Raw genomic sequence first — 57671 nt, 5'->3', positions numbered from 1 at the left:
TTTGGCAGTTTTATGTACTGAGCTTGCATCTGCCACACCAGATACACCTGCAACTGCGAGTGTACCTGCTAGTACCGAACCTGCTAACATTGTCATTTTTTTCATTTTTAAAATCTCCTTCCAAAAGTGAATTATTGACACATCTTTATCATAACAACTTTTTATAATTAAATCATTTATTTTTTATATTTCTTTACATATTTTTTACTTTTTTAAATTTAGATATTTAAATTCAATTGCTTTTTCATATTAAAAAAGTACCTAACATGCTCATATAGCGTATTAGGTACTTTACTCATATATTACTTAAATAATTCTTTTAATACTTTGAAGAATGAACCGATTAATTGGAAGAAATCTGCAGTCATAGCGTATGCTCCTTTCTCTATTTAACGTATAGCGTTTTTGATTATGCTTGTGCTTTTTGCTCAGATGTTAGCTTTTCACTTTGTACTAAATCATCTGCTAGACCATGCCAGAATTGTTGTAACTCTTCTCTAGTTCTTACTGTATCAGAACTATCTTGTCCAACAAAGTCAACATGATCCCAATCATGTTTCGTCGGTGTTACTTGCCAAATACCTTTTTGATTTTTATCTGTTGCTTGTGTATATTTTTGATTAAATGGATGTTGTGAAGAAATCACAGATACAAGTCCATCATTTTCTCGCCATTCTTTTTCGTTTGCTTTACCAATCACATTGCCAGTTAAAATAAATGGTAAGAACATGTTTAAATCTGCTTTTTGTCTACCAAATAGTGATGGATGCGTTGCCTCACCAGTATATGTTTTATAAACAATATTGGGATTTAATGATGTTTTACGGTTTAAGTCTGTTGCACCATCTCGAGTTAAATCATAGAAACCATTGTCTTGTGATTTCCATAAATTAGAATTTTTCACGCGTTTAGCATAATCGATATATGATTCATTTGGTTTTTGTTTTAAGCCCCATTGAGATAAACCAAAGTCGACTCTTGAATCTTTATTACCAAAGGCTTTACCAATATCATAAACAACCTGTCTTACAACCGCTTCATTACCTAATAAATCTGAAGCATGTGTACCATTATGTGGTGTACCAAGTGTTGTAATTGAAGAAACCATATTATCATTATTGCCTTTGAATAATGGTGAAATTGTACCACCATGTTTCTTCTGATACTCAATTTCCTCTTGGTTACCATTTCTTAAAAGTTCTTCAAGTTGGCGAATCGTTTGTCCACCCATACTATGACCAACTAAATGTACTTTTTGTCCTGGTTTCCAGTCTTTATATACACCTTCATATGTTTTACCATATCGTTCATGTCCATATTTCGCAGCATGTGCCGCACCGTAATCTACACGACCACCTTTGATATAGTAGTAGAGTTCTACCGCTCTGTCATAGTTACTACCAAAAGCACTGATACTTGCTTCATATGATTTGTAGCCGTTTTCTTCTAAATCTTGGCGAATGTTCATTTTATCGCCGCCCCAATAATGTGATAAGACAGCTGGGTTGATATCATCAGTGAATCCATTAAATCCATGAACGAGAATGATTGGATCATGATTTTTATACTGTTGTTGTTTGGCTTTCTTATTTGTTTGATCTTTATCTGCTACAGCTACTTTATTTTTAGACTGATTATTTAATGTAGCAACTGAGTTTGATTTCAGTGCTTGTAAACCGTCTTTTTGTTCCTTATCTTTTTTACTTGGATTATCTTTTGATAATAATGGTGAATCTTTTTCTAATTGATCAAGAGAGACAGGTTGCTTTTGTTTTGATTTTTGAGATGAATCAGTTTGATTCGGAGCTGTTGCTGTTTGATCAACTGATTGTGCTGTCACTTTATGTTGATCTTTTTGATTAATTGTGGCATCCGATTTTTCTTTATTCACAGTAGCATGAGTCGCTTTTTCTGTAGCATGACGACGAGAGAAATCCGGATCTACTTGTTGCGCTTTATGATTTTTATTGAACTCTGAATCTACATCAGCTTTCTTTTGCGCTTGCTTATGACTAAATTCTGGATCCACTTGTGAAGCTTTATGTCTGCTATTAAATTCTGGATCTACATCATGTTGATGTGTTTGAGTTGATGATGCTTTATCTTGCGCCTTTGGACTAGGCGTAGGCGTTTCTTCTTTTACTGCTTTACCATTAGCTTTGTCTTTTTGATTTGGCGTTGTAGTATCTGGTTTTTCAACAGACTTTGTTGCTTGATCTTCTGTTGTTTTTTCTTTAGGTGCTGTTTTAACATCTTGTTGTACTTGATCAACTGATTGATCACTTTCTACTGTTGCATCTTTTGGTTGTTTCTCTTCAGTATTGTCTTGTGACGTTTGTGTAGTATCTTTCTCAGATGTTTCTTTATGTAAGCTTGTTGGTGTTGCATCTTGTTGATTGTCATTTTGTGCTTCAACGCTATCGTTTTGTTTTTTTAATTCACTAGATTGATTTGTTTGTTCATTTTTAACATCATTTCCCTGTTGTTCCCCAATAGATTGTGCTTGTTGTGCTTCTGAATCAACATTTCCCTTATCTTGATTTTCAGCTGCTTGAGCAGAACCTCCACCAATAAATAATAATGCTGCGATTAAAATGGAAGATGTTCCTACACTAAATTTACGAATACTATATTTATTTTCTCTATTTTTCATATTCGGCACCTCTATTTTATTTAATTTTTAAACCAATCCTAAATAACTAGATGAATAAATTGACAATTGCACGTGGTAAAAACTCAATTAATTTTGTAAACCAAGCTTTCATAAGAACCATCCTTTCATTTATTGGTAAGCGCTTACAATAATATTAAAATAAAAAATTTCGACATCATCACTTACACTTACTTTAACTAGTAATTGATTAAAATGTTACGAAAATTTGTCTGAAAAGTCAATAATCAAATCCAATTCTATACAAATTTTATCTTTTTGTAACTATACACACTTGATCTAATGATAAATGAATGTGTTTGAATACATATCCATAACGAATTGAAAATACATATTAGGGTAATATCGTATTAAGAGGTGAAACACATGTCAGATATCAAAGTCATTGGTGCCAGACAAAATAATTTAAAAAATATCAATGTCACCATTCCTAAACATCAATTAACTGTATTTACAGGGCGTTCCGGCTCAGGTAAGTCTTCCCTAGTATTTAATACATTAGCTGCCGAATCTGAACGTTTACTTAATGAAACTTATTCGAGTTATATCCAACATCAATTAAGCCAATATTCCAAACCGGAAGTTGATCAAATTCAACATCTACCCGTTGCAATGATTATTAATCAGAAACGCTTAGGTGGAAATTCGCGTTCTACAGTAGGTACAATTTCAGATATTTATGCTTCTGTACGTTTATTATGGTCGCGTATTGGCGAACCATTTGTCGGGTACTCAGATGTCTTTTCATTTAATAATACACGAGGCATGTGCGAAACATGTTCAGGCTTAGGCTATGTCGAAGATATTGATTTAAATGAACTGCTTGATTTTGATAAATCTTTAAATGAAGATGCGATTAACTTTCCATCATTTCGTCCTGACAGTTGGAGAGGAAAACGTTATTTATATACAGGTTTATTTGATAATGATAAAAAATTAAAAGATTATACTAAAGAAGAATTGGACACGTTCTTATACACAGAACCAACAAAACTTAAAAATCCGCCAGCTAATTGGCCTAGAACTGCAAAGTTTGAAGGATTAATTCATAGATTTAGACGTTCCTTTTTATTAAATGATAACTTTGAAAAGAAGCGCTTTGCGAAAGATATTGAACGTGTTGTAAGTCAACATGCTTGTCCGTCATGCCAAGGCAAACGACTTAATGACAAAGTATTAAGTTGTAAAATCAATGGTATGAATATCGCTGATTTTACCGATTTACAAATTGATGATGCTTTAGCGTTTTTAGAAACGATTGAATCGACCAAAGCACAAGTTATTATCGAACCACTCAAACAACAACTTAAATCATTGAGCTATGTTGGTCTTAACTACCTAACTTTATCACGAGAAACGACATCCTTATCTGGTGGTGAATCACAGCGAATTAAGCTCATCAGACATTTGAACAGTCCACTCAGTGACCTTGTCTATATTATCGATGAACCAAGTGTTGGACTTCATCCTGAGGATATTCAACGTATTAACGACTTAATACAATCTTTAAAAGATAAAGGTAATACAGTACTTGTTGTAGAACATGACCCTGATGTTATAAAGACCGCCGATCATGTTATAGATATTGGACCATTAGCTGGTAAAGATGGTGGTGAGATTACATTTGAAGGCACTTATAGAGATTTACTCAAATCTCAAACGAGTACCGGCCAAGCACTTCATCGTACACATACTTTAAAAGATGACATTAGATCAAACAATGATATGTTAGAGATTAATGATATTTCTAAAAATAATTTGCAACATATCACAACGCAATTGCCTAAACATGCAATGACTGTCGTAACTGGTGTAGCAGGTTCAGGTAAAAGTTCATTAATTACATCAGCATTTGAAAAAGATAGCCATGCGATTTTCATAGACCAAAAACCTGCCCACGCATCAAACCGTTCAAACTTGCTAACTTATTTAAATATCTTTGATGACGTGCGCGCGTTCTTCAGTCAACAAACTGGCCTTAAGAAAAGTATGTTCAGTTATAATTCTGAAGGTGCCTGCCCCGAATGTCACGGTAAGGGCATTATTAAAACGGAGTTGGCATTTATGCCTGACTTCTCTCAAACATGTGAAATGTGCGGTGGTACAAGGTATCGTCCCGAAGTACTTGAAGCCAAAGTTGATGGCTACTCAATTGCTGATATTTTATCATTAACTGTCCAAGAAGCCATCGAAAAATTCAAAAATGATAAGCACATTGTTCAACCATTACAAGCTTTAGCAAATACTGGCTTAAATTATATGACACTAGGACAATCTCTTGATACGCTTTCTGGTGGGGAAATACAACGTGTTAAATTGAGTAAATATTTAACAGAAACGGTACATGATGCCATATTTATTTTTGATGAGCCTACGACAGGTCTTCATGAAGACGATCTTCCCATACTCATCGAATGTTTCAACCATTTGATTGATCAAGGTAACACAGTAATCCTAATCGAGCATAACTTAACGATGATGACACAAGCGGATTGGTTTATCGATATCGGTCCATATGCAGGTGATAAAGGCGGACAACTACTTTATAGCGGCGAACCACAAGGCTTACTTGATGTGAAACAATCTGTAACTGCTAAACATTTAAGAAGATATATCGAACAATAGTATATCAACGGCACACGAAACCAGTACGTGAAGACAAAAACGTACTGGTTATTTTTAGCTAACATGATTTAATAACAGCTTAGTCAGAGTGAGCTTCTTTATTAACTTTTAAAAAGACATATGTCCCCTTTATTGATGATATCGTCCCATTCCTTATCCCTCTTAAATCCCAATCTTTGAGCCAGTTTAATGGACGGAACATTTTGTATATTGGTTCTGACAATATGCGTTGTCTCATTATCTCTACTTAGCATCCATTCATCAATTCGACTAATCGCTTCATATGCATAATTACGACCAGTATATTCTGGCAGTAATCGGTAATAAAGATTTAAAAAGCGTTGGTCATTTATCGTTCTATATTCATACCCCATGATACCAACTACCACATCTTTATCTTTAGGTTGAATCAAGAAATAACCAAATTGATTATCTTGCCAATGTTGGTCCCATTGTTGAATGTAATGTGCTGTATCTTCAATATCTTCATGGCGACCTAAAGGTGTATATCTTGTCGCCTCGTCATTAGTATGTAATTGAAATAAGTCCTCTACATATTTCATAGACGGTTGTATTAATTTTAAATGTTCTGTTTCTATCATTGCCATCCCTCCATTTATTAAATCAACTATAATACTTTTTCAATTTTTTTGATTACTTTATTTACATTCCTATCACTAGTGGATTTATTCAAATTGTCTATATAGAAATGTTTAATATTTTTAATGCCTGCAAGCTTTAATGGGTATTTCATGACTCTATACCCTAATCTACCTTGTAATATATGAAACCATTCACTACCACCTAAAGTATAAATAATGATTGCTCTTTTATCTTTCCAAAGTCCATTTTTAAAATATTTTTTCCGCTTAAAACTAAAGGCATATTCTGGCCAAAATACCATGTCAATAAACCCTTTTAATATCATTGGTAAATTCAACCAATATAATGGATAAATAAAAATAAGTAATTCACTTTTATTCAATTTTTCTATACTTCTAATTTGATATTCAGACATTTTCGTATGATATCCCTTGCTAAGGGAATAAATTTCATGTTGGTCATTTTGCAAATTAAATTTTTGATAGTTTTGATCTAAAAGTATTTTTTCAACACTTTGAAGAATTTCTTTACATTTACCTTTTTCATTTCCAGCATAAATTAAACTAATCATATATTTTCCTTCCATCCCGATAATTCATCTAAAATCTTAGATTTATTTTCTTCATATTTCATGTTTTCAGACATAATTTTTATTTTTTCTACTCTTTTTAAAATTTGAATTTGTTCATCAATATTGTCTTTTATTATTTGGATTATATTATCCAGGAATATTTGAGATTCATCATTACAACTTTGTGTTACTGGTTTTTGAAATAATGAAATAATATATTCAATATCTTTCAATTTTAGATTCAGTCTTTTCAAATCATTAATTATTTTCAATAGTTGAATATCTTCTTCTTTGAAATCTCTATAACCATTTTCCTTTCTTTGAACTTTAATTAAATCCATTTCTTCATAATAGCGAATCTTGGATTTAGAAAGACCAGATATTTCGGAAACTTTATCAATATTCATAAAACCACTCCTTATTTTGTAATTTTACATTATCATTAAAGCATACTTTAAGGTCAATTGATTTTTTAAAAAGTATATGAATTATACTTCTAGCAATTCTTAAATATTTTTTCTTTGTAAATGTTAATTTTTCCTCATTATTTTTCATAATTAATGTTATGCTTAATTTGTTTGAAATTATATGTATATTTATTTATAATTATTCACTAACAAAGTATGTATAGGGAGGAGATTTAATGGAAACGGAACACACGATGAACGATGGTCATACATCTTCACCAAAAAGAAAGTTTAAGTTAAAAATGCCTGGTGCATTTGCAATTTTATTCATCTTAACGATTTTAGCTGTTTTAGCAACTTGGATGATTCCTGCAGGTTCTTACTCTAAATTATCTTATGATGATCATGTATTAAAGGTCGAAAGTCCGCAAGGTAAAGTTGAAACACACAAAGCTACACAACATGAACTAGATAAGATGGGTGTCAAAATTGATATTGATCAATTTACTTCAGGTGCGATTAATAAACCTGTATCCATTCCCAATACATATGAGCGCTTAGATCAACACCCTGCTCATTTGTCTGATATTACGAGTAGTATGGTAAATGGTACGATTGAAGCTGCTGATATTATGGTATTCATCTTAGTACTCGGTGGTTTAATTGGTGTCGTTCAAGCTAGTGGTGCATTTGAATCTGGCTTACTAGCACTAACTAAAAAGACTAAAGGCAGAGAATTTTTATTAATCTTCTTTGTATCTATATTAATGGTTCTAGGTGGTACTTTATGTGGTATTGAGGAGGAGGCTGTGGCTTTCTATCCTATACTTGTCCCTATCTTTTTAGCTATGGGTTATGACTCTATTGTTTGTGTTGGGGCTATCTTTTTAGCAAGTTCGATGGGCTCGACCTTCTCTACGATTAATCCATTCTCAGTCGTCATCGCATCTAATGCGGCCGGCACGACATTTACTGAAGGTTTGTATTGGCGTATTGCTGGTTGTATTATCGGAGCACTATTTGTTATTGGTTACCTCTATTGGTATAGTAAAAAAATTAAAAAAGATCCTACCGCGTCTTATAGTTACGAAGACAAAGACGAATTTGATCAACAATGGTCTGTAATGCAGCACGATACCACACAACAATCATTTACAATGCGTAAAAAATTAATTTTACTACTCTTTGTGATTCCTTTCCCAGTCATGGTATGGGGTGTGATGTCACAAGGTTGGTGGTTCCCAACAATGGCTTCTGCATTCCTTATCTTTACCATTATTATCATGCTACTCACTGCAACTGGCCCTAATGGTTTAGGTGAACAAGGTGTCGTAGATGAATTTGTCAAAGGTGCTTCCAGTTTAGTTGGGGTATCACTCATTATCGGATTAGCACGTGGCATTAACTTAGTATTAAATAATGGTCGCATTTCAGATACGATTTTACATTTTTCTTCTTCACTCGTAGAACATATTCAAGGTCCATTATTTATAATCGCTTTATTATTTATCTTCTTCTTCCTAGGATTTATTATTCCATCATCATCTGGATTAGCTGTGTTAGCGATGCCTATTTTCGCACCACTAGCTGATACAGTTGGTATTCCTAGATATACTATTGTATCTGCCTATCAATTTGGACAATATGCAATGCTATTCTTAGCACCAACAGGTTTAGTCATGGCAACATTACAAATGCTCAATATGCGTTATTCTCATTGGTTCCGTTTTGTATGGCCTGTTGTCGTCTTTGTACTTGTATTTGGTGGTGGCATGTTAGTCGCACAAGTTTTATTACATTAATCGATTTAATATAAAAATAACCGGGATATGTGCCCTCATAGCACTATCCCGGTTTCATTCTATTGTGATACATGATGGTTTAACCAGTCTACTATTTCCTGGAAAATACTTTGATTATATGATGATTCATTAAATATTTCATGTTTTAGTCCATCATAAATATGCATTGATTTATGTTCGGAACTAATATCATTAAACAATTCAAGAGAATCTTGATAACTCACAAGTCCATCTTCCTTGCCATGTAATATCAATATAGGATCAGTAAACGATGCTGCTTGTGCTTTTAATAATTTGACGCCATCAAGCAATGTATAAATTAATCCAAAAGAGATGTCTTTAGCAACTAAATCGTCTAATTCATACTTTCGAATCGTATCTTCATCTGAACATACACCATCACCAAGTTCATTCGGTAAATATTTATCTTCTGGTTGACTACGGTCAGGTTCTCCAAATAATTTCAGGTTATAACGTGTTAATGCACCTGAAGTGACAATACCATCGACAAGCCCAGGGTGTTTTGTACCATATAATGTAACTGTATATCCGCCCATACTATGTCCAATAAGATAAACATTACCTTTATATGTTTCTTTCACAAATTGAATCATTGCATCTAAATCTTCCACAATTTCATCTTTATTACTATAATATACAGGTTTTCCTTCTGAACGACCGTGTCCACGTTGATCGTAACGAATGACGTTAAATTGATTATCATTTAAAAATGTAGTGATATGATCATAGCGTTCAAGGTGTTCAGCTAAACCGTGAACAACAATGATATTGGCCTTTGGTTCCGATACCTCGTTGACCTTCGCATATAGGTTAGTACCGTCTGCTGATTGAATGTATTTAATATAATTCATTGTCATCCCCCTTTAGTCCACTTATACCCACTTTCGAACAATAATGACATCAATCATCAATTTTATTCGGAATAAATACATCCGCTTCACTATCAGGAGGATAATAATAACCATTTGGTATCGTTTGTAACTCAATTAAGCTTCCCCACGGTGTCTTAACATAAACCGTTTGATTATCTTTCGTATCTTCATAACGTGTATTTAGATGAGGTTCAGATATAGGTTGTCCACCTGCACGTTTGATTTGTGACAAAGCTTTATCAAAGTGATCTACATAGAATGAAAGATGAGTAAAACCTATGTCTTGTAAAGATACGGCTTGTTGTTGTGATGCATCTTTAAATTCAAATAGTTCAATATTTGGACCATTACCAAAAACCATCATTCTTTTTTTAATAATTTTGGCACCTTTCTCAAGACCTAACACCTCTTCAACAAACTCACCCTCTCTAGGGCTATCATTTTGTGTTTGACTGTCATAAGCCACTTTCCCGTCTAATCCTTGTTTGAAAAATTCTGTCGCTACTTCAATGTCTGGAACTGTTAACCCAATATGATTGATACCTCTTGTGATACTCATCTTCGATAACACCCCTGTTTATAATAATTTTCCATTTTGTATAATTTTTCCCATTATGCTTTCATTCGACACATTTAAGAGTTAAATATAATCGAGAGTAGTAAAGGCATGCCATTTTGAAGATTTAATCATAAAAAGTTTGCTTTTCTATAACTAACGTGGTATATTCTTTATATCAAATATAAATGATATATTTAAAAAGAGAAAACGGAGGAGTTAATTATGACTCAATTTACATTCGATAGCGTACACAGTGCATTAGATTTCCAAATCAAACATTTAATGGTTTCAAAGGTGAAAGGTGCATTCGAAAAATTCGACGTTAACGTTGAAGGCGATATTAACGATTTAAGTACTTTAAAAGCAACTGCAACAATTGATCCTGCTTCAATCAATACTGGTAACGAAGACCGTGACAACCACTTAAAAACAGGCGATTTCTTCGGTACTGATGAATTCGACAAAATCACTTTCGTATCTAAAGAAGTAAGTGAAAATAGTGTTGTTGGTGACTTAACAATCAAAGGCGAAACACACGAAGAAAAATTCGACGTTGAATATAATGGCGTAAGTAAAAATCCTATGAACGGTGAACAAGTAACTGGTTTCATCGTAACCGGTAAAATCGATAGAGAAAAATATGGCATTAGCTTTAACCAAGCATTAGAAACTGGTGGCGTAATGTTAGGTAGAGAAGTAAAATTCGAAGTTTCAGCAGAATTTTCTATTCAAGACTAATATATATTTAAAAGCGGTTTTCTACATATACGTAGAAAACCGTTTTTTTCATACTCTTATTTAATGAAATTGAAAACTATGATGACCTTTAGCAAATCCATTTACCGTATATAACATCGATCCCCCACTCATTTCGATGTCATTTGAACAAATAATAAGTTGGTTTGTACCAGGAATAAATTGTGGATGCGTAGAGCGTAGCATATGACCTTCATCTCGACCTGGAATTAAAATTTGTCCAATAGGATAGCCTTTTTTATTGAATACTAAGACTCTTCCTTGTCCATACATCGCAACATACAAATTATCATCACTATCAATACAACAAGAATCTGGACCTTCATGGCCAGTAAAATAATAAGGAATCGTCGCGCCGAATGGTGCAATTGTCACACCATCTTCCTCTAATTCAATACGGTGTAATCGGTTCGTAGTCGTTTCTGTCACCCAAAGCACACGTTCATCTGTACTTAAGGCTACACCATTTGCGACACTAATATTTTGAATCACAGGTATCACCTTTTGAAAATCTGGTGATACATAATATACACCGCCTTGCGGATGAGTTGAATAACCTCTAAAATCAGTAAAATAAAAGCCACCTTTACTATCAAATACCATATCGTCAATACAATATTCCGTATTTAATTCTGAAATAATCTCTTCAAATTGTTCTCCTTTGTCAGTTGTAGCAAATATGCCACCTGTCGATTTGAAATCCCCTAGATAACATATAAATAATCGACCGTCTTTATGAATTTTAATAGCTGCTGGATTTTCTTTTTTCGATTTAAATGGACGTGTCACTTCTTTAGTATCAGGATTAACTTTAAAGATATTACCTTCAAAGACATCGAGTAAGAATAATTGCCCATCACGATCAAAGTTTAAGCCCTCAAGTTGTAATCCTTTATCCGAGATTTCCACCCATGGTTCAGCTATTATCGTTTGCAATTCACTTTCCGAAACAATCGGCGCCACACTAGCCGATAGCCCCTCATACTTTAATGTTGGTAAACCATTATTTTCCATTTTCATACCCCTTCTTTCATATATAATGATATCATCACTATTTTATCTGAAATTAAATTTAAAGTCATTGAGGGGTATAACCAATTTGCTGATTCTGTGACATAAGAACATTTTCAAATCATTATTGCCTTATTTTGTCAGTTTTATATCTTAGTAAAATACATTTAAATACTCAGTCACTTGAATGATTTATAAGCTGAGATATTGAATCATTTGCTAATTTTGGTACAATATTATAATGGTGTAAAAATACGTAGACATTAATGAAACGTTTAACAATGAATAAATAATGATGTAAAACACATAGATTAAGAGATTAGAGGAGAATAGAAAATGGATTATAGAGTACTTTTATATTACAAATATACAACGATTGAAGATCCCGAAACATTTGCTGCAGAACACTTAGACTTCTGTAAAGAGAATAACTTAAAAGGACGTATCTTAGTATCAACAGAAGGTATCAACGGTACACTATCAGGTACTAAGGAAGATACAGACAAATATATTGAACATATGCATGCAGACGAACGTTTTAAAGATATGACATTCAAAATTGACGAAGCTGAAGGTCACACATTCAAGAAAATGCACGTACGTCCAAGAAAAGAAATTGTTGCACTTGATTTAGAAGAAGATGTAGATCCACGTGAAACAACTGGTAAATACTACTCACCAAAAGAATTCAAAGAAGCACTTGAAGATGAAAATACAGTCATCTTAGATGCTAGAAATGATTACGAATTTGATTTAGGTCATTTCCGTGGTGCTGTGCGTCCAGACATTACACGTTTCAGAGACTTGCCAGATTGGATCCGCGACAACAAAGACAAATTAGACGGTAAAAACATTGTCACATATTGTACAGGTGGTATTCGTTGTGAAAAATTCTCAGGCTGGTTAGTTAAAGAAGGCTTCGAAAACGTTGGTCAATTACACGGCGGTATCGCAACTTATGGTAAAGACCCAGAAACCAAAGGCCAATACTGGGATGGTAAAATGTATGTCTTCGATGAACGTATTAGCGTAGATGTTAACCAAGTTGAGAAAACAATGGTAGGTAAAGAACATTTCGACGGCACACCTTGCGAACGTTATATCAATTGTGCCAACCCAGAATGTAACAAACAAATCCTTGTTTCAGAAGAAAATGAAGAAAAATATTTAGGCGCATGCTCATACGACTGTGCAAAACATGAACGCAACCGTTACGTTGCAACACATGATATTAGTGATGAAGAATGGGAACGTCGTTTAGAAAACTTCAAAGACGTTCCAGAACATGCACACGCATAATTAAAATATTTAAAACAGGCCGTAAAACGATACGTTTTACGACCTGTTTTTTTATTGAGTCATTGGGTTTAAATGATACTATATAAATAAATCATATTAAGAGGTGGGCGTATGAAGATTCTAGTTACTGGATTTGATCCATTTGAGGGCAATCAAGTTAATCCTTCTTGGGAGGCGGTTAAGCAATTGCCTGACCATATCGGACAGCATGATATTACAAAGTTAGAAGTGCCAACTGTCTTTCATAAAGTGATGAATGTCATACAACAAGCGTTAGATTCTGAACAATATGATGCTGTAGTTGCAGTAGGTCAAGCCGGTGGTCGTGCAGAAATCACCCCTGAACGTATCGGGATCAATATAGATGATGCGAGAATAGCTGATAATGACGGACAACAACCTATCGATATTCCTATACAACCTAAGGGTGCACCAGCTTATTTTTCAAATTTACCTGTTAAACGAATGACAGAAAATATCAAACAACAAGGCATCCCTGCAAAACTATCAAACAGTGCAGGTACGTTTGTATGTAATCATATTTTATATCAACTCGGTTACTTAAATGCTACACGCTTTCCTAACCTGCTATTTGGATTCATTCATGTGCCTTATATTCCAGAACAAGTCGAATCAACATCTCAATCACCCTCATTGTCATTGGACACAATTGTTAAAGGTTTAATCGCAGCAATTGAAGCAATTGACAGAAATGATGACATCAAAATTGCTTTAGGTGAGACACATTAATTCATATAAAAATAGCCAAGAATGACCTACTACTATCATTCTTGGCTAATTTTTATATCGTAGGCGGTCCTATCATTGACCATCCTTTATGACGTGTATAGACATGATTCACTGCAAAGATATGAAGTATCGCAATGCACAAGATCTTATGATCTTCAAAAAACCGATCTTCTCCACCACGTATTTCTGCGTAGTCTCCAACTTGTTTCCAATATGCAATATCACGATCTAATTTAGCATCTTTCATGTGCGTCTGATTATTTTCATCAGCATATATATTTAAAATTCGATTATCTAATTTAATAATGCCATACGTATCCTTTGTTCCACTACTTTTCTTATCAAATAAAACCTTTTGTGTGCTGCCCTTGTCATGATAATACAACTCAAAATGTTTACCCTCTAACACAGACTTTGCACTAGCTTCGACAACGATTTCTCCTGCTGAATTCCTCAATTCATATCTTCTAAATCTTAAAGATAATGTGACTATACTTACGATTCTTTGAAATGGATTACGAAAAACTTTCTGTATATCAATAATATGTTGGTTCCCTTCATCATAAACTGGAGATGATTGGGTAGAAAAAGGATTCCTCTTTTTATACTTATACATCCTACTGCCACCTCTTTTAATACTGAATTTGTACTATTAAAATCATTTTACTATATATACTGAAGTCATCACACTCATTTAATAATGTCTAAGATATGATGATTCTGGGTAAACACAATTAGAACGATTAAGTATATTTTTTATACAGAGGAGAGATGGATGATGACGAATACGGTTTATGATGTTATTGATACGGGTGTTCATTATTTAGTAAATATGTATGATAGTTGGAAAGTTGAAGATATTTTAGATCAAGATAGTGATGTATTTCCTAATAATATACATTGGCAATTCGGTCATGTATTAACTGTTTTTGAAAATGCATTATCTAAAGGCAATCAACATGTGGTTGATTTAGAACGCTATAGACAACTATTTGCGCCTGGATCTAAACCAGCTGACTGGCCTCAAATTGAAGGTGATGTGCCGAATATCGATGAGATTTTAAAAGATATTCAAACTATTCCTGAACGTGCAAGACAATTAACAGATGAACAGTTAGCACAAACACTAGATCAACCCATTGCAGGATTCTCCACAGTGGAAGGATTATTAATGTTAAATGCTATTCATATCCCGCTTCACGCTGGTAAAATTGAAGAAATGGCACGTATTATAAAACAACAATAATTCAACAATGCTTTTTGATAGTCTGGTTGTTAAAACAGTATCTCAGGTTATCACCATTTAAAGGATGTCACTTGTTAAGTGAGGTCCTTTTTTATGTCCTAAATCACCGAAAATGATTCTCAATTAATTACTCAAACCCTCTGTACATTCACTATAAATAGGATTATCCTAGTGGTGTATTAATGAATCTCCTAATAGAAAGAAAGAAGGAAACTCATCTTGGAAAATAATGTAAAATACAAAAAGTTTATTCTTCCTATTGTAGTTGGTTTACTCATATGGGCATTAACCCCCTTCAAACCAGATGCACTAGATACTCAAGCATGGTATATGTTTGCGATATTTGTCGCTACGATCATCGCTTGTATCACACAACCTATGCCCATTGGCGCTGTATCTATTATTGGATTTACGTTAACCGTATTGGTTGGTGTTGTAGATATTAAAACCGCTGTCCAAGGCTTCGGAAATAATAGTATATGGCTTATTGCTATGGCATTCTTCATTTCAAGAGGCTTTGTTAAAACGGGTTTAGGGCGTCGAATCGCACTGCAATTCGTCAAACTGTTCGGTAAAAAGACCTTGGGCTTAGCTTATTCATTAGTAGGTGTCGATTTAATATTAGCACCTGCTACACCAAGTAATACTGCACGTGCCGGTGGTATTATGTTCCCTATTATTAAATCATTGTCTGAATCATTTGGTTCAAGTCCTAAAGACGGTACAGAACGTAAAATGGGTGCCTTTCTCATCTTCACTGAATTCCAAGGTAACCTCATTACAGCAGCAATGTTCTTAACTGCAATGGCAGGTAATCCACTAGCTCAAAACTTAGCCGAAAAAACTGCGCATGTACATATTACATGGATGAATTGGTTTTTAGCTGCACTTGTACCCGGACTAGTATCCTTAATCGTCGTACCATTTATTATTTATAAAATGTATCCACCTACTGTAAAGGAAACACCCAATGCTAAACAGTGGGCTGAAAATGAATTAGCCAATATGGGACCTATATCCATTGCTGAAAAATTCATGACAGGTATCTTTATTGTGGCATTAGCATTATGGGTAACAGGTAGCCTTATCCATGTTGATGCAACATTAACAGCATTTATCGCGTTAGCATTACTGTTACTTACAGGTGTCTTAACATGGAAAGATATTTTAAATGAAACAGGTGCATGGAATACATTAGTTTGGTTCTCAGTACTTGTACTCATGGCAGATCAGTTAAACCAACTAGGATTTATTCCATGGTTGAGTCAATTGATTGCACATAGCTTACATGGTTTAAGTTGGCCAATTGTCATTGTGTTACTTATACTATTTTTCTTCTATTCACATTATTTATTCGCAAGTGCAACTGCACATGTCAGTGCAATGTATGCCGCATTATTAGGCGTGGCAGTCGCAGCCGGAGCACCTCCATTATTCAGTGCTTTAATCCTTGGGTTCTTCGGTAACTTATTAGCGTCAACAACACACTATAGTAGTGGTCCAGCACCTATTCTTTATGGCTCAGGCTACATCACACAAAAACGTTGGTGGACAATGAATATCGTATTAGGATTCGTCTACTTTATCATCTGGATTGGCTTAGGCTCATTATGGATGAAATTAATCGGTATATTTTAATCAATTCAATATCAATTAAAAAAATCATCACCTATACCACATTTTCTTGGGTAAAGGTGATGATTTTTCTTATTCTGTAATTGGTCTTCTTTTCATTTTTAAATATTGAGATGTACTATATAACACAATACCTATCCAAATAAATATAAACGTAATCAACTGATTGATATCAAACGGTTCGTTAAATAAGAAGATACCTAAAACAAACATAATGGTCGGTCCAACATATTGGATGAACCCTGTTAAAGATAATGGAATACGTTTTGCGCCTGCTGAGAATAGTATTAAAGGAATCGCTGTAATCGCACCAGAGAATAATAACCAGAACGATGACATGTTCATACCAAAGCTAAGTTGGTGTTGTTGCCATAAATAACCAACATAGATTAATCCTGCAGGAGCCGTGACAATACATTCTACTGTAATACTACTAATCGCATCGATATGGACAACCTTTTTCAATAATCCATAAATCCCAAATGAAAATGCCAACATGAGTGAAACGATTGGGAATTCTCCTACTTTCAATGTCATGTAAAGTACGCCAATAAATGCAAATAGAATCGCTAACCATTCAAATTTATTAAATCGTTCTTTTAGGAAAATGAGCGCTAATAAGATACTCACTAACGGATTAATATAATAACCTAAACTAGATTGTAATACATGTCCATTCGTCACTGCCCATATAAACGTTCCCCAGTTAATCGTTATCACATAACCAGCAACGACGATGGCTACAAGTTGTATAGGATGTGTCACCAATTGATTGACATCTCGAATAAATGCTTGCCTTTGATTCTTGCCAATGATTAAAATAAAAATCATGAATATCGCTGAAAAGATAATCCTAAAGGCTAAAATTTCAAATGCACCAATATGATGAATCAATTCCCAATATATAGGCAAAATGCCCCATAAAACATATGCACCTAGTGCGAAAAATATGCCTTTTTTATATTCATTATTCATCAAAGTCCTCCCTTCACACATCTCAATCGTTATAATAATATCAGTCTACTAATAAATGAATCAGAAAAACAATAGTTTGTTTATAAAAATACACCCCAACATATTGAACGCTTAATTCAACAATTGGGATGTTCATTCATATACTCATTATCAACGATTAAAGATAGTATATTTAAGGACTCATAGTCAGTCACTAGCCACCGAAAAAGAGATCAATGATATCTGATTTTCTATTCTTATCATCTTTATAAAATTCCGTATAACCACAATTTTTACAAGTAATCGTTATAAAATTATTATGTTGTAAATCGAACACTTTTGAGAGTCCTGAACCTGTTGCAGATAGTGTACCTTCTTCGACTTCAGTATGTCCACATTTAACACACCCTTGATGTTCAACCATTTGTCATCTCCCCTTTATTTACAGACTTGCCATTAATCTATACCTGACAATGCAATCGATCAAACGTTTAATCTGTTGACCTTATTTCATTGCAATATCAATTAAATAATAATTAAAACTAATTTATTTTCGTCATAACATTTTTGTTACACTAATAAAATTTTCTATGCGTTTATCATTAATCGGAGTATGATTAATTATTATGTTTATCAGAAAGAGGGTATTATTTTGAAATCAATGCAACGACAATCATTAAGTTGGTTACCATACATAAGCATTGTCATCTTACTACACATTATTGGATTTAGCTTTTTATGGTTTGCAGGTAAAGATCATCATATTTTATTTGGCATGGGTATATTGGCATATACGTTAGGTTTACGTCATGCTTTCGATGCCGATCATATCGCTGCTATCGATAATACAGTTAGGAAGTTATTACAACAACGTCGCGATCCTGTCGGTGTCGGTTTCTACTTTTCAATCGGTCACTCTACAGTCGTATTTTTAATGGCTGTATTACTAGGTATCTCAGTCAAATGGGCTAAAAGTGAATTACCCCATTTCCAAGACATAGGTGGTACGATTGGCACGTTAGTTTCCGGATTTTTCTTAGTTCTAATTGGTATCTTAAATTTAATTATTCTAGTATCTCTAGTTCAATTATTTATGAAATTACGTAAACAAAAGGGCATTGATAATGAGGAAGTGAATGAGCTATTAGAATCTAGAGGCTTTATCACTCGATTTGTAGGACCTTACTTCAAAGTCATCAGTAGAAGTTGGCACGTATTACCATTAGGTTTCCTCTTTGGTTTAGGGTTTGATACAGCAAGCGAAATTGCATTGCTCGCGTTATCATCCGGTGCTTCTCAACAAGCTATTTCATTTATAGGTATCTTATCATTACCTATTTTATTTGCGGCGGGTATGAGTTTATTAGATACCTTAGATGGTGTAGTGATGAAATCTGCCTACAACTGGGCATTCTTTAATCCTATTCGTAAAATCTATTACAACATTACAATTACAACCATTTCAGTTATCGCAGCTTTAATAATTGGCCTAATAGAGTTGTTACAAATTATGGCTGATAAATTGGCGTTATCTGGTGGCTTTTGGTCACTAATTCAATCCATTCAATTTGACTATTTAGGTTATATTTTGGTTGGTTTGTTCTTAATCACATGGTTGATTTCAACACTGATTTGGAAATTCGGAAAAGTTGAGCAACGTTGGTCTTAAATCTTTGCTATTCCATTGATAACCACGTAAACTTAGCGCAACTAATCAATTAAATAAAAATAATCGGGGTATTCGTTCATGAATAAAAAAATCGCATTAATTACTGGGTCTTCAACAGGCTTAGGCTTAGAAACTGCTTCACTACTGGCTAAAAATGGATATAAAGTATACGCAACGATGCGTCATTTAGAAAAGCAAGATGTACTCATACAATTATCACAGCAAGACGGTATCGACTTAGAAGTCAAACAACTAGATGTTACAAATTTAGATCATATCAATCAAGTCGTTACTGACATTATCAATACTGAAGGTCGTATTGATATCCTTATTAATAACGCAGGTGCTGGCTTTGTTAAAACAACAGAACTTGCAACAGATGATGAAATCATGTGGCAATTGAATTTAAACTTAATGAGCGTTATCCGTATGACAAAAGCAGTCTTACCATATATGAGAAATCAAAGAGACGGTCGTATCATTAATATATCTTCTGTTGGTGGTCTTGTAGGTCAACCATTTAACGAAATTTATTGTGCAACTAAATTCGGTGTGGAAGGTTATACGGAAGCAATGGCAAGTTACGTTCAGCCGGAATTCAATATTAAATTCACTCTCATCGAACCAGGAGGCATTCAATCAGAATTTACAAATAATGTGATGGCACAGCTACAGTCTACGGGCGGTCTTAAGGACGATGAGTACAAGCCAGTTCTTGATTCATACTTAGGTGGTCTTAAAGAAAATTATGGCACGGGGTCCTCTCAAACTTCTGAAGAAGTCGCTACCGTCATACTTAATACGTTAGAAATGGAAGAACCACCTATTCGTACTCGTACATCAGACTGGTCTGAAGCATTTACCGAACTCAAAACACAAGCTGATCCAACGGGTAAAGAACAACAACGTCGTGTTGTTAAATTATTAGGAAAATAGATATACAACATAAAAGCAGTAGTAAGTCATTTTAAACACTGACCTACTACTGCTTTTTTAATTTATTTAATCAAGTTATATTTAGCCATACTATCAAGCGCTTCTAGAATTGCCTCTTCTTGTGTTCCAATTGGGCGCCAACCAAGTATTGATTTAGCGTGTTCGTTACTTACATTTCTATTCATATCAAGTAACAATTTACCTTCTTTAGCCTCTTTATTAAACTTCGCACCTAAACCTAATACAAAATTAGGCAATTTCTTTGTAGATGTTTGAGTAGCTAATTCAGGACGTTGATGTTTAATTAATTGGGCAATTTCTGGCATTGAAATTTGTCCGTCTGCCGTGGCGATAAATCGTTGGTTATTGGCCTCAGGTGTAGTCATCGCTAAAATGTGTAAACGCGCCACATCTCTGACATCAACTACATTTAATGGGATATTAGGCACACGTTTTAATGACCCGTCGACTAAATTTTTAATAATATTAAAACTTCCCGATACGTGGCTATCTAATGATGGGCCTAACATTGCTACAGGGTTTATCGTCGCAAATTCTAAATCATTATCCTTATTCTTAACAAAGTCCCATGCCGCCTTCTCTGCTAATAACTTAGATTTTTCATAAGCTGACAATCCCGGTTCATCTTGGTTTGTCCAGTTTTCTTCGGTAGTGATACTAGATTGGTCTTTATTACTAAATCCGACAGCACCAAAGTTTGACGTCATCACTACACGTTTCACATTCGCTTTCTCCGCTGCTCTCAAAATTCGTTGGATACCTTCAATCGCTGGTCTAATGACTTCCGTTTCATCTTCTGGAATATCAAAGAATACTGGTGAAGCGACACTCAATACATATTTACAATCTTTCATCGCTTCATTCCAATGTTCATTCTTTGATAAATCCGCTTCTACAAATGATAACTTTTCAGTTTTTATGTGATGATCATTTAATGTTTTAATTACTTGTTTCTTTTTATCTAAAGAACGTAACGTCGTACGTACCTCATAGCCATCTTTTAATAGTTCACTAATGATACGCATTCCTAAGAACCCGCTACCACCTGTGACCAAGACTTGTTCATTCATATTTAACCTCCTCAGGTTAACTTATTTGAGCTTTGATTATAACAGGTTATATGACATTCAACTAATTATATGAATATTACCAATGTTTTGTTATTATTTTAAATCAACCGAAATTTTATGAAATAAGCGTAAAAAATGATATCTTAAAGTAATCTAATCACGATAAGCTATACAACGGCCTTATCTATTTACAAAGGAGGATACAATTTAATGTTCTTAGCCTGGAATGAAATTAAAAGAAACAAACTTAAATTCAGTTTAATTATTGGGATTTTAGTACTCATTAGCTATTTATTATTTTTATTATCTGGACTGGCAAACGGGTTAATCAAAATGAATACAGAAGGCATTGAAAAGTGGCATGCTGACGCTATTATTTTAAATAAGGATGCCAATCAAACCGTAGAACAATCTGTATTTGATCAATCCAAAGTGAAAGACGACTTCAAACAAGCAACACCATTGAAACAACAAGGCGTGATCGTTTCAAATAAACAAAAAGAAGAAAATGCCTTACTCTTCGGTGTGACATCTCATTCATTTTTAGTGCCAAAATTAGTTGACGGGCATCAAGTAAAAAAGACCAATGAAGTGGTGATTGACCAAACCCTTAAAGATAAAGGATTCAAAGTTGGCGATACATTATCATTGTCACAATCAGACGAAAAATTGAAGGTCGTAGGTATTACAGAAAGTGCGAAGTACAATGCATCACCAGTGATTTTTTCTAATAACAAAACGATTGAAAAGATCAATCCAGCGCTATCAAAAGATAAAACCAATGCCATTGTCGTGAAAGATAAAAATTGGAAAGATCATAAACTCGATAGTGATTTAGAAGGCGTATCTATCAATGCATTTATTGAAAATTTACCGGGTTATAAAGCTCAAAATCTAACTTTAAACTTTATGATTTCTTTCCTATTTGTGATTTCAGCAACGGTTATCGGTGTGTTCTTATATGTCATGACGCTACAAAAGACAAATCTATTCGGCGTCTTAAAAGCACAAGGCTTCACTAATACCTATCTAGCTAAAATGGTATTAGCACAAACCTTTATATTGTCACTGATTGGTACGGCAATTGGACTGATACTAACATTATTAACAAGCACTATCCTGCCTGATGCTGTTCCAATACAGTTTAATATGATTACACTACTTATATTTGGTGTAGTACTCATCATTATTTCATTATTAGGAAGTCTATTTTCAGTCTTATCTATTAGAAAAATTGATCCATTGAAAGCAATTGGATAGAAAGGAGTATGCAGATGTTACAATTTAAAGCTGTCACAAAATCATTTAAAGATGGTAACCAAACGATAGAAGCTGTTAAATCAACTGATTTGTCGTTTAATCAAGGCGAACTCATCGCCATTGTAGGGCCATCTGGTTCTGGGAAAAGCACTTTTTTAACAATGGCAGGTGCATTACAAACACCTACTACGGGTGACATATGGATTAATCAACAAAATATTACCCAATTAAAACAAAAGGCCCTTGCCCGTATTAGAATTCAAGAAATTGGATTTATTCTACAATCCACTAATTTAGTACCATTCTTAACGGTTAAACAACAATTTCAGTTACTTAAAAAGTATAAAAAAGATGTACTCAATAAAGATGAATATAAAGATTTACTAAATCAATTAGGCCTGACCGAAATAGAGAACCAACTCCCTAGCGAAATATCAGGTGGTCAAAAGCAACGTGTTGCCATTGCCAAAGCAATCTACACTAACCCATCAATCATATTGGCCGATGAACCCACTGCTTCGTTAGATACAGACAACGCGATGGCCGTTATGAAAATCTTAGAACATCAAACAAAGCAACGAAACAAAACATGCATTATCGTTACCCACGACGAGCGATTAACCCAATTCTGCGACAAAGTCTATCACATGCAAGACGGTGTGTTGCAAGCTCAATAACAATAACAAACCTGTTCCCAACGACATTGTTGAGAACAGGTTTTATTTTGTTTAATTTATACTACTAAATCTTTCGGTATTAAATCATAATCAAACAATACTTCAGAATTGTTCTTATATACTAACTCTTCTTTTATGACTTTATTCGTTTTCTTATCAATTGTTTCTTTATAGATATTAGACTTACGATAAAATTTACCATCTACTTTAGTAAAATGATGATCTCTTTCAATCAAATTGAATTTGACTGGAAACGGCTTTTCACTTCTTAGCTCAGCATAAGAGGTTTCGTTTTCAACCCATAAATTAATCTGAACCGTTTGATCCGTTGTATTTTTAAAACGATAATCAATGTAGTTATACGTAATAGACGTGCCTGTTCCGAATGGTACTCGCTTGCCATGATCCGGTGATAAAGCATCGGAATGTGTATGTAATTCCGTAACTTCTAATGGACTATGTTGTATAAGTAAATTGATTGAATTGGCTAAATTACAAAGTCCACCCCCCATACCTGGTTGTACTTTGTTATTTATAATGACTCTGCCATCTTTATAACCATTTTTCTTATTTCTTACCCACTAGCTTCCAAAATGAAAATTCTTCCCCGGGTTTTATTGTAATCCCATCCATTTTAGAAGAGGCTAGTTGAATATTATATGCTTTATTGTATTGTAATTCAGGATCAATATCTTTACCTTTTTTAATCAAGTGTGTCGAATAACTATGAACCACATTTGGCAATTGTTCTTTTTTTAATGTACGAGCAAACTTTGTTTTTTGTCTTAGATTATCAACGTGTCTTTTCAATATACCTTTGCGTACTGAAATCGCATAAAAAGCGGGATGAATTTCACAGAACAATTTTTTCTTTTTATCCATTTTTCTATAATCTCCTACTACTATATCTGATAGTCTATGCTTTCTCTTTTTATATAAAAGTGTATAAACTTGTAAAATGAGTTTTTCTACTTGGCGTTTTTTCCCTATATTGATATCTTCTTTATGTTTTAAGAATTTAACCAATACATTGTCAATGCCACATAAGTTTGCCCCTAAAACATCTGTAAATATTTGATCACCAACAAGTAAAACTTCAGAGCGATTAACACCTAACATATCAATAGCTTTTAAAAAATTAGGTTTGTGAGGTTTATTCGCCATAGGGATATATAAAGTTTGAATATTTCTGTTAAAAAGCGCAATTCGTTCATCGCTATTGTTAGATAATAACAATGTTTTTAATCCTACATCGTGAATGTGTGCAAATAATTCATCTACTTGGTCAGTTGTGTCATCACCATGAGGGACTAAAGTACTGTCTATGTCAAAAATAATAGCTTTATAGCCCAATTCTTTAACTTTTTCATAATCTATCGCATAAACACTATCTAAATATACTGATGGAAATAAAAGATTCAATATTTTCAACCTCACTAATAATTATTTCATTTTTATATTGCAATACATTTTAATAATAACACAACAAATGATAATCGACACTCTTTTGTAAGTCAATCTAATATTATATGTAAATATTGTTTTTTATTAAAAATAATACTTGTTATTTCCTAGAATTAACATTAAAATAACAAATATTAATATAGTTAATAAATAAATGGTGGGAGAAATAAAATGAATAGAAGCGAACTTACAGTTATGTTGACTCATAATGATTTTACAGTAAAAAATGCATCAGATATTTTTGAATCATGTAAATATTCACAAGCTAAATTTTGGGGATTTAAAGAACAAGGCATACCTAAAGACGAAATGAAACAACTTTATGCTTATATGAAATCATATGGTAAGACTACATTTTTAGAAGTTGTAGAATACGATGAAGAAAAGGGATTACAAGGGGCGCAGATTGCAGCTGAATGTGGTTGCGACATTTTAATGGGGACAACATATTTTGATTCTATTCATAATTTCTGTAAATTAAATAATTTAAAATATATGCCATTCGTTGGAAAAATTAGTGGCAGACCTTCCCTATTAGAGGGAGACATTGATGATATGGTACAAGAAGCCAATGATTATTTAAACAAAGGTGTATATGGTATAGATTTATTAGGTTATCGATATATTGGTGATGCTGATGAATTAATTACAACGTTTGTTAAAAATGTAAACGGACCTGTATGCGTAGCTGGTAGTATTGATAATTACGATAAATTAGATCTTATTAAAAATGCGTCACCATGGCCCTTCACTATAGGTAGTGCTTTCTTCGATAACAGATTTGATGGCTCATTTTTTGAACAAATCAACAAAGTACATGAATACATGGATAAAGAAAAAATTATTTAAACAATAACAAACCTGTTCCCAACGACATTGTTGAGAACAGGTTTTAATTTATTTTGACATCTTATCATTATTTTTGTCTATTTACTCTTGGCAATTCAATAGATATATAGAACTGATTATTTTGGTAAGCAGCTGTAATTCTACCATTCTGTACTTCTACTAATCGCTTAACCATGTATAAACCTAATCCCGTACTACCATTATGTCTACTGGCATCAAGTGTTTGAGATCTTTTGAATAAGTTAGTTTGATCACCATCACTTAATGGTTCATCAGTATCATTTTGTATTTCAATAAGCACCCTGTCTTTGTTATCGAAAACTTTAATTTTCGCATATGTCTTACCATATTTAAGAATATTTGATATTAAATTATTGATAATCCGTTCTAAACATACTCGATCAGCTTTGACTAAGTGCGTACCATCCTCATTAAATAATACATTAATAGACTTGTTATCAAATTGGTTGAAATACGATAAAAATTGTTCTTTTAAACATTCATCAATATTAATTTCTTGTATATTTAAAGCATAATCTCCTGAATTTAATTTAGTCATTTCATGAAATAGATCCACCATATTGATAAGGTTATCTGTTTTACTATTAATCACCTTAGCATAACGATTGACTTCATCTATTGTTTCAATCTCCTGCATAAAGTTAGCATATCCTTTAATAGCTGTTAAAGGTGTTCGAATATCATGAGATATATTGGTAATCTCTTGATTTAACAGTAATTCCTGTTGCTTATATTTCACAACTTCTTTTCTCTTTGCATTTAACACGTCATTGATTTCATTAATCAGGTTAACTGAGTGTTTATGATGAGTATTAGTTCGAATAATTTGATTCGAATTAATATGATGTTTTATATATTTTAATTGTTTCGTTAATTGAGTCATATCATATTTCAACAATAAATATTTATAAATTATAACAACAAGAATGAGTGCTAATATCATACTGATTATCATTTAATAACTTCCTTAAATTAGTCTGTAAACTCTTTATTTCTATAAATTAAATAACCTACCATTAAAAACATCAATCCTAATAATACACCTATTAACCAATAATGAATCCCAAACTGACTTGACTCCTGCATAAATGCTTTAAAGTTTTGATTAAATAGCTCTGTTGGAGAATTATCATAAATAACATCAAATTTATGACTGATCATCGTCAATACTTGTAATATCATTGCAGATTGATAGTAAAAAATACTAATAATAATGATAACTATTGCAAGATTAGCTTTAAAACTATTAATAGCATGGGCTAGAGCGAGACCACCAAATACAATAGGGGCCATATTAACTAACGCTATTAAATAATTCGTGAGTGCTGTTTGATCAAAATCAAATAATGTGATACCTAATATAACTGTTACAGCAGTACTAATAAGAGATAAAACTGAGAAACTCAGGATATAAACTATAAATTTGCCCCAATAAATTGATGAAACTGCTGTATCAAAAGAAATTGAAATTTTATTTAAAGCTTTGTTTTGCTTACTATTCACTAACATGTTCATGGATGCACCAATAACCAAGATGAGTAATCCAGCTGTAATCACATTAGTATAGAAAAACTTAGCATTACCATAAGGAAAATTATTTTCCGTTTTATCAAAATAACATAATGTGAGTGCCGCAAGTATCATTAGAACATTACAAACAATTAAGTATATATATAATCCTTTACTATGAAATATTCTATAAAGCTCACTTTTCATATAATTAATCATGCTATTTTTCCACTCCCTTATTCAAGAAATAATCTTCCAAATTCGTTGTTTCAATCTTGAATTCTTCAACTGCGATATTATTATTAAGTAGTAACTGATTAATATCACTACTTTCTATATTGGGTGGTTCTATAACAATTTCTTTATTATGCAATACTTTATATTTAATATTTTCAATATGTTCTTCTAATATTCTTACTGCGCTTTCAGGTTTATCAACTTTTATTATCAATTGACGCTTCCCTTTACTGAGCATTTGTTCTTTGCTTATATCTTCAATAATTTCGCCCTTTTCAATGAATACAAATCGATACGCAAGCTGTTGTAGTTCATTTAAAATATGGCTAGATATTAATATTGTAATTCCATTTTCTTCGTTTAATTTTAAAATTAAATCTCGAAAACGTTTAATACCTTGTGCATCTAATCCATTAATCGGTTCATCTAGTACTAATATATCTGGCCCTGTCAATAAAGCCAAAGCTATACCAAGCCTTTGCTTCATTCCTAATGAATATTGCTTTACCTTTTTAGTGGCATTCTTCAAACCCACTAGCGTTAATACTTCTTCTATTTTTTCATTGTTCGTAACACCACGTTGAATACTAAAATAGTATAGATTTTGATAAGCAGTAAAATTAGATATAAATTCTGGTGTTTCAATCATAAATCCTACTCTTTTTCGCCCCTGATTATTAATATTATAGCCATCTTCTCCAAACAATTTGATACTACCACTCGTAGGATGGATTTGATTCGCAATTAATTTAAATAACGTCGATTTACCTGCGCCATTTCGTCCGATAATCGCGCATATTTCTCCTTCATAAAGATTGAAATCGGTAGGTTGTAACCCATAGTCATGTTTAAACTTTTTAGATAATTGCTTTGTTTGTAAGACTGGATTCATTTAATCATCTCCTTCGCTATTCTTACACTTAACATAACGAAATATTCCTTAAGTTCCTTTAAGTAAAATATAAAGAAATCATAAAGATTTTAGATCAACATAAACCCAATCCCCCACACTGTTTGTATATATATTTTAGTTGTATGCAGCGCTATCTTCTTTCTAATATTAGATATATGTACATTGATGGTATTGTCATCACCTAAATAAATACCTTGTATGGATTCATAAATCTTTTGCTTTGAAAATGCCTTCTCAGGATATTGCATTAACAACTTCATAATCTCGAACTCTGAATTAGTTAAATTAATTTCAGTATCTTTATAGAACATTTGATACTTACTAATGTCCAAAGTAAGATTTTTCCATTTAAGTTGCTCCATTTGAGGTTTGTTATCTAAATTTCTCAGTTGAACTGAAACACGAGCTGTTACTTCTTTAGCATCGAATGGCTTAGTCATATAATCATCTGCACCTAAATCTAATAGTTTTACTTTTTCTTCTACATCAGTCTTAGCAGATATAACTATAACTTTGCTATATGTATTTTCTTTTATATATGGGAGCAATTCTTCACCACTTAATTCTGGTAACATCAAATCTAAAATCACTAAATCAAACTGATTATTTTTTAATGTTTGAAGCGCTTCTTGACCTGAATAATTAATAGTTGTATGTACCGTCATCTTTGTAAGAGTTAAAGATAAAATATGTGCTATATCTATATCATCTTCAACGATTAATGCGTTATATGACATATTAAGACCTACCTTTTCTTTATAACTTTTTAATGAGTAATCTTTCATATTTAATTATTTTAACAACATTATAAATTACTTTATAATTAAACTATTAGAATCATTATATATTTACAATACCATGTTTCAAATACATTGGAGGTTATACATCATGCTACGTAAAATTGAAATGTTAGCGTGTGTGATTGTCTGTTTATTAGCTATTGTCATGATTGTTTGGAATATTATCCATGGTTTTAGTTTATCTGTATTTATTCCATTTCTTATTATCGCATGTATTAGTATTTATTATTTTGTTAGAGCGTTTAAAGACAATCATAGTTAAAACGAATCGTTTTTCAAATAAAGTTGGACACATTATTAAAATGCGTCCAACTTCTTTTTGTGATTTGAATGTTTTTGTTGAAATTAAGTATTTAATATTTAAAAGATTGTTACAAAACTATTTATTTAATTTGTTTAATAGTATATATTTAAGTTATGAAAAATAACGAGGTGACATAATGGATAATTATCAGTTTGAAAGACCAACAAACCGAGTAGCGGAAATGATTCTAGGTATTATGGGAAGTATTTTCGGTATGCTTGGTGGATTATTTGCGATTATGGTGGGTAGTATCGGTAATGAATTTGAAGCTTCAGATAGCGGACAAGTTTTCGGACTAGGTGTCGCTGTCATCCTTACATGTATTATCACTTTAATCTTAAGTTGTATCATCAATAAGAAAAGAGTTTTAATGGGTGTTTTATTAGTTATTGGTGGCCTTTTAAACTTCATCTTTATCGGTTTCTTTGGTATCTTATCAGGTATTTTAATTTTAGTTGCTGGTATTCTAGCTTTAATTCGAAAATAACAACGCACTGACCTTCATCAACTTATCCGATGAAGGTTTTTTTAATTAATTTAATATTCCCTACAACATCAAATGTAATCAATAGCACAAATCACTTCAATAGCACTACTTTTTTATTTATACCAAATGATATTTGGTCACTTTTTATAATTTTGTGATATTATTTCATTAATAAGTGATATTTTAAGGGGAACATAGATGATTAGGGAACAATTAAGACCATTTCGTAATAAAAATGTCGTAGTCACTGGTAGAGTTGAATATGTGGGCTATAAAAACAAATTGAATCGCGATATTCCATATTTGCGCAATGTCAAAATCTTATTAAAAGATGTTCAAATTAATGGCGCTATGATTGACCATATATGGTTGTTTGAGCGACAAAAATATTATGACATTGCTTTTTCACTTCTTTATAAAAAAGTAAAATTTAGAGCAACTGTAGTGCCCTATTTAAAAGTAGGAGAGCATTGTTTCAAAGAAGATTACGGTATACAGCGAAAAAGTCGATTGATGACTGAAGCAGAATATTATGACAACAAACCTTTTATTAAATAACATCTATCATACATTAATGCGCATGTTATCTAAGTACTTCTAGTACTTCTAGATACATGCGCATCTCATTATTCTTTCATTTTTGATTTTCTAGCTTGTTGTGCACGTTGCCATTCTCCTAATAACATAAATAATCCCATAATTGTTAAGAAGATGATAGGCATTAATCCTAATTCAAAATAATTCATCATATAACCATATGTGACACCTACAACTAATACAATTGGCATAATTAAACCTAATATTTTACTACCTGTTCGAGATAAAAAATATTGCAACGCTAAAATGATGACATAAATAATAACAGGAAAGAAAATACTCAAAAATTTCAACGTGTTATTCCGTCCTTTCGTTAAAATTTAAAAATACTTCATTCATCTCTGTATTCATCATTACATTTATATCATTTCACATGCAACCCTCTATAGCGATTCAACGTACCTATCAGTTCTTGTTTACGTGGTAAAGCTAAATTACCTGGATGACCTTGATGATGTGACATAGCCTCTAAGCCTTGCTCGTCAATCAATTGATAAACTGCATCGACTATCTCTACAATCGTCTGCTCGTTATTCACCTTATGACGTTGCATATAATCTAACATCATTGCCAAACAATTAGTCTGACTATCATCTACTAATTGTTCTAACCCAGATATATCAATCGGCTCTTTACCATACATCACTGCATGTTGGCCTTTTGCTTTTAACCGACCATCTTTACCCTTTTTAGTAAAGCTTGATGTAAGTGGGACTCTTGACGGGATGTTACCAAATGATTGTTGTGAAATCATATCTCTTTCATATCCAGTGGAATGCGCTATTGCCTTAGCTTCTTCAGTGACATCTTTGAGTACATATTCATCCATCATCAGTACTTGATCAGCCACTTCAAAATAATCGCCTGACCCACCTACAATTAAAATAGTCGATACATCATAGTCATCATATAATGGTTTCACTTTATTTGAAAATGGTGTAATCGGTTCTTTCTCGGGCGCTATTAACTTTTGCATACGGCCATCACGAATCATAAAATTCGTAGCCGAGGTATCTTCGTCAATTAACATTACTTTTGATTGTGCTTCAAGTGCTTCCATGACATTTGTAGCTTGTGATGTACTACCACTGGCATCATCCGTTGAAAATTGACTTGTATCCTTTTTACCTGGCAAGTGATCAATAAATGGCTGTATATTCACTTTTTCAACACTACGACCGTCTTCTGCACGAATCTTCATGGCACTGTCGTTGGTAATAACATATTCTCGTCCATCACCAGCAATATGGTCATAGACACCTCTCTCTAATGCTTGTAATAATGTTGACTTACCATGATAGCCACCACCCACAATAAGGGTAATGCCTTTAGGTATTCCCATACCCTTCACCGCTTCACCAAACGGCACATGCATAGTCGTCTCAAATGACTTAGGACTTATAAATGATTTAGCCTTGGACATTGGTCCATCAGATATACCACTTTTCCTCGGTAATATGGCACCATTAGCTACAAATGCGATAAGTTCCTGTTGCTCAAGTTGCGCTCTAATATAAGTTTGATTTAATTTTAATTCAACCTGTTGTTTTAACGATACTTGATCAATTTGTTGATAGTTAAGTGCTTGAGATACAAGTTGAGGTAATAGTTCGGTCAGTGTTGTTGCTGCAGCTTTGCCTAATATTTTGCGTCCTGCAGCTGGAAGACCTACCTCAAGACGCACCTCTATATTATTGTTGTTAATTACTACTGATGTTCTTTTCAACATTTCTTGACCGCAACGATCGATCAATAATTTGTATTGTCCCTTTGATTTAGAAACTAACGATTTCAATACATGTGCGACATTTCTTGTTAAAAAGTCAGCAACAGCTACACGCTTATCTTCAGAATCTAAATATTTATCTGGTATCCCTACAATATCTCTATCAATGATTAATCTTATTTTAGATGGCGGCGCATATGGATCCACTTGTATATGATCAATGGCTAATTGAAAGTCATTAAAATCATAGACATTTTTAATACGTTTATAAGCACCGTATTTTTGACCATCTAATTGAAATAATGTCTTTTTTAAGTCTTGTGCTTGTTTCATTAATCATTCTCCTTAGTATTTGAATCATCTATTCATTCATACTACCCGATAGCCATTTTCCACTAAACACATAAAAGCCATCTTTAGCTATAAAACTAAAAATGACTTTTGTTTTGATTCTATTATTCTATTTTAGACTGACGTTATTCTGACCAAACTGCGTTAATAATATCGTCTGTTTTACGTACACGCCCCATGAATGGGAATATATAGTTTACTTCATACTCATATTCTTGTTCTGACAATGCGCCCATCGCATCTTCAGCAAAAATAATATGATACCCATGTTGATACGCTTCTCTAGCTGTTGTATCTACACCGAAACCTGTCGCAACACCACTTAAGACAATGGTATCTAAACCACGACGTCTTAATTGTAAATCTAATTCCGTACCATAAAAGCTACCCCATTGATGTTTTGTAATACGGAGCGCGTGCTTAATGTCATCTAATTCAGGTGTTAACTGATCAAATTTTTGACGGTCACCCATATCAGCAGCACCTTTAGCCACCATACTTCTATCGGCAATTGGATTTAACATATCCTTACCATCTGTAGTACCAACTTGGAAAAAGACATTCAATGCACCTGCTTGTTCAAATGCACGTGCTAATTTACCCGCATTTTCAGTGATTGTAGCGTATGGATAGGGATGATACGTCATCGGTAAATCTTTCTGTAAATCTACAGCTATAAATGCTACGTTTTTAGGATTAAGTGGTTCTAATTGATTATCCATTAATATCATACTCCTCTATAAATTAAATAATTGCTGTGCATTTTTGTATAAAATCTTATCTTTATCTTCCTCACTGATATCTAATTGATCAACAAAATCTAATGTATCTTTCATAGAAACATATGGATAGTCACTAGAATATAAAATATGATCAGCACCTACTTGTTCATACATTTGCATAAATGGTGGTGCATAAGTATAACCAGAAATTGAATAATAAATATTCTCTTTAAGATAATCACTGACTTTTTTCTTTAGATGAGACAATTGTGGTGGAATTAAAGTATCCAATCTTTGAAGTGCGTATAATACACCTTCCCCATTATGTCCTGTCACTATTTTTAAATTGGGATATTTATCAAATGTACCACTCAACACGATGCGAATTAAGTGAATAGCTGTTTCGATGTGCCAACCCCATCCAGCAGAAGCAAATTGCATTGCCACATCACTTGAATAATTACCTTTGTAATACGTATCGATTACATTCTCAGGCGGAATGGCTGGATGTAAATAGATAGGTACATTTAATTGTTCAGCCTTTTCAAAGATTATTTCAAATTTAGGATGGTCTAAATATTCTCCTAACGTATGACCATTTATAATCGCACCTTTAAATCCAAATTCATTCACAGTACGCTCTAATTCTTGTGCGGCTAATTCTGGCTCAATGGTGGGTAGCGTTGCGAATCCAGCAAGTCTTTCAGGATGCTTTTGAACTGCTTCACCAAGTAAATTATTTGCCTTAGTAGACAGTTGGATTGCCTCATCTCTCTCTAATTGTTGTGTGCCAGGTGCAGTTAGAGACACAATTTGCTTTGCCACTCCCGCTTCATCCATTTCAGCAATACGATTGTCACCTAAGTTCTTCAAACGGTTCATGATAGGTGCTACCGCTTTCGCATGTGGACCATTAGGATCTTCATCTTTAAAAGAATCTAACTCCTCTATAACAAAATGTTCTTCAACAGCAATGACTGGTTTAGATTGAGTCATATAAAAAAGCCTCCTTACAGCAAGAGATATAAAACACCTCAAACTACATTTATATTTAAATCAAATGAATTATAACGCTTACCCAATGATAACGCGAATAATTGGGTTGGTTTAATTTTCAATACTTTACTAAATGATAGTAATCCATATTATTGGTCTAATCATATTTATAACGATTGAAATTCTTTATAAAATAATCAAATATAAAATGATGCATTAATACAAATGTATATTTACACCATTGGAATTTAATATAAATTTACAAAACATTAACTTAATAATTACTTCAAATCAATTTAATTATTTTATCCTATTAATGTAACAATTATATATAATATTGGGAGGAACGCTTATATGTTTTTAAATTCAAAATGGGGAAAGATGACTATTGCAGGTTCAATTTTAACGACGACTTTATTTAGCACAAGTCATCCAACACTAGCTTCAGCAGGTGGTCAAGCACCAGATAGTCAAAATGCTAACAATAGCGAAGCCATTGCCATGGGTAATACTAAAAATCCTAAGAATGTAATCTTCTTAATTGGGGATGGCATGGGACCATCATTTAATACAGCCTACCGTTACTATGCTGATAATCCTAAAACTAAAGAAATGGATAAAACAGCCTTCGACAACTATCTTAAAGGAACAATGCGCGTACATAATGATGATGATAAAGAAAATATTACCGATTCTGCTGCTGCAGGAACTGCATTAAGTACTGGTAAGAAAACATTTAATGGTGCTATCGGTGTAGATAATAACAAACAAGCTCAAAAAACAGTATTAGAACAAGCAAAAGAAAGCGGTAAGTCTACGGGATTAGTTTCGACTGCGGAAATTACTGACGCTACACCCGCTGCATATGCTGCACATGTTGACGACCGTGATAAAAAAGATGAAATTGCTAAACAATTTTACAATGATAAAATCAACGGCCAACATAAAGTAGATGTACTTCTTGGTGGTGGCTCTAAATACTTTGGTAAAGAAAATGGAAACCTAGATAAAAAATTCAAAAAAGATGGTTATGACGTCGTATCAAATAAAAATGAATTAGCTAATTCTAAGAGCGACCAAGTATTAGGTCTATTTGCGGAAGAGAACATGCCGCTACAAATCGATGCACCTAAGAAAAATCCAATGTTAGCTGATATGCAACAAAGTGCATTAAATAAACTTGAGAAAAATAATAACGGCTTCTTCTTAATGGTAGAAGGTGCTTCAATCGATAAAACAGCCCACGCTAATGATGTCACAGGTGTCATGTCAGAAATGGACGGTTTCAACAAAGCATTTGAAAATGCAATGTCATACGCTGAAAATCGTGATGATACTTTAGTTATCGCAACGGCAGACCATTCAACTGGTGGTATGACAATTGGTAGTGGTGAGGAATATAAATGGAACCCAGATGCTATCCATAAAATGAACAAATCAGGTGCACACATGACAGAACAGATTGCAGAGGGTAAAGATGTAGAAAAAGTCATCAAGAACGGATATGGCTTTGACGTGAAGTCTAAACAAATAGATAAAATCAAAGACGAAGCAGATAAATTAAAAGATGTAAAAGATAAAGCCAAAAATGAAGACGATCCTAAAATTGAAAAACAACAAGGCAAACTTCAAGACGCTATCCAAAAACCTATTAACGACAAATCAAGAACAGGTTGGACAACATACGGTCATACTGGCGAAGATGTTAACACATACGCATACGGACCAGGTTCAGACTTCTTAGAAGGCAATGTCGATAACACAGATCAACCTAAAAACCTATTCGACTTCTTTAGCAGCGACGTCACATCATCATAGTATGAAATAAAGCAACATAACTTACTCCTATGACATAATATCATTGAGAAACATGTCTTAATTACTATTGTTAAATATCAAAAAAGCCAACTACCATTGATTTATTGTGGTAGTTGGCTTTTCTATTGTATGAGAACTAAAAATATCGTTTAAGTTTTTAATGTTTTTGAAAAACTTTCTTTAATTTCATTTTTTTTGAGTATCATTGAGTACTATACACCTATAATAATGATTACAGTGCTAATAGATATTGTGATGACTATCAACCATTTTTTGGAATATATTCATGGATTCACATCTTACTAATTAAGTAATATATCATTATAAACAATTAATATGTACGCTGATAACTTATACTATCAGAAAATTTAACCGTTTCTTTTTTATTACGCACAAATTCATAATCTATTGTTTTGACATCACCAGATTCACCACTTAATTTTCCGGATCCTTCTAGTATTAATTTAGGTTCTTTATTTGAAGGAATATCAAAATTATCTCTTATTTTTTTCACATTATTATTACTATTGGATAAATTATATTTTAAAGAATAACTTGGAACTTCCGGATTATATTCTACTTTTCCATTTTTATAAGTAGATAAATTTTTAAAATTACCAAATTGTGAAAAGAACTTAAAATTTTTGATTTTCTTTTCTAACTCCTTATTATTTATTTTTTTAGTTAGTTGTAATTTGTTATTTTTTAACTCTATAGGATATCTCCTTTTTTCTTCATCATCTTCATAATTATCAGGATTATTTTTATACCTGTTTATAAAATAGTAACCTTTTGCTTCTTTTTTGTTTCTGTTAACTTTCAAAAGCATACCTTCTGATATTAAATCTTCGTGCTTTTTTTGTAATGACAGAGACGATTGTAATATCCATACTCCTTTATCATCTTCATCAAATTCTTCATCTCTATAACCTTCTTTATCATACAAATCTTCTAAATTTTTAATTGGATACATCTTTAATGTTTTTGAAAAGCTTTCTTTAATTTCATTCTCTTTTTTCAGTTTCATTGAATACCATCCCCCTACAATTATAATTACAATAAATAAAGGGATTATGATTACTAACAACCATTTTTTAGATATATTCATAGATTCACATCTTTCCATAAAATAATATTCTTCATTTTTATTTTAAATAAATTGACATGTGCTTCTTAGTATCTATAACAATTAAATTTATTTTGCAGTCGGTTGGAATTCAAGAGAATCAGTAAAATAAATATTATTTTTCTTCCCTTCTTCAAAAGTATATTCTATTGACTGATTTCCTAAAGAATCTCCACTTAGTTTCCCTGTACCTTTCATAGTAAATTTAGGTGCTTTTTTTGTTGGTACTTTATATATTTCTCTAATTTTTTTCACATTAAAATCGCCCTTAGATAATTGATATTTTGCTGAATAACTTGGAACTTCAGGATTATAATCTATATCACCATTTTTATATTTTTCTAAATTTTTAAAATTAGCATATTGAGCAAAAAATTTGAATTTTTCAATTTTATTTTTTAACTTTTTATCTTTGATTTCTTTATTAAGAATAATTTTATTTTCTTTAAATTTAATTGGGACTTTAATCTCCTTATGTTTAAGTCTACCATTTTTATCTTCATAAACTTTTTCAATATTGTATGATCCCTGGGTTTCTTTAGTATTTCTATTCATGTAAATAACCATGCCTTCTGATACTAATTCACCACCATCCTTTTCAACATTCATTGTTGATTGCAATATCCACTCACCTTTATCATCTTTATCAAACTCTTCATCTCTACATCCTTCTTTATCAAACAAGTCTTCTAAATTTTTAATTGGATACATCTTTAATGTTTTTGAAAAGCTTTCTTTAATTTCATTCTCTTTTTTTAGTTTCATTGAATACCAAATCCCTCCTATGATTAGTACAATTGCTAAAGGTATGATGATGACTAAAAACCATTTTTTAGATATATTCATAGATTCACATCTTTCTATAAAATAATATTGATTATTATTATTATTTTAATATATATTGCCATCTTATCATTAAAAAATTGGATATTCTTTGTACTCAAAAGAAAACTAAGCAATTTTTACATTGCTTAGTCATTCTTCACTTCATTTTACTCTTCTTCTTGTTCTTTAATGAACTGTTCTATTTCTTGAATTTCTTCTCTTTCATATTCATATTCAGGTATGTTTCCAAATTTTTTGTATTCGTAATAATTTTCTCGAGCTAAAAGTCCAAAACCTGAGTTTTTCCAATCAATATAATCAAAGGACACGTTCAATTTACCTTATTTAACATCTGTATATATTTCTATAGTAATTATAATAATCTCAATAATATAAGATTTGTAAACTTACTATTTAAAACTTCTTTATTAATTTTATTGGTCAAATGTAATAATGATCCAATCGATTAGAGCAGCTACACTTCACTGGATAACTTTGATAAGTAGAAGTAATATTAAATAAAGTGTATCCGGTTCACTATAGATTTCAACCACTCTTTTTCTGTGTTATACTACTAATCATTTTCTCTAAATACTGTATATATTTGTAACATTATGAAGTAAAAATTTTAATTGATAGGTATATTAATTATTCTGTAAACCCTAAATATAACCATTCATCTAATATGTCCCATATATTTTCGTCATATATCGGTTCGTCATCATCAAACCAAATAATAGCACTAGAATTATCATTATGTGCTTTTACCACTATGTATCCTCCCATTCCTGTAGCAAAAATAATAATATAATCATCTAAATTAAAATCTATATGAATATCTAAATCTGAAATGACACCCCAATCATATTCACTCATTACCTCAACATCTTTAATTTCTTGCAAACCCATAAATTTTCCAGGAAAGAAGTAAAAAACATTATGAACTTCTTGATAAAATTCCTTTAAATCATTAGGTAACGTTTCTAAATTTGTATTATTGCTATCTAGCCCTCCTAAATAATAAATAGTCTCATTAGTAGGGTGTTGTAAAATATATACAATATAATACTGGTCTTTATTTTTTATTAATTCACAATCTATTAAATTTCTAGACATATAATTCAATACATTTGATAATTTTTTGCTAAATCCATTTTTCCATATCTCAATAGTTAAATTGACTTTTTGTGTTTTATCTTTAGTTAAAAGTACTCTTTTCCATTTGTCTGGTATATTAGCTTTCTCATAATTCTCTACGTAAACAAATGTTGGATCAAATTGTTGAAATTCTACTAAAAATCCCATTATTTACCTGTCCTTACACTTATATATTAATTAACATTTAAATCTACTTTAGAATATTATAATTCAATCTATATGTCTATTATATAAGTTAAATTTATTTTATTTGTAATCAAAAGAAAACTAAGCAACTTTTGCATTGCTTAGTCATTCTTCACGTCATTTTACTCTTCTTCTTGTTCTTTAATGAACTGTTCTATTTCTATTACTTTTTTAATTGGTACTCCGATTTGGGTTTAATTCCGAATTTTTTATACCTATAATAATTGAATCTGGCATATTGCCCAAAATCCGAGTTTTTCCAATCTATATACCCAAATGATACATTCAATTTTCCTTCATTCGTAAAATTGAATTCACATGATGTCCATGCTTCCTGATTTTCCTTTTTAAAAACATCTCTTAATTTTATAAATTTTTCATGAACCTCTATCAATAAATCTTTGTATATTGCTGAGGACACATTATATAACTTTGGAATATCACCACTATAATATATTTCTTTTTCATTTTTCTTAGTGAAAAAGAAAAACACTTCACTGCCTTCATCATTCACATATGATTTTAAATAAATATTTTCCCATTTATCAGGTATCATATCGCTGACTTGATTAGCGATTTCATTATAAAGCTTACTTAATTGTTCTTCAAAAATCATTTCTATTCCTCCTAAGTATTCTTAATGTATCTAGTATGTTTTTCATCATCAATTTCATATTTCACATTGAAACCTTTTGGTCTATGACTGTCCCCACCATATTGCACTTCAATTTTTATATTTTTTACTTCTCCCCCATCTTTAATTCTTTTCTGCCAATCTTTCTCCATCTTATACCATTGACCATTCTCTTTAAATGATCGGTTGATGTATTTACTTTGAGGTACGAGGTTGTCTATATCTTTAGAACCTCCGAATGCGCATGCTATTAAATGACCACCGTCATTATCTGGTAATCGGTCTTCTCTGCCAACTGTTCGTTGCGCGTATGGATTACGTCCGCCATCATGAGGTGTTAGGTCTTCTGCATATACTTCTTTAATACGACCTTTGTGATCCGTGCGATACACATGTCCATGTGGTGTTGTATATTCGATGTTGGCTTTCAATTTTTTTCGCTTCATAAATCCACGTTCATAATGGTCACCATACTCAACCTTTGTAAGGTTTGGGTCTTCTTGATAATGAACATGGTTTTATAGTTTTCAAAAAAGGAAGCTAAGCTCGATTCATTGCTTAACTTCCGGTTGTATATCCTTACCACTTTAGTTTTGACTAAATCCTTAAGCTTTAGTCATTAATTGGTCCAGTTAATTCTGTAATTAATAGGATATGTTCTCGTATTTTTACAGTATCCATATGTGCTACTTCTTCTTTACCACCTAAGGGTAATATAGGTACATATCCAAAGCATTCATCATATGCTGGTGCTTCTTTTGTTTTTAATGCTTCGAAATACATTTGAGGTTCAATATATTCCTTACAAAGTTCATCATCATCTTTATCAATAATCAAATCTAGTGTATAGTCAAAATTCTTTAATAAAATAGTGGTACTTTTATATCGGAATTTTAAAATCCCCATAAATCCATCTTCTTTTTCTACATAAATGATGTCTCCTAATCCTGTCACAAATAATGGTATAGCTTCCTTATAGAATTGTGTTCCGTACTCCATCAATTCTTTATACTCTTCCGGATTTATACTTTTCATAAACCCATCAAAAAATGTACCTAATCCATATCTTTTCCAGAATTCTAAAACTTTATCAGATATTACACTTTCATACTTATCGATAACCTCTTGTGGTACATTTTCTACCTTTTTAAAATCTTTTATTTCTATCATATTAATCCTCCATTAATTTAGACTTATATTTAAATATATTTTTTCTAGTTCTTTCTCATTAAATTTTTTACTTTGTTCGTAAATTTGAAAATCCAAATCATCAATTCTATATTTCCACTGGCTTCCAAGAGATGAATTAATTTTTTTATCTCCTAACCCACCTATGTTATGTGCATACTCACCAGCTATCATATCTGGGTTATGCAATGCTGCTTGCTTCCGAAACATTTTATTTACTCGAGCTTTCGCTTCATGTTTTGAAAAACCTTGATTTAACAATTCTTCTAATTTTTCATTTTTCACCTTATTCCTTGCTTCTTTTTGATAGTGTTTCGCTTCAATATCTCTCCCATTTTTAATATATTTTTCACGATTATCCATATATTCCTTAACAGTTAATTTATTAAGTCCTGCTTCTTGATCCTTAAGTTGTCTATAGAATTCTTTTTCATCATGTTTGATGTTCCTTTTAAAACCAACTGATATAGGTTCAATTCTTTTAATATTTTCTCTAGAATTATTAGTATGACCTACATGTCTACCTTCACTCTTTACCCTACTATCTTTCGGTGTATGTGTCACTTGATGATTTGGTGTGAAACTACGTTGAATATTCTTTATAGATATTCGGAATTTTATAACAAAAAATGGAGTAGATGAATCCTTTTAAATTCATCTACTCCATTCTTATGTATTATTTTTTATAGAAAAAAATCATCTTAATCCAACTACATTTAATAAATTAAGAACAAAAATAATAACTGCTACAATTATTGAAATTTGTAGTAATTTAACACCTTTGGCTTCATCATATTTTTTATATTTCACGCTACATTTTTCTATTTAACAAATTTAAATTCATCTTCTTTATTTTTCTTCATTAAATGCTTTTGTTCTTTTCCTTTATAATCATATTTATATTCCACTTTTTGAATTAAATCATTATGTGCAAATTTGTATGTAGAACCTTCACCAATTCTATCAGGTACATCAATGTTTAGTTTCCAGTCGATTTCCATTTTCAACGTTTTGCTTTTTTTATCATATTTAACAGAATCTTCTTTGATTGTATACTTGTCACCTTGCTGTTTAGCTAATTTAACTTGTTCATCTACATTCTTCTTCACTGATTTCGGTAAGTCATCTTGAGAATTGTGACTACATCCAACTAGACAGCAACTCATTACAATTAATATATATAACAATTTTTTCACTGTATTTATCCACCTATCTTTGTATTAGTAATATCACTATGAAAATAAATAGCCAAATTGCCATTAATAATGGTCTTATTGATATGAGTCTCCATCGTCCTTTTGTCATTCTAAAAATGATATCTATAATAATGTAAATCACAAATATTACGATAAAAATATATATTATGATAATGTTTCCAAATGCAAAATCTTCTTTATACTGTGATGATGCTTTGATTGACATTGTGATCATAAATATAAATGAGATCAATAATGATATTATGCCCTTATATTTAGCTATTTCTAAATTAATTTTCATACTTTCAATTTTGTCATATTTATGTTGTGTAATCATTTTATCTGATGACTTTGTTAGCTCTTGAATCTTTACTTTCAAAGGCCTAGACCACAAACCCCTTACACCCATAATTCCATACAACAACACACCTATATTTAATATGAGCATCAAGTTTTCAAACTGATTTGCACTTTCTTCTTTTATGAGAATCACAGGTATTAAATATAAAATAAGAGCTAAAATATATGTCATTATTGGCAATACTTTAAGACCGCCCGAATGCATTACTGATGTAAAATGCACCAAATAAAATAAACCAAACACGATAATCACAAGTATAATATCCATTATGTGTTAGAGACCTCCATCACTTTGACCTTTACATCAACCCAATTCAAATCATCTATTTCATTTATGATATGATAATATGGTGAAATTCTTCTTAGATTATTTGTTTTAGCGAACTCTTCTATTTCAAGTAATAATTTTTCTTCTTCCTTTGAATAATCAGGACCACTCATTCTTCCATGCAACATTTGATCAATATATAAATATGTCATAAATTTCAAATGCTCATTAGGAACAAATGACTTATCCACAGGCATCATCAATTTTACATTAACTCTACTGTCTTTCATCACCTGTGTATACACCATAATTAGTGGACCATTTTTCTCTAAATCAAAAGCATTTATTAAATTATAAAAATCAATTACACATTCATCGAGTTTGTTAATACTGTAATCAACGTATTCTTTATATACTACATTTCGGTACATTATTTCTGAAAAATTCATTTTATTCATCTAGTTCAACCTCATCTATATTAATTTCAGCATGAATTTCATATACTTCACCACCAAAATAATCAGTCATTACATGATAAAAGGGTTTATCTGACAGGGCTATATTATTTTCAGAAGCAAACGTCTGAATACCTTCATATACAACTTCAAAGTCATCTTCATCAAAACATTTATGAGAAATTGTTGGATAAACTTCCAACGTAGGTTGATACTTAATATTTAATTCAGGTATGTCTTCAATTTCATCATTGAGTGGTATATATGTCACAAAATTAACTTCACCCATACCCACAATCTCTTTATTAAAAATAATGGGTCCCATTGTATATATATCATTCGACACAAAGAACTCTTTAATTCTTTTCATCTCATCTTTCCAATAATCTGGATGAATAGAAAATTCCATTTTCGCTATATGAGGCATTATTAATACATCTAATTCCATTAGTCCCATCCTTTATTATTTTTTAGTTATTTTTGTCATCATTTACTTCTGTATAAACATTTACATACAGTAAATAATATTGAGTAACTATAAAGTTACATGCAAAATAAATAGTAGAGATAATAAAAATATAAAATGTGATTCTGCAATGTTTGGAACAACAAAATATTCTACAATTTTTTGAATATATATCAAAGAAGCTAACCCCTTCAAAATAATGATAGCCACCATCTTATTCTCTTTTGACCAATTAGGAGTAAACATCATTAATAATATACTTAATATATGAGCAGTAGAACAAAATAATAATGTCATAATTCCAAAATACCAATAATTATCCAAATAATAATGATGCTCAGCAGCCACAAAAAAGTATAAATTGTAAAATGTCATATATACAGTATAACTACTTAATATGTTAATTATTAAATAACGCTTTGCTCTTTTTATAGGATTCGTCACTTTTTTTCTAAGAATTGTAAAAGGCCTAGAATATTAATTATAATTGCTATTATCGTAGTTACTACTAGGTAAATCGGTGTATTCTCTATAGTCAAATGAAAGTTATATTGTAAACATGAAAAAAATATAAAAATTAATGAAAATATATTTAAATATTGAATTGCCGGTTTTCTTAATTGATTCAATGATTCTTCCAATTTATTTAACCACCTTTATTTCATATATATCACTTTCTAACACATATATGTATATACAAATAGGACGACATTCTCATTAAACCGTCCTAAACTACATTCTATTCGTTTTATTGTCTTAATCGTGATTGTTGTATTTTAAATACAAGCCATGTACCCATAGTAAATAAAATAATGCCAATGACAAATAATGGTAATCCTAACGTATTAAAAGTTTCACCGTATAATTTTGTTCCTATATCATTAAAATCAGTTTTCATTACAAAGTAAAATAGAATAGACATCAACGTTATGAAAGCGTATGTTCCAATGATTGACAAATATATCGTTGGTTTTGATACAGATTCAAGTGCTTTTGAATTTTTATGTGGTGTGTAGACAAATAACCACATAACATTCAGTGCTACCATTCCAAAGCTACCTACACATAGAATAAATCCATATACACTTATTAAACTTAAAATACCTGCAATTGTTAAAAGTATCCACCAAGTATATTTCATACTACGACACTTCTTTTCTCGTTTTGTTATAACTTAAGATAGAAATACCACTGATTAACCAAGCAATAAATGTTAATAGATTAGCACTAATCACTGCTCCAATAATATGCAAAATACCGCTCATTTTATTATTCACAAATAACTTTTTCATAGCGAAAATACCTAATAAATCTGAAACTAATGAAATTACAAAGAAAATGGCAAATACCGTAACGAATGTCGTTTGAGCTGTTTCTGGACTTTGTACTGTTTCCTTTCCATTAACAGTTGTGGTTAAATCAGGTTGTATAATTCCTGTGGCTGATAAAATTAAAAATAATAAAAACAATAATGTTAAAAAGCTTTGTATGATAACGCCAATTAAAGACGTCACTTTAATTAATTTTTCCATTTATTTTCCGACTCCTTTAAATTATTTTACTTTAATATCCTTATAATCTGGGTGATGTTCTTTCACATATGTTTTAGGATCAATATCTCTCTTATAATAGATTTTGTCATCTTTAAATTCATATGATGCATAGAACAATTCATCTTTATCTTTAAATAGCTTATAACTAAGGATAATCAATTTACCATCTTCAAAAACATAAGTATTCACTTGATTTTTATTGAATTCAGGTGTAACTTGATCACTTTTTTTAACCATCTCTTTATGTGTTTCTTGTTGTATTTCCATTACTTTATCAATGTGACTTTGATATTTATTTTCTTTTTGGTCGTGACTACAACCACTATTGATGATACTCATCATTATAATTAACACTCCTATACAAAACTTTTTCATTAGTTACTCCTTATTATCTATTTTTAATAAATAAGTCTTTCAACTCAAATGGTTTTCTGTCAGCTTTTATAAAGCTTTCCCAAAAATGATAAGCAGGTTGTCCCGACTTTTTATTTTCTCTAAATGAGCGAACATGTAAAAATCTAAAATAAAATGGAATCGCATATAAACCTGGAATCATATATAAAATTGACAATACCTTTGTGACTTTAACTCTATTGGCTAATTCAACATTTGTTTGATCATATTGATAATTTTTCAGTATTTTAAAATAAAAAATAATTTCTAACAATATGGTAATAACATATACACTCATAATTGAAATATAAGAATATAAAGCAACTTTATCACTAAAATTCCAACCGTACTGCAAGCGATTATTCATTAATTCTGCTAACATCGGTGCAAACATCAGTAAAACTGTCATTATAAACGGAATAATTTCAAAAGATAAAAATAGCTTATTGATTTTCTTTATATTTTCCATTGCTTCTCCTCTGCATTACTTTTTATTTTTTTACTAACTCTTAATATTATTAGACAAAATTCAATTTAACTCTATTAGATAATTGTGCTTTTAAAACAATTTGGTATTACAACTATACAAAAATTTAATTAATCATAATCCATGTAAATATACTGTTTATCTATATATTTTAAACTAAATATTTTCAAATAAAAGTATTACTATTATATCTAATAAATGCTATACTATTTACCATAAATATTCATTATTTTAATATACATTTAATATTAAAACTTGAATGTTTTATTACATACTTTTACTTTTATAAAATTTTGGAGGTTGTGACTATGAAAAAATTATTAGCTTTACTATTTGCGTCAGTTTTAATCTTAAGCGCTTGTGGTAGCAAAGATGATTCTTCTAAGGATTCATCAGATAGTGATTCATCAAACAAATCATCTGAAAGCAAGAAAGATTCTGGTAAAACTGATTCTGTTAAAGTTGATTCTTCTGACGATGATAAAAAGAAATCTGACTCTAAATTCGAAAATGATAAATTAACGAGTAAAGATTTTGACATTGAAATTTTAGATACTGAAATCGTTGATGCAAGTAAATATGCAGAAGATGACAAACCAAATATTGCTATTGTTTATGGTGTTAAAAAGAAAACTGATAAAGAAGATGTAACGGCATCATCAGCATTCGATCTAAGCTTTGAAGCTTACCAAGATTCTAAAGATGTTAAAAGAGAATTAAAAACTGGGGATGCTTACGATAGTGAATTAGATAAAAAATACGGCGATAACGATACTGACGAAATTAATAAAGGCGGTAAAGTTAAAGCAGTTAAATTCTACAAATTAAAAGATACTAAAACACCTGTAACACTAAAGGTTAAAGATCCTAACGATTATAGCAACGATAATCTTGCTAAAAAGGAAATCAAGTTAAAATAATACAAGTAAAGTGGCTGGATAGATTGTTCGCAATTATTTGGCCACTTTTGTTAAATAAATCAATTCTAATTGGGGATAACAGCAAATTTTGGGAGGATACGATATGTCGAAGAAACTTAAAATCATCTTACCTATCGTGGTCGGATTATTACTTGTACTGGGAATAGCTTGGGGCGTATATGCTTTTATTACTAATACACCCAAGAATACATATTTATTAAGTGAAAAGAAAACAGCTAAGAACTTAAATTCATATGTAAATGATCGTTTCGAAAATGAAATGAAATTCCAAGAAAAATATAACGATAATTCATTCTTATCTAAATTCGAAATTACTGCAGATGCCTCTAAAGATTTTATCGAAGATCTTGGATTACCTAAATCTGTAGTAGATGGTACAAAACTTAAAGGTACCGTTGGTCATGATCCTAAAAGTAAGAAAAGTACTGTCAGTTTGTCACCTACAATCGTTGATGAAGAAATCGGTAAATTCCAAACTAGTGCTGATGATAAAAATCAATATTATCAATCACCGTTCTTCAAAGATACTTATAGTATCAAAAACTCCGAAATCATTGATGGATTAGCTGAATTACAAGATGTTGATGCATCCGAACTTAAAGATAAAGGCTATTCAAATGTTAATTTCAACCTGAATAATCAACTGGGTGTATTGCAAACTCGACAAGATGATGTTGACAAAATAACTAAACGCTATACAGATTTAATCGCGGATAAGCTAGATGAAGATGATTTCAAAAAAGGCGATAAAGAAAAAGTGAAAATTGATGGAGAAACTAAGAAAATCAAACCTGTTACTTTAACTATTAGCAGAGAAAAAGCTAAGAAAATAACTGTCGCTGCATTAAAAAAAGCTAAGAATGACAAAGAACTTTTACGACTTTCAAACATGAATGAAAAAGAGTATAACAAATCAATAAAAGATGCACTCAAAGATGCTCAGGATGCTCAAGATAAAGATTTCCCTAAAATCGAATCTAAAATTTATCAAGAAAAGCATCAAATATTAAAACGAGATATTACAATCACTGATTCTGATGATAAAAAAATCACTATCAAAGGTACTAATAAAATTGATGATGACTTAAAAGTAAATTACAAAGTTAATGCAAAAGATAATACTTTTGAAATTAAAGGTACATCTAAGAAAAAAGATGATACTTACAAAGATAAATACACATTAACAAGCAGTATTGACTATGATCGCTATACACTTGATATCGACAATAAAGAGACCCAAAGTGATTCAAAACGTAAAGATGCTGGTACTGTAACTATAGATGATGGTACAGATAACTATGATATTGACTATGAAAATAATTTAGATACTGATACAAAGAATAATCAACAAAAACAGAAGCTTAATGTAGAGTTTAAAATAGAAAATGAACCTATTAACATCATTTTAAATGCAGATACCAAATTAAAAGAAAAAATTGACTTTGATACAAAAGGTGCTAAAGATTTTAATGATTTATCTGAAAAAGACAAAGAAAAACTAGCCAAAGAAATCAATAAAAGTTATAAAGATAATTTCAAAAAAATAACTAAAAAATTAGAAGATTAAGTAGCTAGAGAATGATATATCAAATGCATTTTCAAACTATTGATTGGCTCATACCCCTGTCCATTTCAATATAGGATATCGTAGCCAATACAACCATACGGGGTGGGACATAATTTCCACCCCATTTTTCATATCATTTAATAGGAGTGGGTATATGAAAGCATTAAAATTGTTTCACATCTACCACTCTTTTTTATTGAAGAAGTGGTATTTATTTTTATATTTATTACTGATGATTATGGCTTTAATCACGACACTAACAATTCTACAACAACTTAACCAAGATCAGTCATCTTTCAAGATAGGCATCGTCGACAAGGATCATTCCAAAGAAACTCAACTTATTTTAGGGTCTGTCGGTAAAGGGAGTCACTTAGGTAAAAATGTCTCTCTCAAAAAGCATGACGAACATCAAGCACATCAATTATTACAACAACAGAAATTACAAGGCTATTTTGTCTTTGATAAAGGTATGACTAAGGCTTTTTATAAAAACGGCAGTCTTCCTATTTCAGTTTATACATATGACAAACAGTCCACTAAAAGTGTAGTCATTAACCAACTCACTCATTCTGTGTATGACCGCTTAATGTTGTCAATGGGAGGCATTCTAAGTTTCACTCATCTTGCGGATAAGCCTTCTGACAATGAGACATTAATGACGATGACTGACATGCTATTTACAGGTCTCAATCGTACTGGTGCCTTCGATTATGAACCTATCAATATCTATGACACTGGTAGTTATTATGTGGTGACTGTTTATTTACTTTCAATATATATCCTATGTCTCTCACTCTATACTGTACTTAAAATGAACCAAGAATCTGCATTAAAAGAGCGATTACAAATGTTTCACTTTTCCTATGAGAAACTCACACTTGTCCGTGGGTTTATCGCTTGGTTTTACACGCTACTATGGTCAGCTATAGGGTTTATTTGGATTCATCATGCACTAGATAGTCCCTTTAGAAAATACAATTGGCCTACAGTAACTATTGAATTACTATACTTTGTAACAATGATGATCTTATGCTTAATCATAATCGATTTATTAGCTAAATCATGGTTGAATCTACTATTAAAAGTCGGTTTAAGCATCATAATTATTGGATTTTCTGGTATCACTGTCCCAACCATTTTCTTCCAACATATATTTAATAATATGATAGTCAGTCAACCATTTAGTTTAGTCACTAATCAGATGCTAGAAATTACATTAAATAATTACATTTTAGATACACACCCTGCTTTTTATTCTAGTTTGGTTGTATTGATTGTGATGTTAATACTTGTACTTGTTTGGAGGTATCGCCGATGAAACCTTATATTCAACTTGTGATTAAAAAACAATGGCTAGCTTATTTGATCTTGATATTGACGATTGTCTTAACATTAACTGCCTTATGGTTAGGTCAAAAATCTGCAAACCAAACGTTTAAAATTCCAATAGCAGTACAAGATATGAGTCATACCCAATCATCTAAGCAACTCATACATCAAATTAATCAAAGTAAATATGTTGATGTTCGTCAACTATCTGAAGACGACTTTTATATCGATGATTTAGTAAAGAAAAAGGAAGTCATGGCAAGCCTACAAATTCCTAAAGACTTTGATCGCAAACTTAAAGACAACAATTTAAAAGCTGCCTTGCCGTTATATGGACGTGATGATTTCATAGGTAGTATCGCCATTGAAATCATAAGTCGTTCCTTATATGAACAGCAAATTCCAAATATTATATATGAACATTTAAGTGATATAAAACAATCTAAAACAATGTCAGACATTCAAAAGCAATACAACAAAGACACGCCCAAATCACAAATGACTACGCATGCAATCAATCATAATGCCAATCAATCTATCTCTATCGGCATTGTATTTGCCGTTGTGATATGGGTCAGTGTGATTCAAATTCTATTACATCAACGTCTTAAGCAAGATGCACCACTTCATCGACTATTCCTGACTAACAATAGTCAGCACAATCTCTACAGTACCTATATCATCACGCACGTTCTGATTTTATTAGCTGTATTATTACTCATTAGTATAGGCATGCACCAACCTTTGAGTATATGGTTTTACTTGAAATCAATCATTATATTAGTAGTTTACGAGTTCGGTATGGCATTACTTCTATTTAAAGTAAATGTCTTAAGTCATCGTCTATTTATGGCGATTGTGTATGCCATCATATTAAGTGTGGTTTATATATGGATTCAATTATAAAGGAGTGTGATAAATATGATAGACGTTCAAAACGTAGCGAAACATTATAAGAAGAAGCACATTTTCGATTCACTAAATATGTCATTTCAGAACAATCTCATCACGATTCTATTAGGTGAAAATGGTGCAGGTAAGTCTACGTTATTGCGCTTAATTGCTGGTATTGAAAAGGTCGATGCAGGTAGCATTCAATATTTTGGAAAGGCATTAACTAAACGTCAAATCAGACAATTAGTGGGTTATGTACCACAAGACATCGCATTATTTGAACATATGACTGTCGAAGAGAATATTCAATTTTTCAAATCATTATGTGAACATCCAATATCAGAAGAGACGATTCAATGTTATTTAAAACAACTTAATTTTGATGAAACCAAAGCTAAAGTTTCGAAGCTATCTGGTGGTAATAAAAGAAAAATCAATATATTAATCGGACTACTTAGCCAACCTAAGATTTTAATTCTAGACGAACCAACTGTCGGTATCGATCTCGAATCTAGATATGATATCCATCATTTATTAGAACAATTAAAATCTCAATGTTTAATTATTATGACCACACATCATTTAGATGAGGTTGAAGTATTAGCTGATCACATTAAAATTATCGGTCAAAATCCTTTTTATCGTCATGTTCTTGAAGACAAAGGGATGGCTTATGAAAAATATAATAATGCATTAACTTAAAACATAGTTAAAGGAGAATTTATTATGAAAAAATTAATTAGTGTATTTATTTTAGCCTTAGTATTATGTTTAGCAGGTTGTAGCAATAGTAATAATGATAAAGATTCACATAAAAATGATGAGAAAAAATCAGAATCTAAAGCTAAAAGTAAAAGTGAACGTTTTAAAGAATACGATGACAATAGTGAAGCGTATGAAGAAGCTAAGAAAAAGTATAATAAACAAAAACCAATCTCTATGCTTAATAAATTAGATCCAATAATGACAGATAAAACTTTTACTAATCAAAAAGGAATGCAAGGTTGGAAAGATTATAAGAAATTAATGGATAAAGTAAAGCTTGCTGATTATAAATATACTAAAGAATCTAAGGGTTCTTCATTAAACGATGTTGATGCATTTTTCAAAGATAAAAAAGATGTAAAACGTCAAAAAATGGATGCAGGCGAAGATGGTATTAAGCAAGTTAATTATTGGTATGTCACTGGCTCTGGTAAAAAAGTCGGCAACACTAATTACCCAGAATATTATACTGAAATCATGACTAAGTATAAAGACGGTAAACTTATTTATGCTTCTGTTGAACCAGGTCTATATCATGTAAGTTTCAGTGATGCTGTAGAAAATAAAGATTTCACTAAAGTTAAAAATTTAAACCAATTATTAAAACTTAACCAATCAAAACCTGTACCATATAGTGTAGCTCAAATGAATTATGAAGCACTTCCAGTTACTAATGTGTCAATCTTAGTTAAAGGTGAAAAGGAAAAAGACGATTCTAACTATTTAGCTTATTTTAATTTCTCACCTGTTAAGTATGATAAAGATAAAAATCATGAAGTAGTGAGTGTTAATGGCGCTCCGTTTGAAAGTGCACAAGCAGACTTTGGTAACTATGCTTATGTCGCTATGCAAAAAGGCATGAAAGACGCCGAGTAATATAAAAATATCCTCAACTTAAATGGATGAACACCATTGAATATAGAGTGATGATTGATTCACACTTTTCAATACTATTCATACCACAAGTTGAGGATTTTATATTTATGTTTCTTCATTTAGAGTTCTTTTTTTATATAATAATCTACCTTTAGACAAACCGCAGACTTACCCTTACCTTATCCTTCTGCATTCACTTGACCGACTGTTACAGTTGATACATAGCCTTCTTTAACTACAAATTGTAACCTTGTAGCATCACTTTGATAAACATAAATACCATCATCAGGATATTGTGCATCATTACTTGTATGTGGGATATGTTTTAGCTTTGATGAATCATATACGTCCTTCATCTGTTGTAATGACACACTTGGATTTGCTACTGAAAATCTCACACTCGATGCTGAATGGGAATCGATAACTGTGATATCTTGATCAAACACATGCTTGTTATACGTTGATTTTCCATCATCGTTTGATACAACTTGGTAACCATTAAATGAAACAGTTCCTTTATCTAGTGATTTTAGAAATGATTCATCTAGTAAAAATTGTGCGTGATTACCGACATTTCCCGATTGTTTAAACTGAGTATCACGAGTATCAGTATTTACAGATGACATATTTGTTTGATTAGTTTGCGCATGTGCTGAACCATTCATCGGTATCACAGTTAACGTACAAATTAACACGAGACCTGACCATCGAATTAACTTCATTTTCAATCTCCTTTACATTAAATATATTGATACATTTAATGTAACAATAACTTGATAATCGGAGACCTATCTTCCCCAGTTGATGGTTAGCAATGCCTATACGTCTAATCTAGTAACCTATCATCAAGGCGATAGACATTGCTGTAGCACAGATAATGATCCATACAACAATGAGTTTCCATGCAAATTTTAGCCATTGTGTATATGAAATGCGCGCAACTGCTAAAGCACCCATCAGTGTTGCTGATGTCGGGAATAATATATTACTAATGGCGTCTCCATATTGGAAGGCTAGCACTGTAATTTGTCGATTGATGTGTAGTAAATCTGAAATAGGTATCATGAGTGGCATTGTTGTTAAAGCTTGTCCTGAGCCTGACGGAATAAAGAAATTCAATATAAATTGTAAAACAAACATCACCATGATGACTAATGAAGCAGGTACGTCAGATAATAGTGTTGTCATACCATGTACAATCGTATCGATGATTTTACCATTTTCTAATAACACGACAATCCCTTTAGCAATACCCACGACTAAAGCACCATAGAGAATATCTTGCATCCCTTTAACTAGTGCATCAAATGTTCCGTTAAATCCAAGTCCAGCGACTAATCCAGCTACGATACCAGCCAATAGAAAGTTGGCACTCATTTGTGTAAACGTCCAATCATACTTAAAAATACCAAATACATTAAATAAAATCGCACCAAGAATCAATGCTAGACTGAAAGCTTGCCTCTTACTAAAATGTTGATATTCAATTTCTGTATTAAGTTGTCCTTCTTCTTTTTCCAACTCATAAACAATACTCTTCGACTTATTCTTTTTAACTTTATGACCGTAAAGCATGACTGTAGTAATAGCTGCAGTGAGTATAAAGACGTATATAATCGTACGTAATCCCCAACCAGAGAACAATGGTAACTCAGCTACTTTTTGCGCAACACCAACAGTAAACGGATTAAGCATACCACCCATAAATCCGCTTCCGGCTCCTAATATGACTACCGCTGCACCTGTTAATGCATCATAACCAAGTGTACGAGCAATCAACACTCCTATAGGTACAAAAATAATCGTCTCCTCTGATAAACCGATAGAAAACCCTAAAATTGAAAAGGCCGTCATCGTCAGTGGAATCATTAAAAAATTGGCTTTGCCTAATGTACGCATTGCTTTGTTCACACCATTTTCAAATGCACCTGTTTGGTGAACTATCCCAAATGCGCCGCCTACTAAAAATACGTAAAATACAATTTCTCCGCCACTTACCAAACCTTCTGGCACTGCTCTAAAAATATCTAAAAATGATAAATGCTGATTCGCAACTTCATGATAAGAACCAGAAACAACTACTGTTTGACCACTTTTCTTTTCTCGAGCATATTCCCCCGCTGGTATCACATAAGTCATTATCCAAGCAAATATAATAACCATTAATAATAAAGCATACGTATGAGGTGTTTTAAATTTGAACTTCTTCGATTTTTCTTTTTTCATATAATTAATCCCCTTTTTAAATCATTGAAGTTAATATTTTTATACCGATACCCTATTCTCAGAAAATTAACAATAATTTATTGATTACGTCTAAAATATTTAATTACACGCTTCACAAATCAATAATTTATGTCATGCATACTATAGTCCAAATAATACACCTCATTTTGCGTATTACTTTTGTATCCATATAAATACATATCGAAAAATATAAAATAATTATTTAAATTTATATTAGTAAAAACACTTTAGAAAGGAGTCATAATGATGAAACTTATTTTCATTTTATGTTTATCAGTATTTCTAGTTTTAGCTGGTTGTAATTCAGACGATAAAGTATCTACTAAATCTCAGAAAACTAAAACTGATATAGACTCAAAAAAACAGGAAATTCATAAAGACCAAGGAAATAGTAAAAAAGACACAAATAAATCGGCGATTCATTTATCAGATAAACAAAGATTGGCATTAGCTTTTTATGCTGACGAAGCAGGTCAATATACATTAACAAAAAATGAAATCCTAACAGGTATATATGAATATAAAAAAGGAACAGAAACTGAAAAAGCACAAACAGAAGATATACTGTTAGAAAAAATGCCTCCGATAAATAATGCACCAACTGGAATGCATTTTTATTATGTGTATCCTCCTAAAGGTCAATTTGCTTCAATTATAGGTATGAATAAGAATAAAATTTTTATGTGTGGTACTCAAGGTGCTGTAACTGATTATCAACTTTTATTGAAGTCAGGGATAGAATTAGATATTAATAATCTATATCAAAAAAATAAATATAATAAATCTTTACCTGAAATGGAAAAGAAAATAAAAATTGTTAATAGAGATGAAAGCATTAAATTATTTGACCCCGATAAAAATAATATCGGTATGATGGCTCATATGAGAAGTCAACTATATAGAATGATTCGTGAATTTGGTGGAGAATTAAATAACAATGCATATCTTTGGGATAACATTAGATTAGACAAAGATGGTAATTGGACTGTTAATTATCGTAATCATGATGGTGAAATTTTGGGAACATACAAATTTGTAAACGATAAACTTATTAAATTAGATCAAAATGGTAATAAGATAAAAGAAAAGAAAATTACTATTAGAGAAGAATAATACACCAAATATAGGGATTTAGTAGATACATATAACTACTAAATCCTTCTTTTAATTACTAATTTCTTATTTCACGATCTATATTTCTTCATTTTCTTCACGATAATCTACTAATAATCTTGGAAGATTAATATCAACATTATTAATTAATACATCAATCTTATTATCTTTATTCATAATCGTTTCCACAGACATTTTTACTTTTGAGTACTGACCTACATAGGTTGTCTAATAGAACTTATTATTATAAAAAACACATCAATTCCAATAAGGAACTGATGTGTTTGTGAAGGGTGTTTAGTGTTATGGGTTTATTTCTTTTTATAATGTAACTGGGATCTTCCCTTTAAAATTGACGTAACGGTAGGCTTTTTTGACCGCTTCATCGTCGGGTGGTTCAACATTTTCTAATTGATATGGGATGCCTAAATTTTTCCACTTATGCACGCCGAGTTGATGATAGGGTAAGATTTCAAATTTTTCTACGTTATCTAGAGAATTAATAAATTCTCCAAGTTGGATGAGGTCTTCTTTATCATCTGAGATACCTGGCACTAGGACGTGACGAATCCATACAGGTTGTTTCATATCTGACAATTTACGGGCAAATTTGAGTATATGTGTATTGGGTTTGCCTGTTAATTTAATATGTTTCTCATTATTAATATGTTTGATGTCTAATAATATAAGATCCGTATGTTTCTGTAGTTCATCAAAGTGTCGATTAAACGCTGGTGTATCATTGACGCATCCTGCAGAGGTATCAAGACACGTATGCACACCATTTGCTTGTAGTTCTTTGAATAACGCTTCTAGAAATGGCATTTGTAGTAATGGCTCGCCACCACTTACGGTCACGCCGCCACCAGATGCATCAAAGTAAGGTTGATACGGTAATATTTCATTAACCATTTCATCTACAGTAACTTCTCTTGATGGTTCATTGATTTTCCAAGTGTCTGGATTATGACAATATAAACATCTTAATAAGCAACCTTGTGTAAATAATATATATCTAATACCTGGTCCATCGACTGTGCCCATACTTTCGACGGAGTGTAAGTGTCCTTTAAGCATTTTGCTCCCACCTTATTTTCTACATTTGTTCGTGGAATGTACGTGAAATGACATCCAATTGTTGTTCGCGTGTTAATTTAATGAAGTTAACTGCATAACCAGATACACGGATTGTTAATTGTGGATACTCTTCTGGATGTTCCATTGCATCTAATAATGTTTCTCTGTTAAATACATTGATATTTAAGTGATGACCATGTTGCATTGCATAGCCGTCTAACATACTTGTTAAGTTTTTATTCTGAGCTTCTTCTTCTTTACCTAATGATTTTGGTACGATACTAAATGTATTTGAGATACCGTCTTTACAGCAATCATAAGGAATTTTAGCAACAGAACTTAATGAAGATAATGC

The 57671-nt window shown here is 31.7% G+C and carries 62 protein-coding genes and 4 pseudogenes (2 of these 66 cut by a window edge); 23 read left to right on the top strand and 43 right to left on the bottom strand.

All coding sequences use genetic code 11. The features are described from left to right. Window positions 1-105, bottom strand: partial view of a cell surface protein gene (locus tag JX000_RS00800; RefSeq protein WP_145506479.1) — the 5' portion only. 222 nt of this gene lie to the left of the window's left edge; the window shows 105 of its 327 coding nt (coding positions 1-105); it begins with the start codon at window positions 103-105; the stop codon falls past the left edge of the window. A gap of 304 nt (window positions 106-409) precedes the next feature. After that, window positions 410-2653 (bottom strand): YSIRK-targeted triacylglycerol lipase, encoded by a 2244-nt coding sequence (gene lip, locus JX000_RS00795; protein ID WP_002452386.1) that lies wholly within the window; start codon window positions 2651-2653, stop codon window positions 410-412. Between the two features lie 384 nt (window positions 2654-3037). On the opposite strand from lip, the gene JX000_RS00790 reads away from it, so the two are divergent. Further along, complete coding sequence (locus JX000_RS00790) at window positions 3038-5296, top strand: ATP-binding cassette domain-containing protein (RefSeq protein ID WP_075778285.1); 2259 nt, start codon at window positions 3038-3040, stop codon at window positions 5294-5296. 101 nt (window positions 5297-5397) lie between these two features. On the opposite strand, the gene JX000_RS00785 is transcribed toward JX000_RS00790, so the two are convergent. The 3 genes from JX000_RS00785 to JX000_RS00775 are packed head-to-tail and all read right to left on the bottom strand — an operon-like array spanning window position 5398 to window position 6877. Continuing rightward, a complete protein-coding gene (locus JX000_RS00785; protein WP_145506485.1) occupies window positions 5398-5898 on the bottom strand; it encodes a GNAT family N-acetyltransferase in 501 nt (166 codons plus the stop codon). A gap of 26 nt (window positions 5899-5924) precedes the next feature. After that, the gene (locus JX000_RS00780) at window positions 5925-6470 is read right to left on the bottom strand and encodes an NAD(P)H-dependent oxidoreductase (RefSeq protein WP_145506488.1); all 546 of its coding nucleotides are present in this window, start codon (window positions 6468-6470) and stop codon (window positions 5925-5927) included. After that, a complete protein-coding gene (locus tag JX000_RS00775) occupies window positions 6467-6877 on the bottom strand; it encodes a MerR family transcriptional regulator (RefSeq protein ID WP_145506491.1) in 411 nt (136 codons plus the stop codon). The genes JX000_RS00780 and JX000_RS00775 overlap by 4 nt, the downstream gene beginning before the upstream one ends. A 236-nt stretch (window positions 6878-7113) precedes the next feature. Between JX000_RS00775 and JX000_RS00770 the strand changes: the two genes are divergently transcribed. Beyond that, complete coding sequence (locus JX000_RS00770) at window positions 7114-8679, top strand: YfcC family protein (RefSeq protein ID WP_145506494.1); 1566 nt, start codon at window positions 7114-7116, stop codon at window positions 8677-8679. 59 nt (window positions 8680-8738) lie between these two features. Here JX000_RS00770 and JX000_RS00765 read toward each other — a convergent pair whose 3' ends face one another. Then, entirely contained in the window at window positions 8739-9551 is an 813-nt protein-coding gene (locus JX000_RS00765) for an alpha/beta hydrolase (protein WP_107533065.1), read from the bottom strand. A gap of 49 nt (window positions 9552-9600) precedes the next feature. Further along, a complete protein-coding gene (locus JX000_RS00760; protein WP_145506497.1) occupies window positions 9601-10131 on the bottom strand; it encodes a VOC family protein in 531 nt (176 codons plus the stop codon). A gap of 222 nt (window positions 10132-10353) precedes the next feature. On the opposite strand from JX000_RS00760, the gene JX000_RS00755 reads away from it, so the two are divergent. After that, complete coding sequence (locus tag JX000_RS00755; protein ID WP_002451375.1) at window positions 10354-10869, top strand: YceI family protein; 516 nt, start codon at window positions 10354-10356, stop codon at window positions 10867-10869. A 60-nt stretch (window positions 10870-10929) separates the two neighbouring features. Here the strand turns inward: JX000_RS00755 and JX000_RS00750 are convergent, their stop codons facing one another. Further along, window positions 10930-11901: an SMP-30/gluconolactonase/LRE family protein gene (locus JX000_RS00750; protein WP_002451376.1), complete on the bottom strand. Its 972-nt coding sequence runs from the start codon at window positions 11899-11901 to the stop codon at window positions 10930-10932. 333 nt (window positions 11902-12234) lie between these two features. On the opposite strand from JX000_RS00750, the gene trhO reads away from it, so the two are divergent. Both trhO and pcp read left to right on the top strand, forming a co-directional pair. Next, entirely contained in the window at window positions 12235-13197 is a 963-nt protein-coding gene (trhO, locus tag JX000_RS00745) for an oxygen-dependent tRNA uridine(34) hydroxylase TrhO (RefSeq protein ID WP_145506500.1), read from the top strand. Window positions 13198-13308: 111 nt separating this feature from the next. Beyond that, window positions 13309-13947 carry a pyroglutamyl-peptidase I gene (pcp, locus tag JX000_RS00740; protein WP_002451378.1) on the top strand — a complete coding sequence of 213 codons (639 nt, stop codon included), beginning with the start codon at window positions 13309-13311 and terminating at the stop codon, window positions 13945-13947. A gap of 52 nt (window positions 13948-13999) precedes the next feature. On the opposite strand, the gene JX000_RS00735 is transcribed toward pcp, so the two are convergent. After that, complete coding sequence (locus JX000_RS00735) at window positions 14000-14563, bottom strand: tubby C-terminal domain-like protein (RefSeq protein ID WP_075778292.1); 564 nt, start codon at window positions 14561-14563, stop codon at window positions 14000-14002. Between the two features lie 159 nt (window positions 14564-14722). Here JX000_RS00735 and JX000_RS00730 point away from each other — a divergent pair, with 159 nt between their 5' ends. Beyond that, the gene (locus JX000_RS00730) at window positions 14723-15193 is read left to right on the top strand and encodes a DinB family protein (protein WP_145506502.1); all 471 of its coding nucleotides are present in this window, start codon (window positions 14723-14725) and stop codon (window positions 15191-15193) included. A 219-nt stretch (window positions 15194-15412) separates the two neighbouring features. Then, window positions 15413-16831 (top strand): anion permease, encoded by a 1419-nt coding sequence (locus JX000_RS00725; protein WP_075778294.1) that lies wholly within the window; start codon window positions 15413-15415, stop codon window positions 16829-16831. A 69-nt stretch (window positions 16832-16900) separates the two neighbouring features. On the opposite strand, the gene rarD is transcribed toward JX000_RS00725, so the two are convergent. Both rarD and JX000_RS00715 read right to left on the bottom strand, forming a co-directional pair. Next, complete coding sequence (gene rarD, locus JX000_RS00720) at window positions 16901-17803, bottom strand: EamA family transporter RarD (RefSeq protein WP_002451384.1); 903 nt, start codon at window positions 17801-17803, stop codon at window positions 16901-16903. Between the two features lie 193 nt (window positions 17804-17996). Next, entirely contained in the window at window positions 17997-18206 is a 210-nt protein-coding gene (locus JX000_RS00715) for a zinc ribbon domain-containing protein (protein WP_002466596.1), read from the bottom strand. 189 nt (window positions 18207-18395) lie between these two features. Here JX000_RS00715 and JX000_RS00710 point away from each other — a divergent pair, with 189 nt between their 5' ends. Together JX000_RS00710 and JX000_RS00705 are read left to right on the top strand one after the other, a co-directional pair. Further along, on the top strand, window positions 18396-19451 hold the full coding sequence (locus tag JX000_RS00710) for a HoxN/HupN/NixA family nickel/cobalt transporter (protein ID WP_422802313.1): 1056 nt from the start codon (window positions 18396-18398) through the stop codon (window positions 19449-19451). 78 nt (window positions 19452-19529) lie between these two features. Then, entirely contained in the window at window positions 19530-20387 is an 858-nt protein-coding gene (locus JX000_RS00705; protein WP_145506505.1) for an SDR family oxidoreductase, read from the top strand. 62 nt (window positions 20388-20449) lie between these two features. On the opposite strand, the gene JX000_RS00700 is transcribed toward JX000_RS00705, so the two are convergent. After that, the gene (locus tag JX000_RS00700) at window positions 20450-21478 is read right to left on the bottom strand and encodes an SDR family oxidoreductase (RefSeq protein WP_206140773.1); all 1029 of its coding nucleotides are present in this window, start codon (window positions 21476-21478) and stop codon (window positions 20450-20452) included. Window positions 21479-21688: 210 nt separating this feature from the next. Here JX000_RS00700 and JX000_RS00695 point away from each other — a divergent pair, with 210 nt between their 5' ends. Continuing rightward, on the top strand, window positions 21689-22738 hold the full coding sequence (locus tag JX000_RS00695; RefSeq protein WP_107533073.1) for an ABC transporter permease: 1050 nt from the start codon (window positions 21689-21691) through the stop codon (window positions 22736-22738). Between the two features lie 14 nt (window positions 22739-22752). Next, window positions 22753-23415: an ABC transporter ATP-binding protein gene (locus JX000_RS00690; RefSeq protein WP_002451391.1), complete on the top strand. Its 663-nt coding sequence runs from the start codon at window positions 22753-22755 to the stop codon at window positions 23413-23415. A 56-nt stretch (window positions 23416-23471) separates the two neighbouring features. On the opposite strand, the pseudogene JX000_RS00685 reads toward JX000_RS00690, so the two are convergent. Further along, window positions 23472-24852: pseudogene (locus JX000_RS00685) on the bottom strand (YqeG family HAD IIIA-type phosphatase). A 198-nt stretch (window positions 24853-25050) separates the two neighbouring features. Here JX000_RS00685 and JX000_RS00680 point away from each other — a divergent pair. Continuing rightward, a complete protein-coding gene (locus JX000_RS00680; RefSeq protein ID WP_206140772.1) occupies window positions 25051-25728 on the top strand; it encodes a hypothetical protein in 678 nt (225 codons plus the stop codon). Window positions 25729-25795: 67 nt separating this feature from the next. On the opposite strand, the gene JX000_RS00675 is transcribed toward JX000_RS00680, so the two are convergent. From JX000_RS00675 to JX000_RS00660, 4 genes are all read right to left on the bottom strand, one after another. Next, window positions 25796-26704 carry a sensor histidine kinase gene (locus JX000_RS00675; protein ID WP_206140771.1) on the bottom strand — a complete coding sequence of 303 codons (909 nt, stop codon included), beginning with the start codon at window positions 26702-26704 and terminating at the stop codon, window positions 25796-25798. A 17-nt stretch (window positions 26705-26721) separates the two neighbouring features. Beyond that, window positions 26722-27477 (bottom strand): hypothetical protein, encoded by a 756-nt coding sequence (locus JX000_RS00670; protein ID WP_206140770.1) that lies wholly within the window; start codon window positions 27475-27477, stop codon window positions 26722-26724. A gap of 1 nt (window position 27478) precedes the next feature. After that, window positions 27479-28387 carry an ABC transporter ATP-binding protein gene (locus JX000_RS00665; RefSeq protein ID WP_002451394.1) on the bottom strand — a complete coding sequence of 303 codons (909 nt, stop codon included), beginning with the start codon at window positions 28385-28387 and terminating at the stop codon, window positions 27479-27481. An 89-nt stretch (window positions 28388-28476) separates the two neighbouring features. Next, window positions 28477-29145 carry a response regulator transcription factor gene (locus JX000_RS00660; RefSeq protein ID WP_206140769.1) on the bottom strand — a complete coding sequence of 223 codons (669 nt, stop codon included), beginning with the start codon at window positions 29143-29145 and terminating at the stop codon, window positions 28477-28479. Between the two features lie 151 nt (window positions 29146-29296). Here JX000_RS00660 and JX000_RS00655 point away from each other — a divergent pair, with 151 nt between their 5' ends. From JX000_RS00655 to JX000_RS00645, 3 genes are all read left to right on the top strand, one after another. Further along, complete coding sequence (locus JX000_RS00655; protein WP_002451396.1) at window positions 29297-29470, top strand: hypothetical protein; 174 nt, start codon at window positions 29297-29299, stop codon at window positions 29468-29470. A 178-nt stretch (window positions 29471-29648) separates the two neighbouring features. Further along, the gene (locus JX000_RS00650) at window positions 29649-29999 is read left to right on the top strand and encodes a DUF4064 domain-containing protein (protein ID WP_002451397.1); all 351 of its coding nucleotides are present in this window, start codon (window positions 29649-29651) and stop codon (window positions 29997-29999) included. A 198-nt stretch (window positions 30000-30197) separates the two neighbouring features. Continuing rightward, window positions 30198-30557 carry a hypothetical protein gene (locus JX000_RS00645; RefSeq protein WP_002451398.1) on the top strand — a complete coding sequence of 120 codons (360 nt, stop codon included), beginning with the start codon at window positions 30198-30200 and terminating at the stop codon, window positions 30555-30557. A 68-nt stretch (window positions 30558-30625) separates the two neighbouring features. Here the strand turns inward: JX000_RS00645 and JX000_RS00640 are convergent, their stop codons facing one another. The 4 genes from JX000_RS00640 to JX000_RS00625 all read right to left on the bottom strand — a co-directional run bounded on the left by JX000_RS00640 (window position 30626) and on the right by JX000_RS00625 (window position 34391). Next, window positions 30626-30889, bottom strand: coding sequence for a hypothetical protein (locus JX000_RS00640; protein WP_206140768.1), 264 nt, complete (start codon window positions 30887-30889; stop codon window positions 30626-30628). 71 nt (window positions 30890-30960) lie between these two features. Continuing rightward, window positions 30961-32655, bottom strand: coding sequence for an ABC-ATPase domain-containing protein (locus JX000_RS00635; protein ID WP_206140767.1), 1695 nt, complete (start codon window positions 32653-32655; stop codon window positions 30961-30963). Window positions 32656-32798: 143 nt separating this feature from the next. Continuing rightward, window positions 32799-33395, bottom strand: a complete 597-nt coding sequence (locus JX000_RS00630) for an isochorismatase family protein (protein ID WP_206140766.1) — start codon at window positions 33393-33395, stop codon at window positions 32799-32801. Between the two features lie 15 nt (window positions 33396-33410). Further along, window positions 33411-34391, bottom strand: a complete 981-nt coding sequence (locus JX000_RS00625) for an amidohydrolase family protein (protein ID WP_206140765.1) — start codon at window positions 34389-34391, stop codon at window positions 33411-33413. Window positions 34392-34745: 354 nt separating this feature from the next. Between JX000_RS00625 and JX000_RS00620 the strand changes: the two genes are divergently transcribed. Then, window positions 34746-36209 (top strand): alkaline phosphatase, encoded by a 1464-nt coding sequence (locus JX000_RS00620; RefSeq protein WP_206140764.1) that lies wholly within the window; start codon window positions 34746-34748, stop codon window positions 36207-36209. Window positions 36210-36540: 331 nt separating this feature from the next. On the opposite strand, the gene JX000_RS00615 is transcribed toward JX000_RS00620, so the two are convergent. The 18 genes and pseudogenes from JX000_RS00615 to JX000_RS00535 all read right to left on the bottom strand — a co-directional run bounded on the left by JX000_RS00615 (window position 36541) and on the right by JX000_RS00535 (window position 46486). Next, the gene (locus tag JX000_RS00615) at window positions 36541-37317 is read right to left on the bottom strand and encodes a tandem-type lipoprotein (protein ID WP_206140763.1); all 777 of its coding nucleotides are present in this window, start codon (window positions 37315-37317) and stop codon (window positions 36541-36543) included. 87 nt (window positions 37318-37404) lie between these two features. Beyond that, entirely contained in the window at window positions 37405-38181 is a 777-nt protein-coding gene (locus tag JX000_RS00610; RefSeq protein WP_206140762.1) for a tandem-type lipoprotein, read from the bottom strand. Between the two features lie 146 nt (window positions 38182-38327). Further along, window positions 38328-38501 (bottom strand): annotated as a pseudogene (locus JX000_RS00605) (immunity protein YezG family protein); the annotation flags it as partial. Window positions 38502-38808: 307 nt separating this feature from the next. Then, window positions 38809-39465, bottom strand: a complete 657-nt coding sequence (locus JX000_RS00600) for an SMI1/KNR4 family protein (RefSeq protein WP_206140761.1) — start codon at window positions 39463-39465, stop codon at window positions 38809-38811. 161 nt (window positions 39466-39626) lie between these two features. Beyond that, window positions 39627-40120: pseudogene (locus JX000_RS00595) on the bottom strand (TIGR01741 family protein). An 11-nt stretch (window positions 40121-40131) separates the two neighbouring features. Beyond that, window positions 40132-40656, bottom strand: a pseudogene (locus tag JX000_RS00590) (DNA/RNA non-specific endonuclease); the annotation flags it as partial. Window positions 40657-40750: 94 nt separating this feature from the next. Beyond that, entirely contained in the window at window positions 40751-41308 is a 558-nt protein-coding gene (locus JX000_RS00585) for a T6SS immunity protein Tdi1 domain-containing protein (protein ID WP_206140759.1), read from the bottom strand. A 12-nt stretch (window positions 41309-41320) separates the two neighbouring features. Next, on the bottom strand, window positions 41321-41890 hold the full coding sequence (locus JX000_RS00580) for a polymorphic toxin type 15 domain-containing protein (protein WP_241004992.1): 570 nt from the start codon (window positions 41888-41890) through the stop codon (window positions 41321-41323). 257 nt (window positions 41891-42147) lie between these two features. Then, window positions 42148-42522: a hypothetical protein gene (locus JX000_RS00575; protein WP_107532628.1), complete on the bottom strand. Its 375-nt coding sequence runs from the start codon at window positions 42520-42522 to the stop codon at window positions 42148-42150. 13 nt (window positions 42523-42535) lie between these two features. Next, complete coding sequence (locus JX000_RS00570) at window positions 42536-43150, bottom strand: DUF5080 family protein (protein ID WP_206140758.1); 615 nt, start codon at window positions 43148-43150, stop codon at window positions 42536-42538. Continuing rightward, window positions 43150-43608 (bottom strand): DUF5085 family protein, encoded by a 459-nt coding sequence (locus tag JX000_RS00565; RefSeq protein ID WP_107532626.1) that lies wholly within the window; start codon window positions 43606-43608, stop codon window positions 43150-43152. Before JX000_RS00565 ends, JX000_RS00570 begins: the two co-directional genes overlap by 1 nt. Next, a complete protein-coding gene (locus JX000_RS00560) occupies window positions 43601-44053 on the bottom strand; it encodes a DUF5085 family protein (protein WP_107532625.1) in 453 nt (150 codons plus the stop codon). Before JX000_RS00560 ends, JX000_RS00565 begins: the two co-directional genes overlap by 8 nt. A gap of 87 nt (window positions 44054-44140) precedes the next feature. After that, window positions 44141-44446, bottom strand: coding sequence for a DUF5079 family protein (locus tag JX000_RS12280; protein ID WP_422802312.1), 306 nt, complete (start codon window positions 44444-44446; stop codon window positions 44141-44143). 65 nt (window positions 44447-44511) lie between these two features. Beyond that, window positions 44512-44700, bottom strand: a complete 189-nt coding sequence (locus JX000_RS12275; protein ID WP_277395366.1) for a DUF5079 family protein — start codon at window positions 44698-44700, stop codon at window positions 44512-44514. Window positions 44701-44819: 119 nt separating this feature from the next. Then, the gene (locus tag JX000_RS00550) at window positions 44820-45212 is read right to left on the bottom strand and encodes a DUF5084 family protein (RefSeq protein WP_145506508.1); all 393 of its coding nucleotides are present in this window, start codon (window positions 45210-45212) and stop codon (window positions 44820-44822) included. Between the two features lies 1 nt (window position 45213). Beyond that, complete coding sequence (locus JX000_RS00545) at window positions 45214-45603, bottom strand: DUF4064 domain-containing protein (protein ID WP_145506511.1); 390 nt, start codon at window positions 45601-45603, stop codon at window positions 45214-45216. Window positions 45604-45624: 21 nt separating this feature from the next. Then, window positions 45625-45999 carry a DUF4467 domain-containing protein gene (locus tag JX000_RS00540; RefSeq protein ID WP_145506514.1) on the bottom strand — a complete coding sequence of 125 codons (375 nt, stop codon included), beginning with the start codon at window positions 45997-45999 and terminating at the stop codon, window positions 45625-45627. Window positions 46000-46012: 13 nt separating this feature from the next. Next, window positions 46013-46486, bottom strand: a complete 474-nt coding sequence (locus JX000_RS00535; protein ID WP_145506517.1) for a DUF5083 family protein — start codon at window positions 46484-46486, stop codon at window positions 46013-46015. A 326-nt stretch (window positions 46487-46812) separates the two neighbouring features. Between JX000_RS00535 and JX000_RS00530 the strand changes: the two genes are divergently transcribed. The 6 genes from JX000_RS00530 to JX000_RS00505 all read left to right on the top strand — a co-directional run bounded on the left by JX000_RS00530 (window position 46813) and on the right by JX000_RS00505 (window position 52879). Beyond that, entirely contained in the window at window positions 46813-47424 is a 612-nt protein-coding gene (locus JX000_RS00530; protein WP_145506520.1) for a DUF5067 domain-containing protein, read from the top strand. A 103-nt stretch (window positions 47425-47527) separates the two neighbouring features. After that, entirely contained in the window at window positions 47528-49012 is a 1485-nt protein-coding gene (locus JX000_RS00525) for a DUF6583 family protein (RefSeq protein ID WP_145506523.1), read from the top strand. Between the two features lie 154 nt (window positions 49013-49166). Then, a complete protein-coding gene (locus JX000_RS00520) occupies window positions 49167-50333 on the top strand; it encodes an ABC transporter permease (protein ID WP_145506526.1) in 1167 nt (388 codons plus the stop codon). Next, window positions 50330-51250: an ABC transporter permease gene (locus JX000_RS00515; RefSeq protein WP_145506529.1), complete on the top strand. Its 921-nt coding sequence runs from the start codon at window positions 50330-50332 to the stop codon at window positions 51248-51250. Before JX000_RS00520 ends, JX000_RS00515 begins: the two co-directional genes overlap by 4 nt. Window positions 51251-51265: 15 nt before the next feature. Then, window positions 51266-51940, top strand: a complete 675-nt coding sequence (locus JX000_RS00510; protein WP_145506533.1) for an ABC transporter ATP-binding protein — start codon at window positions 51266-51268, stop codon at window positions 51938-51940. Window positions 51941-51964: 24 nt separating this feature from the next. Next, window positions 51965-52879: a hypothetical protein gene (locus tag JX000_RS00505; RefSeq protein ID WP_206140757.1), complete on the top strand. Its 915-nt coding sequence runs from the start codon at window positions 51965-51967 to the stop codon at window positions 52877-52879. Between the two features lie 179 nt (window positions 52880-53058). Here the strand turns inward: JX000_RS00505 and isaB are convergent, their stop codons facing one another. Then, a complete protein-coding gene (gene isaB / locus JX000_RS00500; RefSeq protein ID WP_145506536.1) occupies window positions 53059-53601 on the bottom strand; it encodes an immunodominant staphylococcal antigen IsaB family protein in 543 nt (180 codons plus the stop codon). 109 nt (window positions 53602-53710) lie between these two features. Further along, a complete protein-coding gene (locus tag JX000_RS00495) occupies window positions 53711-55105 on the bottom strand; it encodes a YfcC family protein (RefSeq protein WP_145506539.1) in 1395 nt (464 codons plus the stop codon). A gap of 267 nt (window positions 55106-55372) precedes the next feature. Here JX000_RS00495 and JX000_RS00490 point away from each other — a divergent pair, with 267 nt between their 5' ends. Continuing rightward, window positions 55373-56239, top strand: a complete 867-nt coding sequence (locus tag JX000_RS00490) for a hypothetical protein (RefSeq protein ID WP_145506542.1) — start codon at window positions 55373-55375, stop codon at window positions 56237-56239. Window positions 56240-56560: 321 nt separating this feature from the next. On the opposite strand, the gene pflA is transcribed toward JX000_RS00490, so the two are convergent. Together pflA and pflB are read right to left on the bottom strand one after the other, a co-directional pair. Then, the gene (gene pflA / locus JX000_RS00485) at window positions 56561-57316 is read right to left on the bottom strand and encodes a pyruvate formate-lyase-activating protein (protein WP_002466792.1); all 756 of its coding nucleotides are present in this window, start codon (window positions 57314-57316) and stop codon (window positions 56561-56563) included. A gap of 19 nt (window positions 57317-57335) precedes the next feature. Continuing rightward, on the bottom strand, window positions 57336-57671 hold the end of the coding sequence (gene pflB, locus JX000_RS00480) for a formate C-acetyltransferase (RefSeq protein ID WP_206140756.1). Its footprint extends 1911 nt past the window's final position; the window shows 336 of its 2247 coding nt (coding positions 1912-2247); the start codon falls outside the window, past its right edge — the gene reads right to left on this strand; its stop codon occupies window positions 57336-57338.

The organism is Staphylococcus sp. SB1-57 (genome assembly GCF_017086425.1).
GTDB lineage: Bacteria > Bacillota > Bacilli > Staphylococcales > Staphylococcaceae > Staphylococcus > Staphylococcus warneri_A.
Note: the sequence above shows the minus strand (reverse complement) of the source record. Positions and strands in the feature narration are given on the sequence as shown.

Excerpts from the sequence above, each read along its gene's own strand:
- JX000_RS00560 (WP_107532625.1), bottom strand. The coding sequence starts at position 44,053 with ATGGAATTAGATGTATTAATAATGCCTCATATAGCGAAAATGGAATTT.
- JX000_RS00565 (WP_107532626.1), bottom strand. The coding sequence starts at position 43,608 with ATGAATAAAATGAATTTTTCAGAAATAATGTACCGAAATGTAGTATAT.
- JX000_RS00525 (WP_145506523.1), top strand. The coding sequence starts at position 47,528 with ATGTCGAAGAAACTTAAAATCATCTTACCTATCGTGGTCGGATTATTA.
- JX000_RS00760 (WP_145506497.1), bottom strand. The coding sequence starts at position 10,131 with ATGAGTATCACAAGAGGTATCAATCATATTGGGTTAACAGTTCCAGAC.
- JX000_RS00780 (WP_145506488.1), bottom strand. The coding sequence starts at position 6,470 with ATGATTAGTTTAATTTATGCTGGAAATGAAAAAGGTAAATGTAAAGAA.
- JX000_RS00670 (WP_206140770.1), bottom strand. The coding sequence starts at position 27,477 with ATGATTAATTATATGAAAAGTGAGCTTTATAGAATATTTCATAGTAAA.
- JX000_RS00600 (WP_206140761.1), bottom strand. The coding sequence starts at position 39,465 with ATGGGATTTTTAGTAGAATTTCAACAATTTGATCCAACATTTGTTTAC.
- JX000_RS00775 (WP_145506491.1), bottom strand. The coding sequence starts at position 6,877 with ATGAATATTGATAAAGTTTCCGAAATATCTGGTCTTTCTAAATCCAAG.
- JX000_RS00585 (WP_206140759.1), bottom strand. The coding sequence starts at position 41,308 with ATGATAGAAATAAAAGATTTTAAAAAGGTAGAAAATGTACCACAAGAG.
- JX000_RS00690 (WP_002451391.1), top strand. The coding sequence starts at position 22,753 with ATGTTACAATTTAAAGCTGTCACAAAATCATTTAAAGATGGTAACCAA.
- JX000_RS00570 (WP_206140758.1), bottom strand. The coding sequence starts at position 43,150 with ATGGATATTATACTTGTGATTATCGTGTTTGGTTTATTTTATTTGGTG.
- JX000_RS00510 (WP_145506533.1), top strand. The coding sequence starts at position 51,266 with ATGATAGACGTTCAAAACGTAGCGAAACATTATAAGAAGAAGCACATT.
- JX000_RS00545 (WP_145506511.1), bottom strand. The coding sequence starts at position 45,603 with ATGGAAAAATTAATTAAAGTGACGTCTTTAATTGGCGTTATCATACAA.
- pcp (WP_002451378.1), top strand. The coding sequence starts at position 13,309 with ATGAAGATTCTAGTTACTGGATTTGATCCATTTGAGGGCAATCAAGTT.
- JX000_RS00735 (WP_075778292.1), bottom strand. The coding sequence starts at position 14,563 with ATGTATAAGTATAAAAAGAGGAATCCTTTTTCTACCCAATCATCTCCA.
- JX000_RS00530 (WP_145506520.1), top strand. The coding sequence starts at position 46,813 with ATGAAAAAATTATTAGCTTTACTATTTGCGTCAGTTTTAATCTTAAGC.
- JX000_RS00520 (WP_145506526.1), top strand. The coding sequence starts at position 49,167 with ATGAAAGCATTAAAATTGTTTCACATCTACCACTCTTTTTTATTGAAG.
- JX000_RS00645 (WP_002451398.1), top strand. The coding sequence starts at position 30,198 with ATGATTAGGGAACAATTAAGACCATTTCGTAATAAAAATGTCGTAGTC.
- JX000_RS00635 (WP_206140767.1), bottom strand. The coding sequence starts at position 32,655 with ATGAAACAAGCACAAGACTTAAAAAAGACATTATTTCAATTAGATGGT.
- JX000_RS00750 (WP_002451376.1), bottom strand. The coding sequence starts at position 11,901 with ATGGAAAATAATGGTTTACCAACATTAAAGTATGAGGGGCTATCGGCT.
- JX000_RS00695 (WP_107533073.1), top strand. The coding sequence starts at position 21,689 with ATGTTCTTAGCCTGGAATGAAATTAAAAGAAACAAACTTAAATTCAGT.
- JX000_RS00610 (WP_206140762.1), bottom strand. The coding sequence starts at position 38,181 with ATGAATATATCTAAAAAATGGTTTTTAGTCATCATCATACCTTTAGCA.
- rarD (WP_002451384.1), bottom strand. The coding sequence starts at position 17,803 with ATGAATAATGAATATAAAAAAGGCATATTTTTCGCACTAGGTGCATAT.
- JX000_RS00755 (WP_002451375.1), top strand. The coding sequence starts at position 10,354 with ATGACTCAATTTACATTCGATAGCGTACACAGTGCATTAGATTTCCAA.
- JX000_RS00770 (WP_145506494.1), top strand. The coding sequence starts at position 7,114 with ATGGAAACGGAACACACGATGAACGATGGTCATACATCTTCACCAAAA.
- JX000_RS00515 (WP_145506529.1), top strand. The coding sequence starts at position 50,330 with ATGAAACCTTATATTCAACTTGTGATTAAAAAACAATGGCTAGCTTAT.
- JX000_RS00490 (WP_145506542.1), top strand. The coding sequence starts at position 55,373 with ATGAAACTTATTTTCATTTTATGTTTATCAGTATTTCTAGTTTTAGCT.
- JX000_RS00705 (WP_145506505.1), top strand. The coding sequence starts at position 19,530 with ATGAATAAAAAAATCGCATTAATTACTGGGTCTTCAACAGGCTTAGGC.
- JX000_RS00680 (WP_206140772.1), top strand. The coding sequence starts at position 25,051 with ATGAATAGAAGCGAACTTACAGTTATGTTGACTCATAATGATTTTACA.
- trhO (WP_145506500.1), top strand. The coding sequence starts at position 12,235 with ATGGATTATAGAGTACTTTTATATTACAAATATACAACGATTGAAGAT.
- JX000_RS00785 (WP_145506485.1), bottom strand. The coding sequence starts at position 5,898 with ATGATAGAAACAGAACATTTAAAATTAATACAACCGTCTATGAAATAT.
- JX000_RS00505 (WP_206140757.1), top strand. The coding sequence starts at position 51,965 with ATGAAAAAATTAATTAGTGTATTTATTTTAGCCTTAGTATTATGTTTA.
- JX000_RS00715 (WP_002466596.1), bottom strand. The coding sequence starts at position 18,206 with ATGGTTGAACATCAAGGGTGTGTTAAATGTGGACATACTGAAGTCGAA.
- JX000_RS00765 (WP_107533065.1), bottom strand. The coding sequence starts at position 9,551 with ATGAATTATATTAAATACATTCAATCAGCAGACGGTACTAACCTATAT.
- JX000_RS00655 (WP_002451396.1), top strand. The coding sequence starts at position 29,297 with ATGCTACGTAAAATTGAAATGTTAGCGTGTGTGATTGTCTGTTTATTA.
- JX000_RS00665 (WP_002451394.1), bottom strand. The coding sequence starts at position 28,387 with ATGAATCCAGTCTTACAAACAAAGCAATTATCTAAAAAGTTTAAACAT.
- JX000_RS00625 (WP_206140765.1), bottom strand. The coding sequence starts at position 34,391 with ATGACTCAATCTAAACCAGTCATTGCTGTTGAAGAACATTTTGTTATA.
- JX000_RS00495 (WP_145506539.1), bottom strand. The coding sequence starts at position 55,105 with ATGAAAAAAGAAAAATCGAAGAAGTTCAAATTTAAAACACCTCATACG.
- JX000_RS00700 (WP_206140773.1), bottom strand. The coding sequence starts at position 21,478 with ATGAATGAACAAGTCTTGGTCACAGGTGGTAGCGGGTTCTTAGGAATG.
- JX000_RS12280 (WP_422802312.1), bottom strand. The coding sequence starts at position 44,446 with ATGACATTTTACAATTTATACTTTTTTGTGGCTGCTGAGCATCATTAT.
- JX000_RS00710 (WP_422802313.1), top strand. The coding sequence starts at position 18,396 with ATGATTAATTATTATGTTTATCAGAAAGAGGGTATTATTTTGAAATCA.
- pflA (WP_002466792.1), bottom strand. The coding sequence starts at position 57,316 with ATGCTTAAAGGACACTTACACTCCGTCGAAAGTATGGGCACAGTCGAT.
- JX000_RS00790 (WP_075778285.1), top strand. The coding sequence starts at position 3,038 with ATGTCAGATATCAAAGTCATTGGTGCCAGACAAAATAATTTAAAAAAT.
- JX000_RS00550 (WP_145506508.1), bottom strand. The coding sequence starts at position 45,212 with ATGAAATATACTTGGTGGATACTTTTAACAATTGCAGGTATTTTAAGT.
- isaB (WP_145506536.1), bottom strand. The coding sequence starts at position 53,601 with ATGAAGTTAATTCGATGGTCAGGTCTCGTGTTAATTTGTACGTTAACT.
- JX000_RS00730 (WP_145506502.1), top strand. The coding sequence starts at position 14,723 with ATGATGACGAATACGGTTTATGATGTTATTGATACGGGTGTTCATTAT.
- JX000_RS00535 (WP_145506517.1), bottom strand. The coding sequence starts at position 46,486 with ATGGAAAATATAAAGAAAATCAATAAGCTATTTTTATCTTTTGAAATT.
- lip (WP_002452386.1), bottom strand. The coding sequence starts at position 2,653 with ATGAAAAATAGAGAAAATAAATATAGTATTCGTAAATTTAGTGTAGGA.
- JX000_RS00630 (WP_206140766.1), bottom strand. The coding sequence starts at position 33,395 with ATGGATAATCAATTAGAACCACTTAATCCTAAAAACGTAGCATTTATA.
- JX000_RS00675 (WP_206140771.1), bottom strand. The coding sequence starts at position 26,704 with ATGATAATCAGTATGATATTAGCACTCATTCTTGTTGTTATAATTTAT.
- JX000_RS00620 (WP_206140764.1), top strand. The coding sequence starts at position 34,746 with ATGTTTTTAAATTCAAAATGGGGAAAGATGACTATTGCAGGTTCAATT.
- JX000_RS00650 (WP_002451397.1), top strand. The coding sequence starts at position 29,649 with ATGGATAATTATCAGTTTGAAAGACCAACAAACCGAGTAGCGGAAATG.
- JX000_RS00660 (WP_206140769.1), bottom strand. The coding sequence starts at position 29,145 with ATGTCATATAACGCATTAATCGTTGAAGATGATATAGATATAGCACAT.
- JX000_RS00540 (WP_145506514.1), bottom strand. The coding sequence starts at position 45,999 with ATGAAAAAGTTTTGTATAGGAGTGTTAATTATAATGATGAGTATCATC.
- JX000_RS00615 (WP_206140763.1), bottom strand. The coding sequence starts at position 37,317 with ATGAATATATCTAAAAAATGGTTGTTAGTAATCATAATCCCTTTATTT.